45 protein-coding genes and 2 rRNA genes (2 of these 47 running past the window's edge) are annotated in these 57671 nt (G+C 51.8%); 26 read left to right on the top strand and 21 right to left on the bottom strand.

Annotation, left to right across the window (positions count from 1 at the left end):
* Both ACQYWX_RS10325 and rrf read left to right on the top strand, forming a co-directional pair.
* Window positions 1-889 (top strand): 23S ribosomal RNA (locus tag ACQYWX_RS10325) (it extends 2002 nt beyond the left edge of the window).
* 116 nt (window positions 890-1005) lie between these two features.
* A 5S ribosomal RNA gene (gene rrf, locus ACQYWX_RS10330) occupies window positions 1006-1119 on the top strand.
* 93 nt (window positions 1120-1212) lie between these two features.
* On the opposite strand, the gene ACQYWX_RS10335 is transcribed toward rrf, so the two are convergent.
* The 3 genes from ACQYWX_RS10335 to imuA are packed head-to-tail and all read right to left on the bottom strand — an operon-like array spanning window position 1213 to window position 6447.
* Window positions 1213-4311: an error-prone DNA polymerase gene (locus ACQYWX_RS10335; RefSeq protein WP_431688695.1), complete on the bottom strand. Its 3099-nt coding sequence runs from the start codon at window positions 4309-4311 to the stop codon at window positions 1213-1215.
* A 15-nt stretch (window positions 4312-4326) separates the two neighbouring features.
* Window positions 4327-5733, bottom strand: a complete 1407-nt coding sequence (locus tag ACQYWX_RS10340; protein ID WP_216739065.1) for a Y-family DNA polymerase — start codon at window positions 5731-5733, stop codon at window positions 4327-4329.
* A gap of 21 nt (window positions 5734-5754) precedes the next feature.
* Window positions 5755-6447, bottom strand: coding sequence for a translesion DNA synthesis-associated protein ImuA (imuA, locus tag ACQYWX_RS10345; RefSeq protein ID WP_371824087.1), 693 nt, complete (start codon window positions 6445-6447; stop codon window positions 5755-5757).
* Between the two features lie 172 nt (window positions 6448-6619).
* Here imuA and ACQYWX_RS10350 point away from each other — a divergent pair, with 172 nt between their 5' ends.
* A complete protein-coding gene (locus tag ACQYWX_RS10350; protein ID WP_127972315.1) occupies window positions 6620-7108 on the top strand; it encodes a GNAT family N-acetyltransferase in 489 nt (162 codons plus the stop codon).
* Window positions 7109-7159: 51 nt separating this feature from the next.
* Here ACQYWX_RS10350 and ACQYWX_RS10355 read toward each other — a convergent pair whose 3' ends face one another.
* Window positions 7160-10054, bottom strand: coding sequence for an insulinase family protein (locus ACQYWX_RS10355; protein ID WP_431688696.1), 2895 nt, complete (start codon window positions 10052-10054; stop codon window positions 7160-7162).
* Between the two features lie 274 nt (window positions 10055-10328).
* Here ACQYWX_RS10355 and ACQYWX_RS10360 point away from each other — a divergent pair, with 274 nt between their 5' ends.
* On the top strand, window positions 10329-11174 hold the full coding sequence (locus ACQYWX_RS10360) for a GNAT family N-acetyltransferase (RefSeq protein WP_431688697.1): 846 nt from the start codon (window positions 10329-10331) through the stop codon (window positions 11172-11174).
* Between the two features lie 26 nt (window positions 11175-11200).
* On the opposite strand, the gene ACQYWX_RS10365 is transcribed toward ACQYWX_RS10360, so the two are convergent.
* From ACQYWX_RS10365 to potA, 4 genes are read right to left on the bottom strand one after another with little or no spacing between them, the layout of a single operon-like run.
* Window positions 11201-12250, bottom strand: coding sequence for an extracellular solute-binding protein (locus tag ACQYWX_RS10365; RefSeq protein WP_431688698.1), 1050 nt, complete (start codon window positions 12248-12250; stop codon window positions 11201-11203).
* Entirely contained in the window at window positions 12247-13020 is a 774-nt protein-coding gene (potC, locus tag ACQYWX_RS10370) for a spermidine/putrescine ABC transporter permease PotC (RefSeq protein WP_216739070.1), read from the bottom strand. Before potC ends, ACQYWX_RS10365 begins: the two co-directional genes overlap by 4 nt.
* Entirely contained in the window at window positions 13004-13870 is an 867-nt protein-coding gene (potB, locus tag ACQYWX_RS10375; RefSeq protein WP_127972307.1) for a spermidine/putrescine ABC transporter permease PotB, read from the bottom strand. The genes potC and potB overlap by 17 nt, the downstream gene beginning before the upstream one ends.
* 1 nt (window position 13871) lies before the next feature.
* Window positions 13872-14969 (bottom strand): spermidine/putrescine ABC transporter ATP-binding protein PotA, encoded by a 1098-nt coding sequence (gene potA / locus ACQYWX_RS10380; RefSeq protein ID WP_216739071.1) that lies wholly within the window; start codon window positions 14967-14969, stop codon window positions 13872-13874.
* 202 nt (window positions 14970-15171) lie between these two features.
* Between potA and ACQYWX_RS10385 the strand changes: the two genes are divergently transcribed.
* Complete coding sequence (locus tag ACQYWX_RS10385; RefSeq protein ID WP_431688699.1) at window positions 15172-15915, top strand: substrate-binding periplasmic protein; 744 nt, start codon at window positions 15172-15174, stop codon at window positions 15913-15915.
* Between the two features lie 26 nt (window positions 15916-15941).
* Here ACQYWX_RS10385 and ACQYWX_RS10390 read toward each other — a convergent pair whose 3' ends face one another.
* Together ACQYWX_RS10390 and ubiU are read right to left on the bottom strand one after the other, a co-directional pair.
* Window positions 15942-16850 carry a U32 family peptidase gene (locus tag ACQYWX_RS10390; protein WP_431688700.1) on the bottom strand — a complete coding sequence of 303 codons (909 nt, stop codon included), beginning with the start codon at window positions 16848-16850 and terminating at the stop codon, window positions 15942-15944.
* A 60-nt stretch (window positions 16851-16910) separates the two neighbouring features.
* Window positions 16911-17909, bottom strand: coding sequence for a ubiquinone anaerobic biosynthesis protein UbiU (gene ubiU / locus ACQYWX_RS10395; RefSeq protein WP_431688701.1), 999 nt, complete (start codon window positions 17907-17909; stop codon window positions 16911-16913).
* A 138-nt stretch (window positions 17910-18047) separates the two neighbouring features.
* On the opposite strand from ubiU, the gene ubiT reads away from it, so the two are divergent.
* Complete coding sequence (gene ubiT / locus ACQYWX_RS10400; RefSeq protein WP_431688702.1) at window positions 18048-18632, top strand: ubiquinone anaerobic biosynthesis accessory factor UbiT; 585 nt, start codon at window positions 18048-18050, stop codon at window positions 18630-18632.
* A gap of 16 nt (window positions 18633-18648) precedes the next feature.
* Here ubiT and ACQYWX_RS10405 read toward each other — a convergent pair whose 3' ends face one another.
* From ACQYWX_RS10405 to ACQYWX_RS10415, 3 genes are all read right to left on the bottom strand, one after another.
* The gene (locus ACQYWX_RS10405) at window positions 18649-19272 is read right to left on the bottom strand and encodes a LysE family translocator (protein ID WP_216739076.1); all 624 of its coding nucleotides are present in this window, start codon (window positions 19270-19272) and stop codon (window positions 18649-18651) included.
* 150 nt (window positions 19273-19422) lie between these two features.
* Window positions 19423-22491, bottom strand: coding sequence for an efflux RND transporter permease subunit (locus ACQYWX_RS10410; protein ID WP_431688703.1), 3069 nt, complete (start codon window positions 22489-22491; stop codon window positions 19423-19425).
* 27 nt (window positions 22492-22518) lie between these two features.
* Window positions 22519-23637 (bottom strand): efflux RND transporter periplasmic adaptor subunit, encoded by a 1119-nt coding sequence (locus tag ACQYWX_RS10415; RefSeq protein ID WP_431688704.1) that lies wholly within the window; start codon window positions 23635-23637, stop codon window positions 22519-22521.
* Window positions 23638-24111: 474 nt separating this feature from the next.
* Here ACQYWX_RS10415 and ACQYWX_RS10420 point away from each other — a divergent pair, with 474 nt between their 5' ends.
* Both ACQYWX_RS10420 and ACQYWX_RS10425 read left to right on the top strand, forming a co-directional pair.
* Complete coding sequence (locus ACQYWX_RS10420) at window positions 24112-25764, top strand: autotransporter assembly complex protein TamA (RefSeq protein WP_431688705.1); 1653 nt, start codon at window positions 24112-24114, stop codon at window positions 25762-25764.
* The gene (locus ACQYWX_RS10425) at window positions 25764-29606 is read left to right on the top strand and encodes a translocation/assembly module TamB domain-containing protein (RefSeq protein WP_431688706.1); all 3843 of its coding nucleotides are present in this window, start codon (window positions 25764-25766) and stop codon (window positions 29604-29606) included. Before ACQYWX_RS10420 ends, ACQYWX_RS10425 begins: the two co-directional genes overlap by 1 nt.
* Window positions 29607-29632: 26 nt before the next feature.
* On the opposite strand, the gene ccoM is transcribed toward ACQYWX_RS10425, so the two are convergent.
* Together ccoM and ACQYWX_RS10435 are read right to left on the bottom strand one after the other, a co-directional pair.
* The gene (gene ccoM / locus ACQYWX_RS10430; protein WP_279508102.1) at window positions 29633-29752 is read right to left on the bottom strand and encodes a cytochrome c oxidase subunit CcoM; all 120 of its coding nucleotides are present in this window, start codon (window positions 29750-29752) and stop codon (window positions 29633-29635) included.
* Between the two features lie 136 nt (window positions 29753-29888).
* Window positions 29889-30506, bottom strand: coding sequence for a chalcone isomerase family protein (locus ACQYWX_RS10435; protein ID WP_431688707.1), 618 nt, complete (start codon window positions 30504-30506; stop codon window positions 29889-29891).
* A gap of 368 nt (window positions 30507-30874) precedes the next feature.
* Between ACQYWX_RS10435 and ACQYWX_RS10440 the strand changes: the two genes are divergently transcribed.
* Genes ACQYWX_RS10440 through ACQYWX_RS10450 form a run of 3 tightly spaced genes read left to right on the top strand, consistent with a single transcriptional unit; the run spans window position 30875 to window position 33394 of the window.
* On the top strand, window positions 30875-31489 hold the full coding sequence (locus ACQYWX_RS10440) for a flavin reductase family protein (RefSeq protein ID WP_216739082.1): 615 nt from the start codon (window positions 30875-30877) through the stop codon (window positions 31487-31489).
* On the top strand, window positions 31486-32514 hold the full coding sequence (locus ACQYWX_RS10445; protein ID WP_431688708.1) for a methyltransferase: 1029 nt from the start codon (window positions 31486-31488) through the stop codon (window positions 32512-32514). Before ACQYWX_RS10440 ends, ACQYWX_RS10445 begins: the two co-directional genes overlap by 4 nt.
* Entirely contained in the window at window positions 32501-33394 is an 894-nt protein-coding gene (locus ACQYWX_RS10450) for an RluA family pseudouridine synthase (protein ID WP_431688709.1), read from the top strand. Before ACQYWX_RS10445 ends, ACQYWX_RS10450 begins: the two co-directional genes overlap by 14 nt.
* On the opposite strand, the gene ACQYWX_RS10455 is transcribed toward ACQYWX_RS10450, so the two are convergent.
* Window positions 33351-33743, bottom strand: a complete 393-nt coding sequence (locus ACQYWX_RS10455; RefSeq protein WP_431688710.1) for a DUF6455 family protein — start codon at window positions 33741-33743, stop codon at window positions 33351-33353. The genes ACQYWX_RS10450 and ACQYWX_RS10455 overlap by 44 nt on opposite strands.
* Before the next feature lie 99 nt (window positions 33744-33842).
* On the opposite strand from ACQYWX_RS10455, the gene miaA reads away from it, so the two are divergent.
* Entirely contained in the window at window positions 33843-34754 is a 912-nt protein-coding gene (miaA, locus tag ACQYWX_RS10460) for a tRNA (adenosine(37)-N6)-dimethylallyltransferase MiaA (RefSeq protein ID WP_431688711.1), read from the top strand.
* Window positions 34755-34756: 2 nt separating this feature from the next.
* Here the strand turns inward: miaA and ACQYWX_RS10465 are convergent, their stop codons facing one another.
* The gene (locus tag ACQYWX_RS10465; protein WP_279508113.1) at window positions 34757-35206 is read right to left on the bottom strand and encodes a CopD family protein; all 450 of its coding nucleotides are present in this window, start codon (window positions 35204-35206) and stop codon (window positions 34757-34759) included.
* A 147-nt stretch (window positions 35207-35353) separates the two neighbouring features.
* On the opposite strand from ACQYWX_RS10465, the gene ACQYWX_RS10470 reads away from it, so the two are divergent.
* The 7 genes from ACQYWX_RS10470 (at window position 35354) to ACQYWX_RS10500 (ending at window position 46354) form a co-directional block, all read left to right on the top strand.
* On the top strand, window positions 35354-36148 hold the full coding sequence (locus tag ACQYWX_RS10470; RefSeq protein ID WP_431688712.1) for a methyltransferase: 795 nt from the start codon (window positions 35354-35356) through the stop codon (window positions 36146-36148).
* Between the two features lie 341 nt (window positions 36149-36489).
* Window positions 36490-37311, top strand: coding sequence for an ABC transporter permease (locus ACQYWX_RS10475; protein WP_216739089.1), 822 nt, complete (start codon window positions 36490-36492; stop codon window positions 37309-37311).
* Window positions 37301-38710, top strand: coding sequence for an ABC transporter ATP-binding protein (locus tag ACQYWX_RS10480; RefSeq protein ID WP_431688713.1), 1410 nt, complete (start codon window positions 37301-37303; stop codon window positions 38708-38710). The genes ACQYWX_RS10475 and ACQYWX_RS10480 overlap by 11 nt, the downstream gene beginning before the upstream one ends.
* Entirely contained in the window at window positions 38703-43412 is a 4710-nt protein-coding gene (locus tag ACQYWX_RS10485) for a glycosyltransferase (protein ID WP_431688714.1), read from the top strand. The genes ACQYWX_RS10480 and ACQYWX_RS10485 overlap by 8 nt, the downstream gene beginning before the upstream one ends.
* On the top strand, window positions 43409-44365 hold the full coding sequence (locus ACQYWX_RS10490) for an NAD-dependent epimerase/dehydratase family protein (protein ID WP_431688715.1): 957 nt from the start codon (window positions 43409-43411) through the stop codon (window positions 44363-44365). The genes ACQYWX_RS10485 and ACQYWX_RS10490 overlap by 4 nt, the downstream gene beginning before the upstream one ends.
* Window positions 44366-44378: 13 nt before the next feature.
* The gene (locus ACQYWX_RS10495) at window positions 44379-45323 is read left to right on the top strand and encodes a glycosyltransferase (RefSeq protein WP_431688716.1); all 945 of its coding nucleotides are present in this window, start codon (window positions 44379-44381) and stop codon (window positions 45321-45323) included.
* A 35-nt stretch (window positions 45324-45358) separates the two neighbouring features.
* Window positions 45359-46354, top strand: coding sequence for a glycosyltransferase family 2 protein (locus ACQYWX_RS10500; protein ID WP_216739094.1), 996 nt, complete (start codon window positions 45359-45361; stop codon window positions 46352-46354).
* A gap of 178 nt (window positions 46355-46532) precedes the next feature.
* Here the strand turns inward: ACQYWX_RS10500 and cmoB are convergent, their stop codons facing one another.
* Together cmoB and cmoA are read right to left on the bottom strand one after the other, a co-directional pair.
* Entirely contained in the window at window positions 46533-47507 is a 975-nt protein-coding gene (gene cmoB / locus ACQYWX_RS10505; RefSeq protein ID WP_431688717.1) for a tRNA 5-methoxyuridine(34)/uridine 5-oxyacetic acid(34) synthase CmoB, read from the bottom strand.
* Window positions 47504-48250, bottom strand: coding sequence for a carboxy-S-adenosyl-L-methionine synthase CmoA (cmoA, locus tag ACQYWX_RS10510; RefSeq protein WP_431688718.1), 747 nt, complete (start codon window positions 48248-48250; stop codon window positions 47504-47506). Before cmoA ends, cmoB begins: the two co-directional genes overlap by 4 nt.
* A gap of 224 nt (window positions 48251-48474) precedes the next feature.
* On the opposite strand from cmoA, the gene asnS reads away from it, so the two are divergent.
* Complete coding sequence (asnS, locus tag ACQYWX_RS10515) at window positions 48475-49872, top strand: asparagine--tRNA ligase (protein ID WP_216739097.1); 1398 nt, start codon at window positions 48475-48477, stop codon at window positions 49870-49872.
* Between the two features lie 218 nt (window positions 49873-50090).
* Here the strand turns inward: asnS and ACQYWX_RS10520 are convergent, their stop codons facing one another.
* Window positions 50091-51647 carry a response regulator gene (locus ACQYWX_RS10520; RefSeq protein WP_431688719.1) on the bottom strand — a complete coding sequence of 519 codons (1557 nt, stop codon included), beginning with the start codon at window positions 51645-51647 and terminating at the stop codon, window positions 50091-50093.
* A gap of 442 nt (window positions 51648-52089) precedes the next feature.
* Between ACQYWX_RS10520 and ACQYWX_RS10525 the strand changes: the two genes are divergently transcribed.
* From ACQYWX_RS10525 to ACQYWX_RS10535, 3 genes are all read left to right on the top strand, one after another.
* A complete protein-coding gene (locus ACQYWX_RS10525; RefSeq protein WP_431688720.1) occupies window positions 52090-52950 on the top strand; it encodes a UDP-2,3-diacylglucosamine diphosphatase in 861 nt (286 codons plus the stop codon).
* A gap of 240 nt (window positions 52951-53190) precedes the next feature.
* Window positions 53191-53838, top strand: coding sequence for a peptide-methionine (S)-S-oxide reductase MsrA (gene msrA / locus ACQYWX_RS10530; RefSeq protein WP_431688721.1), 648 nt, complete (start codon window positions 53191-53193; stop codon window positions 53836-53838).
* Between the two features lie 3 nt (window positions 53839-53841).
* Window positions 53842-54573: an ATP-grasp domain-containing protein gene (locus ACQYWX_RS10535; RefSeq protein ID WP_431688722.1), complete on the top strand. Its 732-nt coding sequence runs from the start codon at window positions 53842-53844 to the stop codon at window positions 54571-54573.
* Here the strand turns inward: ACQYWX_RS10535 and ACQYWX_RS10540 are convergent.
* Complete coding sequence (locus tag ACQYWX_RS10540; protein WP_431688723.1) at window positions 54560-55036, bottom strand: hypothetical protein; 477 nt, start codon at window positions 55034-55036, stop codon at window positions 54560-54562. The two genes, ACQYWX_RS10535 and ACQYWX_RS10540, sit on opposite strands and share 14 nt — an antisense overlap.
* A gap of 429 nt (window positions 55037-55465) precedes the next feature.
* Here ACQYWX_RS10540 and fabR point away from each other — a divergent pair, with 429 nt between their 5' ends.
* The 3 genes from fabR to ACQYWX_RS10555 all read left to right on the top strand — a co-directional run.
* The gene (gene fabR, locus ACQYWX_RS10545; protein ID WP_216739103.1) at window positions 55466-56098 is read left to right on the top strand and encodes an HTH-type transcriptional repressor FabR; all 633 of its coding nucleotides are present in this window, start codon (window positions 55466-55468) and stop codon (window positions 56096-56098) included.
* 316 nt (window positions 56099-56414) lie between these two features.
* Entirely contained in the window at window positions 56415-57551 is a 1137-nt protein-coding gene (locus ACQYWX_RS10550; protein ID WP_279508127.1) for a hypothetical protein, read from the top strand.
* Window positions 57552-57580: 29 nt separating this feature from the next.
* On the top strand, window positions 57581-57671 hold the 5' end (the start) of the coding sequence (locus tag ACQYWX_RS10555; protein ID WP_431688724.1) for a hypothetical protein. The gene runs 890 nt beyond the window's last position; only the first 91 of its 981 coding nucleotides appear in the window; its start codon is at window positions 57581-57583; its stop codon lies beyond the right edge, outside the window.

The following is a 57671-nucleotide window of genomic DNA, read 5'->3' on the forward strand; positions in this document are numbered from 1 at the left end:
TTGAAATCGCTGTGAAGATGCAGTGTATCCGCGGCTAGACGGAAAGACCCCGTGAACCTTTACTATAGCTTCACAGTGGACTTTGAACCTGCTTGTGTAGGATAGGTGGGAGGCTTTGAAGCGAGGACGCCAGTTCTCGTGGAGCCATCCTTGAAATACCACCCTGGCATGTTTGAGGTTCTAACTCTGACTGGTAATCCCGGTCGAGGACACTGTGTGGTGGGTAGTTTGACTGGGGCGGTCTCCTCCAAAAGAGTAACGGAGGAGCACGAAGGTGCGCTAAGTACGGTCGGACATCGTACGGTTAGTGTAAAGGCAAAAGCGCGCTTAACTGCGAGACAAACACGTCGAGCAGGTACGAAAGTAGGTCTTAGTGATCCGGTGGTTCTGTATGGAAGGGCCATCGCTCAACGGATAAAAGGTACTCCGGGGATAACAGGCTGATACCGCCCAAGAGTTCACATCGACGGCGGTGTTTGGCACCTCGATGTCGGCTCATCACATCCTGGGGCTGAAGCCGGTCCCAAGGGTATGGCTGTTCGCCATTTAAAGTGGTACGCGAGCTGGGTTTAGAACGTCGTGAGACAGTTCGGTCCCTATCTGCCGTGGACGTTGGAGATTTGAGGAGAGTTGCTCCTAGTACGAGAGGACCGGAGTGAACGAACCGCTGGTGTTCGGGTTGTGATGCCAATCGCATTGCCCGGTAGCTACGTTCGGACGGGATAACCGCTGAAAGCATCTAAGCGGGAAGCCCCCTTCAAGATAAGATCTCCCTGAGGACTTGATCCTCCTAAAGGGCCCTTGTAGACCACGAGGTTGATAGGCTGGGTGTGTAAGCGCTGCGAGGCGTTGAGCTAACCAGTACTAATTGCCCGAGAGGCTTGACCATATAACACCGAAGTAATTTACCGGTATTGATTGAGTATAACTGCTTATCCAAGTTAAAGGTCTTCTGACCAAGCGCCAACTAGACAAGCTAGACTAAGACAAAGCTTAACGGTTTTGCCTGATGATCATAGCGGACTGGAACCACCTGATCCCATTCCGAACTCAGAAGTGAAACAGTCCAGCGCCGATGGTAGTGTGGATTACCCATGCAAGAGTAGGTCGTCGTCAGGCTCTTAATACGAAGAACCCGTCCTCGTGACGGGTTTTTTTATGCCTGAAATTTAGAGCCAGGCCCTGCGCCACAGCTATCCCTTCTGCAAACACTCAGTGAAAGTCCCGCGAGGGCGGCTCCAGGCCTTCCAGATGTGACGTCAGGTCTATCAACCGGTGGGCGATGACGTGCGCAGTCCTCCCTTCGTCGTCCTTATCGATCTCCCCGTATACCATTAGCAGTCGCGACTTGACGAGAGCGTCCATCTGCGCCATCGCGGTTTTTTTCCAGACAATGATATTGATTGAGCCTGTTTCGTCTTCCAGCGTGAGAAAGGTGACCCCGGTCGAGGTTTTTGGGCGTTGTCTGTTGATGACGACGCCTGCAACATAAGTCTTGAGGCCGGCTTTTTGGTTTAGCAGTTCAACCGCTGTTGAGCAGTGAGGAATTAGATTGGCTTCTCGGAGATAGGCCAGGGGGTGGTCACCTAGCACTACGCCTGTGCTGGCATGATCTTCATAAATGTTGTCCAAACGGCTGGGAGGCTTGAAGTCTACGCCTCTGTATTCAAACTCGGAGAAGAGTTGATAGTAATAAAGAAAGCCTGAGCACTCCCAACGCTGCTGATATCTATTGTCGCCTAACGAAGTCAGAGCGTTGGCGGAGGCAAGGGCTTCAAGGTCTTCTCTAGTTATTTTCGGAAGATGCATTACCTGTGCGAGAGAAGTAAAACCTTCGTCGGTTCTATGCTGGATAATAGAGACTACAGCCTCTTCTGATAACCCTTTAACGAGCTTGAACCCCAGCCGTAAAGCACCTTCTTTTGTGTTGTCAGTGTGTGGTTCTAAACGGTGCTCCCAGTAACTATTATTTATATCCACGGGCAAGACGATAACGCCATGTCGTTGAGCGTCTTGGACTAATTGCCAGGGAGCATAAAAGCCCATTGGCTGGCTGTTTAAGAGTGCGCAGCAGAAAGAGGAAGGGTAATAGTATTTAAGCCAGCCCGAATGATAGGCCAGCAGCGCAAAACTGGCGGCGTGGGACTCAGGAAAGCCGTATTCGCCGAAGCCCTCTATTTGTCGACATAAACGCTGAATATATTCCTGGCGTACACCTTTGTTAAGCAGATTGGTTATCAGTTTGTCCATTAACTTGCCCATATGACCGCGGCGTTTCCAGCTAGCCATAGAGCGTCTTAGTTCTTCTGCTTCTTCGGAAGTGAAACCAGCCCCAACAATGGCTATGGCGATAACCTGTTCCTGAAAGATGGGAACGCCGAAGGTACGTTTCAGAATGGGGTTTAGCTCAGGTAACGGGACGTCTTCAGGATCTTCCAGACTATGTCGTCTACGCAGATAGGGGTGAACCATATCGCCATGAATCGGACCAGGCCTGACAATCGCCACTTGCACCACAAGATCATAGTATTTTTCTGGTCTGAGACGAGGAAGCATGTTCATTTGGGCGCGAGACTCCACCTGAAAGAGCCCAACTGTGTCGGCCTGCTGCAACATGCCATAAACTTGGGAATCTTCTTCTTTGGGGATGCTTTCCAAAGAGAACGTCTTTCCCGTTATTTCACTAATATATGTCATACATTTTTTCAGTGCTGTCAGCATGCCTAGCGCCAACACATCGACTTTCATTAATCCAAGAGACTCAAGATCGTCTTTGTCCCACTGTATGACTGTACGCTCTTCCATTGTGGCATTTTCTATTGGGACCAATTCAACTAAAGGGCCAGCGGATAAAACAAAGCCGCCTACGTGCTGAGATAAGTGCCTTGGAAAGCCTAGCAGTTCAGGTAGCAACTCTTTAAAACATGTCAGGATATGATTGTCCTGAGAAACCTGAGGCGTGATGACTTCATCTATCCAGTTCTGTCCCCGATATCGCCAGCCATAGTTAGCGATCACATTTTCGAGCTGCAATAAGTCGACTCCTAGCGCCTTACCCAAGTCCCTTATTGCGCTTTTGGGGCGATAAGTAATTACGGTTGCAGCAATGGCGCAGCGCTCACGGCCGTAGCGCCGATAGAGATATTGGATAATTTCTTCTCTGCGCGCATTTTCGAAATCCACATCAATATCTGGTGGTTCGTCACGTCCCTTGGATATAAAGCGCTCAAAAAGAAGGCTGGCTTTGGTGGGGTCAACAGCGGTTATACCAAGACAATAGCAAACCACAGAGTTTGCGGCCGAGCCTCTTCCCTGACAGAGTATGTCTGATTTTTTCGCGTAATCCACAATGTCGAAAATAGTCAGGAAGTAATACTCATATTGCAACTCACTGATGATCTTAAGTTCTTTCTCCAATGTAGCTAAAACTGATTCAGGTATGCCTTGTGGAAAACGAAGATGCGCCCCTTCATAAGTCAGGCGACGTAAATAAGCGCTAGGGTCGTCTCCTTCGGGAACGACTTCCTTGGGATATTGGTAACGGATTTCATTCAACTCAAATGTGCACCTCGCTGCGACCTTCAGGCTCTCTTGTATTGCGCTAGGGGGATAAGTTTCATGAACTTCACTTAAAGGGCGTAAATAGTTTTCCGCATTAGGAGCCAGGAGCTCTTTTATAGAGTCCACTGTTTGATTGAGGCGAATTGCTGTCAGTGCGTCGTGAAGCGGCTTTCGCTCGGGCGTATGCATCTTGACTTCATTGCTGCACACAACAGGAAGGTTATAGGCCTCGGATAGCGTTTGTATAAGCTCTCGCTTTGAGCTGTCCTCTTCTGACAGGGATAGCTCCAACAATAGCCATAGACGGCCAGAGAATGCTTGTACTAACGCTGGGATAAACTCTTGATCACTTCGCTTGGGGCGCCAAAGTAGGAGGCCTTGCTTGATGCTTTCATTAAGGTCATGAGGTGAAAATCGATAGTCCCCTTTTTCTGCTTTTCTCCTGCAGTTGGTAATAAACCGGCAGAGTTCGCCATAAGCTTTTTTATGGGGCGTCAGTACGACAAAGCAATCTCCTTCATAATTAAACTCGCTGCCAATGATTAGCTTAAACGCTGAAGCTTCAGGAGTTTCCTCCCTGAGTCGGCGTAGCTCTCGCCACGCTTTGACAGCGCCGGCGACGGAGCACTCGTCCGTGATCGCCAAGGCGCTGTAGCCCTGTTCAATGGCTTGTTGCACTAGCTCTTCAGGGTGAGACGCGCCTTTTAGAAATGAATAGTTGCTTATGCAATGGAGCTCGGCGAAGGACATGGAATAATTGCTGTTTCAGGAAAAAAAACCGTGCCGGAACCACTGTTTTTCAGGGGTATGAAAAATCCAGTGCAAACTATTGTTTGGAGTGACGGCAACATAGTAGTCCCGCTTTACGGCATATTTATCCCACCAGCCCGAATCTATGCGTAGTGGCCCATGAAGCAGCTTATAAGACTCAATATTGATAAGCGGCGCCGAAGGCAGCAGCCAAACCGGCTGTGGTGAGGTGCGTGAACGTGGATGTTTTACAAGCGCGGGTAACGGCGTTTGTTGGGTTTTTAGTTCTGGTCTATGGTCGGTGGTCAGACTAAGAAAATGCACATGATCGGAGCCCAGCCGGGCAGCCAGTCGATTGAGCAAGCGTGTTTTTTCAGCAGCAATATTTTCGTTGAAATGAGCGAATAAATACTCTGACTGTTGGGGCGCTTCTTCAAAGTTGGAGGCGAAAAGCTCAACCATTACAACCGGGGCGGACAGCTCTATTCTCTCCAGGCTCTTATTCAGGATGTATAACCAGGAGTCGGGCCGGTTATCTCCCTGTGCGAGTCTGATGCTCTCTAGGGTCGGCGGTTGATGACGATGAATAAGGCGTACTTCCAAGGACTGACTAATCAGGCAGCGCTCCTGTAAAAAAAGGCAGAACTCTTTAATGGCTTTGGCTAAGTAGAAGAGCAAAGGCTGTAGGCTTTCAAATTCCTGCTCCAGGTCTAGCCGCTTTTTGAAACGGCTTGGAGGAGTAAAAGGCGAAGGCCGCCAAGGTTTGCGGCCAAGCGCGTGGTCAAGATACAAAGCAAGGTCTGCATCGATTCGATACGCAAGATCGCAGCTTGGAAGTTTGGCGATATCATAAATAGTTTTTAGACCCACCTTGCGCAGCTTATATTCAGTACGACTCTCCAGCTTCAGGCGATCTAATTTCAGGAGCTTGAGCGCCCGCCAAAAACTCTCGGCGTTTACATCTTTTTCTAGGTTTGAGCGAGCAAGGAGGCGGGCGGCTTTGGGGTGAGGCGCTGTTGCGTTCAACGTGGTAACGCCAAGGGCTGAAAACGCCTGCTGAATGTCCTGGCGCAATTGTGAAGGGCGTGTATACAGGCGTTTCATTGAGGCGACTTCCAAATACAAACCGTTAGGCTCGTCCAGGCTGACCCAAGAGGAAAAGCGGTTAGCAATTTGCGCTGCTCGATGTATTGCTTGCGTTTGCTTGTGGGGCTTTATGTGGAGAACCTGTAAGGTGGGGCATAGGCAGAATGCTGTGTTTAATAGCATCCCAGTATCCACGCCTGAGTCCGAGGCGCTCGCGTTTGCGTCAACAATGACAGAACCATTTTCCTGAATCAGAGCAATGGGAGTGGTTTCTCTGAAATCTGGACTCCACGTTTCTGCATACAGGTGTGGAAAGTAAAGATATAACCATCGCATAAGATCATACCGCCTTTGAACTTACCTGGTTCTTTCCCTACGAGCGTCACTTTCGGCTTCCGTGTGAAATGAGGAGCGCCTAAAAAGAGAGAGCGGATGTAGCGAGTCTATGGCCACTTTGGATGTCGCCCACCCTCTACGCTGTTTTAGGATCTCCACGCATAAGACTCCTTGAGAGAGCATATTTAAACGAACTCTCAATGAGCTGGGCGAGTTGGCGTACTGTCTATCCTGAAACAAGAAGCACGGCTTTTGCTGTTGAGCGGCAATAATCTGTAGTCGACGCACGTGCTCTGGTCGCATGCTCCCAGGCCATGCCAGTACCGCGGCGGACGATGAGCTTTTCAGACTTTCTTCTATCGACCAGAGCAAATCCCTGCGAGATTGAGGTTGCGTTATCAGGTTGTTGTAGAGACTTAAACCGCCATTAATTAATGCAGGCGCATATAGTGGATACGGCGGCGCTACCCACAGTATCCACTGTTCTTGATGGCTTAATGGAGCCAAAGCCGGAAACAAAAGGCTGACCTCTCCCATACCTGGTGATCTATATCCTATTTCTGTCACGCCATCCGCTGGCCATCCACCGTCGGCCAATGCTTGGTTCAAAGATGGAAAGCCAGTATCCAATCCTTTTATTGGGGCTGAAGAGAAATGTCTTCCTCGCCATATCTGGCCTCGATTAATTGCTTGTTCTAGCCCTGATTTGTTCATTGTCTGAGTAGAATTAAGTTTAAACAAAAACACTGTATATAAAAACAGTATTTTTGTCAAAATGGAGATTACTTACTCTTTTTTAGGCCATGGATATTCAGTTATGCTTCCAAACGGCCCCGCTTAAATAAGCGGTTACAGGAAAAGCGAAACATGTGACAACGAGGCATTCATGGAAATAAGAGAGGCGTTAGAACAGGACTTTGAGCAGATTTGGCGGATATTTCACTCTGTGGCTGTCGCGGGAGAAACCTATGCTTACGCCCCTGACACAAGTAAAGAGGAAGCCTACGAATTATGGTTGCGGCAGCCACAGAAAACCTATGTCGCAGTTGAAGGCGATACAGTCCTGGGAACCTATTACCTGAAACAAAATCAATTGGGGTTGGGCTCCCATGTCAGCAATTGTGGCTACATGGTGGCGGAAGCCGCCCGTGGCAAAGGTGTGGCGGCGTCCCTGTGCGAACACTCGCAGGCCATGGCGAAAAAGTATGGGTACAAAGCCATGCAATTCAATTTTGTGGTATCCACTAACGAAGTCGCGGTTAATCTGTGGCGCAAGTTGGGCTATGACATCGCCGGCCGCCTTCCCAAAGCCTTCCGTCACTCAAAGCTTGGACTGGTGGATGCGTTGGTTATGTATAAGTGGCTGGGGGACTAAGACTTGGTGGAGGCTAGCCCATAGGTGGCGTCACCTATGGGCAGTTTTAAATTACTGCCTGCTAAGCATTATCTCAGCACTTTCGAGCTGTGGTGACTCCAAGACCCATTTTGGGTTTTTGTCATGGAACTTTTCTAATGAGCCTAATAAGGTATCTGATATTTTGGATTTCCATTTGGAACCAATAGCGTGAGATTTTCCTTCAATAAGTACGGACAATACCCGCTTATTTTTGCTTACAAAACTGTTTCTATACCACTCGATGAAGCTATCTTTAGAGATCGACTTTATTGCATCCGCCATACGTGCTTCGCTGTCAAAATGGAGGCTTCCATTCGCAATTTCTCTCCAGTATAAAGAAGACTTCTCTTGTGTTTTTTTCGGGGCGTTAAGCTCTGCCGTTAAAGAGTTTTTAAACACGTCAAAGTCGTTATCCTGCATACTTGTCAACCGCCCCTGGAAGTATTCCAAAAAGCTTAGTGTTTCTTGCTCTAATCTATCCGGCGCGGAAACAGGCGACTGCATGATGAAATTCATGCCAGGAATATTCAAATAATTACTAATAGTTGCGTGCACTACATAGCCAAGCTGTTTTTCTGTGCGTAACTCTTTGAAGAAAGAGTCAGATAACATTTTTTCCAGAAGACCAAAGTTTGCTTGCTCACTATAACTTGCAGAGTTGCCTTGGACATATATCATAGAGACAGAGTCAGTGAACTCTGACTCCTCAATAACATGCGTGATTCCTAATGGTAGACGAGTAATATACTCTCTTACTTTAGCGGAGTTGGTTTCGCTGATAATTGTATCTGAAATCATTTTGCTCCATTTTTCAGCCTGTGGTTTCTCAATGTTTCCATAGGAAAAAGTGGTTACATGTAGATTGTCTCTAAAGTCGCCCAAGAGATTAATCATTCTGGGATAAGATGCTTCGCGCATACCTGAAGCGAGCTCAGCTAAGCCATAGCTAGGTAAGTGAATAATTTCATCTGTAAAAAAATTGGCCATAACCAATGGATGTGTCCGCTCTTTATATTTTTTTAAGTGATACATCCAGCCATAGCGATATTCTTCGTAATGGCGTTCTTTCTCACGAAAATCCTTGATTTCATTAAGTACATTCGTAAGTAAGAGTTCTATGCTTTCGGGATAGCCTTGAAACTGCAGTTCAAAGCCGTTTTTAACCCTGCTAATATTCAGACTGGTGTTAATTTCTTCAGCAATGGATAGCTGCTCTTTAAGTTTGTCTTGCAATAGACTCCAAAATAATTGGGATAACGCTGAAGAGCGTCGGTCTTGATCCATCTCGGGTGATCGCAGTAATACGTAATAATAGGCAAGTGGGCTGCCGACCTCAGTGTTTTTTCCATGCCATGCATTAATATTGGGGTGAGAGCTGAGCCTATGAGGCTCGTCATCTGAGCCACTTATAACTTCTATCTCGCCCTTCGGCAAAAATTGGTTGGCGGAAGGAAGAAGAAATCCATAATCGCCTTTAGGCTTATAATGCTTTTGATCAGAAACCGAAAGCTTATTAGCGGAATAGGCCGTATGAAACCATTTTGTTTCACCAGATACTATAAAATTAGGGTGTGCGATAACAGCTATCATGTTGTCTGGGCGTATAGCGTCTAGTAACTTCTGATAAAGCTGTGGTTTAAACTCTTCCGACACGTAGCCTTTGGCTAATGCATAATTCGGCCCATAGCGACGTAAATTACTCGCGGTTTCTGTGATGTTTAGCGACTCAAAGAAACACTTTTGCAGGCCTTTATGTTTCAGAAACTCTTTATATCTCCATTCATCCAGTGGTTCTTTTTTTAATAAATCAGCATAGGCCATTAAGCGTCGGATGACATCCCAGTACTGCTCGCCTCCTTGATAGTATAAATCGATGTATATCTCTATCCTTGATGCATCAGGGTCGCTTGTATTGAACTGAACTGATAAACCACTGGCATAATCATTATCGCGTAAGCTGCTGGACAGTGTGTTGGGAACCTGTTGCTCCAGTAGGTAGCTTATAAACTCTTCTGGCGCTGACTTAAACTCACTTCGAATATTTTCGATTGGAAAATATAGGATCATATATCTTTCGTCGTCATTGAGCTTGGCTTTAACAATTGAAGGAACTTTCTCCAAGCTCAATGCTTTCGGGGGCGACGGTGGCGTTGCTGAAGGTCGTACAGGTAGGTGGCTAAATCTGTCTTTCAACAATGCTTCAAGTAGCTCATTGGATTGCGGAGCGCTTACAACAAGCACCATCTTGTCTGCGCTATAGTGAGCTTCCCACCAAGCTCTAACACGCTGCGCCAGCTCTGCATCGCTAAATGCGGCAAAAGATTTTCGGTTGCCCATACCGAAACGAGTGATCGGATGACGATCTGCGAAGGACTCAGCGGCGACCTCGCTTAATCGCCAGTAGTACATGTCTTTTCTATACCGATATTCCGCTTGGATTGCCTTTCTCTCCCTGCCTACATATTTAGTATCAAGGGTAGGGGCGGCCATAGCGTCGGAAAAAAGGTCCAGGGCTTTCTCTAAGTGCTCTGGATCAACATCAAAGTGGTAGTTTGTAGCCTCATAGTCCGTAGTGGCGTTTATTGACCCCCCATGCTGAGCGAGAAAAGACTGTAAACTGTCAACAGCTGGATAATTTTTTGATCCAAGAAAAAGCATGTGCTCTAGAAAATGAGCCATGCCAAGAATGTCCTCTGGATCTTGTTGAGTTCCTACGCCAACTTCCAGCGAGAAACGTGCTTTATTTAGAGAAGGGTCAGATATGGTTAGTACCCTTAGGCCATTATCAAGCTGTCTATGAGAATAAGTTTTTGGAAACTTGCACTCTTTAGGAAGCAAAGGGTTAATTTTTTCAGCGTAAGCGCTAGCAGAGAGAACTAAAGCGCAGGATAAGTAAATGAAGTGTGTAATACAGCGAAAAAACACTAAAAACTCCAATGATCAGACTAATCTGGTTGGGGGAATTACTATTTATCAGGGGGTATGGGGCGACTGCATTGATGGGAATGCTACGACAGGGACGATTCCGTTCGATGAAGCTCCAACATACTACTGGTTAACAAGCGCGCTATTTTATAAGTTTTTTCCTGAAAGATTAACTAAATTTTAGAAAACAAGTGACGGGCATATTAACTTCAGCCTGTTGGGCAGGCATTACCAACGTCCAGTAATGTGAGTAGACGTAATAAAGGAGCACCCCATGCCAAGCCTGGGATTACAGACTGATTTGATGTTCAGCCGGTATTCCGGTGTGGTTGAGGATGTGGGTCGGTATGTTGTGATTACCACGCCGAGCAATCCGAATTATTACTTTGGCAATTATCTGCTGTTGAAGACGCCGCCGCAGGCGGGGCAGTGGACTGATTTGGAGTTGGATTTTGCGCGTTATGTTGGCGCGCCGCCGCGGATTAAGCATTTTGCGTTTCAGTGGCGCGTCAGCGGTGAAGAGGACGGGGCTGATATGAGCGGTTTTATGCAGCGGGGTTATGAGTACATGGAATGTGCGGTCCTCACAGCGAAGCAATCAGAGTTGTTAAGGCCGCAGAAAGTTAACGTTGATGTTGATGTGCGGACGCTGCAGTCGGAGGAAGATTGGCGCGTCTGGTATGAGCTTGAGCTGCAGGAGCGGGATGTCGATCAGCCGAAGGAGGAGTATGTCGCCTTCCTTCAAGGCGTTCGGGATATGTACCGCAGCATGATCGTTGCGGGAAGAGGAGATTGGTTCGGCGCGTTTCAACAGGGAGAGTTGGTGGGCAGTGTTGGTCTCTTTTTTGATGAGCGTATTGGCCGGTTTCAGAATGTGCTGACCAAGTCCTCCCATCGAAGCAGGGGGATATGCCACACACTGGTGCACGCCGTCGCCAAAGCGGGTTTTGATCGGGCGGATATATTGGTCATGGTGGCGGATGAAAACTATCACGCTGCGCGAATTTATGAATCCTTGGGATTTCAGCCCAGAGAACGGCAGGCGAGTCTGTGTCGTCGTAATGAGGGTGGGAGTCAGTCGAACGGGGAGAGTGGTGAGAAAACAAGCAGGCCGGGATAACTCTCCGGCCTGCTTGTGTACTGAAATCAGTTGCCGGTTTTCAGCTTCTGCCAGTAATCGTTATAAAGCTCCATGGCTTCGCCTACGTCCTGCTGGAAGTCGCCTTTCTGGATGACTTCGGCGGGTGGGAAGATGGTTTGATTGTTACGCAGCTTTTCGTCCAGCAGGCTCAGCGCTGATTTGTTGGGAGTGGCGTAGCCGATAAACTCCACGCAACGCTTGGCGACTTCCGGTTGCAGCATGAAGTCGATGAACTTGAGCGCATTTTCCTTATGCTCAGCGCCAGCGGGAATGGCGAAGCTGTCCACCCAGAATGCCGCGCCTTCTTTGGGATAAATATACTGGATATCCGGGTTTTCCTGTTGCGCCTGAATCACTTCTCCGTTCCAGATCATACCCAGGTTGACGTCGCCGGCCATATAAGGCTCACGGGGCGCGTCTGAGTTATAAACCAACACGTTAGGCATCAGTGTTTTCAGCAGCTCATACGCCTGCTTGATTTCTGCAGGATCAGTGGAGTTGCCGGAGTGGCCGTTAATTTTCAACGCCATGTGGAACACTTCGCGAACATCGTCCGTCAGCAGCAGGCTGCCTTTCCATTTGGGGTCCCACAGATCTTTCCAGGAGGTAATGCTTTTGGGATCGATCGCTTCCGCATTAATGCCAATGCCCGTGCTGCCCCAAGTGTAGGGGATACTGTATTGGTTGTCCGGATCGTAGGGTTTGTTCAGCAGGTTCGGGTCCAGGTGCTTGAAGTTGGAAAGCTTGGACTTATCGATTGGCGCCAACAGACCTTCTTTGCGCATTTTCGAGATGTAGTAGCCAGAAGGCACGACAACGTCATAGCCTTTGCCCTTTTGTAGTTGGACTTTGGCGTACATGACCTCGTTGCTTTCGTAAGTGGCGTACTCCACTTCAATGCCGGTCTTGGCGGTGAACTCGTCCAGCACGCCTTCAGGTATGTATTCCGTCCAGTTGTACACGACCACTTTTTCCGCCGCCCGGGCTGTGCCGATAGCGGCGAACAGGAAGCCTGCCGCGAAGAGGAAGCCAGTTACAAAGGAGGTTTTTTTCATGCTTCGGTTTTCCTTTTCATAAGTAGCGTCACCACCGTGACAAGAGTTAAAGAAATAAACAGCAATACTGTGGCCAACACATTCACTTCAGGCGAAATGCCCACCTTCACCATTGAGAACACCCGAATGGGCAGAATCTCAAAACCGGGTCCGGTCACGAATGAGCTGATAATGACATCGTCCAGAGACAGTGTGAAACTCAGCAGCCAGCCGGAAATAACGGCGGGCAGGATAATCGGTAAAATGATCAGGCGAAAGATGCGGCTTTCACTGGCGCCTAAATCCTGCGCCGCTTCCAGTAAATTATCGTCAAACCCTTTCAATTGTGCGTAAACGGTAATCACGACGAAAGGCAGGCAGAACGTGATATGGGCGATCAACAGGGACCAGAATCCCAGCTGAATTCCCAGTGCGATAAAAATAACCAGGAAGGTTATCGCCAGGACGATATCCGGAGACATCATTACCACGAACAACAAGCTGCCGGCGGTTTTCTTGAGGGGAAACTTATAGCGATAGATCGCCAGCGCCATTAACGCCCCAATGACTGTCGCTGCTGTCGCGGACAGACAGGCGATAAGCAGAGAGTTACCGAAGGCGTCCATCAACGCATCGTTATTCCACAGCTTTTCATACCAGCGCCAGGAGAAGCCTTTCCAGTCATAGCCGTACTTGGATTCATTGAACGAGTTGACCACCAGCACCAGTATGGGCAGATACAGGTACAGGAAGATCAGGCCCAGAAAACCGGACTTAAAGATTCTGATCATCGAGGCCTCCCATGCGCTGTACTTTCTTGTTGGCGGCGTAATACAGCCATAGCATCATCCCCATGATGACAATCAACGTGACACTGAAAGCGGAGCCGAACGGCCAGTCCCGCACCACCAGGAACTGATTCTTGATGATGTTGCCCAACAGCAGGTTCTTGGCGCCGCCGAGCAGATCCGCCACATAGAACATGCCCATGGCGGGCAGGAATACAATCAAACATCCGGCGACGACCCCCGGCATGGTGAGCGGCAGTACGATGTGATAGAAGCGCTGCCAGAATCCCGCGCCCAGATCGTGCCCGGCCTCGATCAGATCCTTGTCCAGCTTGTCGAAACTGGAGATCAACGGCAGCGCCATAAAGGGCAGCAGGATGTAAGTCAGGCCGAACACGACTGCGAACTCGGTATAAATCATCTGAATAGGGGCATCGATGACGCCAATGGCCTCCAGCACCCAGTTGAACAGGCCTTTATTGCCGAGTAAAAGCTTGATGGCGTAGGTGCGTATCAGGCTGTTGGTCCAAAAGGGGATGATCATCAGGAACATCATGAAGGCGCGCCAGGCCGGCGACATCTTGGCGACAATGTAGGCGAACGGGTAGCCGAGCAACAGACAGATCAGCGTCGCCTTGGCGGACAGCGCCAGACTCTGCCAGAAAACGTCGGCGTAAAGGGGCTCCCAGATACGGGCGTAGGCGTCCAGCGTCATCGGCCAGACCGCCAGATGCTCGGAGTCAGGCGTCATTACGCTGGTCAGCACTACCAGAAAGTGGGGCGCCAGAACGAACAACGCCAGCCAGGCCAGCGTCAAAATGATAATGAAACGGCGAAAAGGCGATTGGCTCACGTCAGGACTCCGCTTTGATCACGTGTTCCCAGCCATGTACCCAATCGACCCAGACTTTCTGATTGATGCTGTAGTCGAAGTCAGGATCGTCTTCATCAAAGAACTCACTGGCCATGATGGTCTGTCCTGACGGCAACTGGATCTGCGAGTCCAGGGTCTGTCCGGTGTAATTGCGCTCCAGTACTTTTCCTGAGAAACCAGGACGATCTGGCGCATCCTCCAGATATTCAATCCTCAAGTCTTCCGGGCGCAGTAATACATGTACTTTATCGCCCGCCTCGAAACGGCGGTCTGCGTGAATCTCACGCTTGAAGCCGTCCATCGCGGCGAGATAGCGGTAATCGCCCAGGTTTTCCAGGATTTCCGCGTTGAATACGTTGATTTCCCCAATGAAGCTGGCGACGAACAGATTATTCGGGCACTCGTATATTTCACGCGGTGTGCCTACCTGTTGCGCCTGACCATTGTGCATGACTAGAACACGGTCGGACATGGACAGGGCTTCTTCCTGATCGTGGGTGACGTAGATAAAGGTGATGCCCAGCTTGCGCTGTAGCTGTTTCAGCTCCATCTGCATCTGTTGGCGCAGTTTGTAATCCAGAGCGCTGAGGGATTCGTCCAGCAGCAATACTTTGGGGCGATTCACTACCGCGCGGGCGATAGCGACGCGCTGTTTCTGACCGCCTGACAGCTGATGCGGTTTACGCGTGGCGAAATCAGACAGGCGTACGGTGGCTAACGCCTCTTTTACGCGTTCGGCGATTTCCGGCTTGCTGACCTTGGCCATTTTCAGACCGAAGGCCACATTGTCGAACACGGTCATATGGGGGAACAGGGCGTAACTCTGAAACACCGTATTCACCGGTCGCTTTTCCGCGGACAGCTTGGAAACATCCTGCCCGTTCAGCATGATGCGCCCTTCATCCGCGCCCTCAAATCCGGCGATCAGGCGCAGCACGGTGGTTTTGCCGCAGCCTGACGGCCCCAAAATCGTAAAGAATTCTCCGTCTTCAATGCTCAAGTTGAAGCCCGACAGCACTTCTTGCGTATCAAAACGTTTGGTGATGTCGGCAAGCGTAAGAATGGGCGGTTTGCTCAATGTGTATAACCCTGACTCTGTGACTCCGCGAAAATCGCGGGAAAAGTGACTTTTCTGGCAACGTTTAACGTATGACCCTCTTCAACCCCGCGATTAAAGTGGATTGCATGGCCAACGTCAATTCCGGTCTAAGACTTAATGTCTATACTTTAGCCAGAAGTGACGAAATGACGCCTGTGAACAACGCAATTAGGAGGCTTTAATGAAGCGCCTTATTCTATCTGTTTTGACTGTCTTTATCGCCGCTGTAGGTTTTGAGGTGAGGGCTGAAGGTAAGAACGTGCAACTGACGTCCCTGGACTGGCCGCCCTATACCTCGGAAGGTCTGGCCAACCAGGGCGCTAGTGCGGCGGTGGCCAAAGAGGCGTTCGCCGCCATGGGTTACACGTTGGAAGTGAAATTCTACCCCTGGAAGCGCGCCGTGGCCCTGGCCAAGAACGATCCGGCCTATGACGGCTATTTCCCTGAGTACTACGCCAAAGAGCTGGAAGACGACTTTATCCTGTCCGAGCCGATGGGCTCAGGCCCTTTGGGTTTCGCCCAACGCAAAAATCATCAGATTGACTGGTCAGCGCTGCCGGACCTCGCCAAATATCGCATCGGCGTGGTCAGCGGTTATGTGAATACCGCTGAGTTTGACGACATGGTGGCCAACAAACAGCTCAATGCGAGCGAGGCGGGAGATGACGTGAAGAACCTGATGAAACTGGTCTCAGATCGCATTGATTTGGCGGTCATCGACAAAAACGTCATGAAATACCTGTTATCCACTGAGGCGAGCCTTAAATCCGCCGCGGGCGCGATTGAGTTCAACCCGACCTTACTGGAAGACAAAAAGCTCTATATCTGCTTCAAAAAAGGCCCTCGTGGGGAAGAGCTCGCCAAGGTGTTCAGCGAGGGCCTGAAAAAGATCGACGTCGATAAAATCATGCAGGGATATTTTTAAGCCTGCTTTTGTCTCCGGGATAAGCCTCAGGAGAGATGAGGCGTTTCCTGCGGTCCCGCCGCCAGCTCCATGCCTGGGATTCGGCTCCAGTAACCATTGCTGTGGTTGAGCTGGTATGGCAGGACTTTGTCCTGCTCCTGTTTGAGCGCCAGCGCTAAACTCTCTGCGACCCGCAGGGTATCCTGCGACTCAGGGCTCAGACGAATCACATTCACGCCTGCATGCTGCAGATCGCGCCACTGATTCAGCAGGTGATAACACTTGCCGGACTGCGTCTGAATGCCGTTGAGGTTGAACAAGGTTTCGCCTTCCTGGCTTCGTGTGGGAATGCCTTGTGGGTATTTCTTGCAGACGAAACGACAGTCGTCCTTGGGCAATCCTTCCGATCGTGCTGTGAAGCAACGGGCGGAGAGCGCAAGGGGGAGATGACCGTAGGCGAATAACTCAGTTTCAATGGGGGAGGCGAGACTCCCCAGAATGCCTTCCAGGGCGTGACGGCTGATTTCTACGGGCGGCGTCCAGCGTTTAGCGCCTGCTTGTCGCATGATTTCCAGCGCTGGCGCGTTATAGATATTCAGGTAAGGGCCGGCGATGAAAGGCCTTCCGGCTTCCGACATCAGGTGCGCCGCCGCCATGTCATTGGCTTCCACGCTCAGGCGTTCGTTTGCATTGGCCGCTTTGCAGATAGCGCGCAGGGACTTTAATTCCGACTCGGCTTCTATCAACGCCAGGGTGGAAAGCGCGACTTCTTTTCCGGCATCGAGCAGTGAATCGGCGATGTCCAGCCAGTCGCGCAAGTTCATCTCCCGGCGCTTGGAGCAGACAGTTTCTCCGAGATAGACAATATCGACCGGCGCGGCGGCGACCTGGGAATAGAATTGAACGACCATGTCTTTTGGCCAGAAATAAGGCAGGGGACCCAGAGAGATTTTCATATTACTGCGCCTTCTGTTGGTGGTTCGGGCATACGCGACCTGAGGTATGCGCCCGCTGATTTACTGCCAGGGACGGGAATACGCGCCCAATGTGGTTTGCGCGCCCTCTGACAGCGCCTGTAACGCCTCCAGCCAATCTTGCTGACAACGAAACGCCGCAGGTTCGCGCTGGAAGCAATCCAGGGCCTGACGCCAGGTGGACACGACCTGTGCGACATAAGACGGGCTGCGCTGTCGGCCTTCTATCTTCACCGCCTTGACGCCGGTCGCGGCGAGTTCTGGAATGAGATCGAGGGTATTCAGGCTGGTCGGCTCTTCAAAAACATGAAAAGCATGGCTGTCGCCGGCGTCAAAGCGTCCCTTGCATAAAGTGGGATAACCGGCGTTTTCGTCCGCTTCGAAGCGATCAATGAGAGAGCCGTTTAGGCGGGACTCCAGGCGTCCGTCTTTCTGTTCCCACTTTACGAACTTGGCGGGCGAGCAGGCGCCGCTGTTGTTGGGCGATTCGCCGGTCATGTAGGACGACATATAGCAGCGTCCCTCGGCCATGATGCAAAGGCTGCCGAAAGCGAAGACTTCCAGATCAACCGGGCTTTGCGACGCCACCTGACGCACCTGCGGCAAGGACAATACTCTGGGCAGGACAGCTCGTTTGATATTGAAACGGTTGTGATAGAAGCGCAGCGCTTCATAGTTGGTGGCGGAGCCCTGTACGGAGAGATGCAGGTTCAGCTGGGGATACTGGCGGGCGGCGTAATCCATGACGCCGATATCGGCGGCGATCAGCGCGTCCGCCTGTAATCCGGCGACTTTATCCACCGCGTTGCGCCAGCGCTCCCAACCTTGTGACTGCGCATAGGTATTGATGGCGACGAAGAGCTTCACGCCACGGTCGCGGGCGTAAGCCAGCGCTTGTTGAGCCTTGGCGTCGTCGAAATTCAGCCCGGCGAAATGACGGGCGTTGGTATCGTCTTTGAATCCGATGTAAACAGCGTCGGCGCCGTTATCCACGGCGGCGCGAAGAGCGGGAGGACTTCCCGCCGGACAAACCAGCTCCATTGCATACTCCCAGGGCGGCAAATGCGGGTAAGGTAGCAAAAGCGCTGTGTGGGGGATTTGATGGAAATCAATATGCCCCGGGTCCTGAGTCTATTTAATAACGGCGACTAAACGCTGCGACAAGGGAGACAGGTATTCATGTTCAAAAGCCCGCTGCAATTATCCAAAGAACTCGCCGCCGCGTTGCCGGCGCTGACAGATGTGGTGCGCCGGCCGGGACGCTATCTACTGCATCCCTTGGCGCGAACGCCGTTTCCGCTCCAGGCCGCGCTTATTCGCAAGCTCCTGCAGGACGGTTTCGGTGAGGCGATCAGAGAAGGAGAGTTCGACTCTCTTATCCATCGCTGGGTCAAAGTGACGGTGGTGGATTTGGAGCTGAGCTGGAGCCTGAGTCTTGGTGAGGATCGCTCCATCAGAGTGGCGCGGACGGAAACGGCGGATACGGAAATCCGGGGCGATTCCGCCGCCTTCGCCTTGATTGCGGGTCGCAAGATGGACCCGGATACGCTGTTTTTTCAACGCCGGATTGTAATTCTCGGAGATACGGAGCTGGGCCATGAGATGAAGAATCTGTTGGATACCGGCGATCTCAACGACCTGTCTGCGCCCGTCCATAAGCTGTTGGAGCTGGCTTCCTCCCTCGCTGCTTATTGGGAAGCCTCCAAACGGGATCTGGCGGCGGCGCTGAGCTATAAAATTCCCGTTACGCCGCAAACCTCCTGACGTCTGAAAACCCGCGTCAGAAAAATGCCAGCCAGGCTCCGACGCCGATCATTAAGGTCCCAGCGATACGGTTCAACAAGCGGACGTTATCGCCTTGCAGCAGGAAGTGGCGCAGCGTGCGGCCGCCGCTGGCGTATAACACCAGGCAGAAAAATTCCACAATCAACAGGATGGACACCAAGGTCGCCAATTGCGGCGCCATTGGGGCGTCGGTTGAAATGAAGGGCGGCAACAGCGACACCATGAACGCCCAGCCCTTGGGGTTGGAAATCGCCGTCACAAAGCCCTGTGTAGCCAGCTCTGTAGGGCTGGCGACGCGGGAGTCCTCCATCTTCTCGGGAATGGCCATTTTGCCCCGGGACAGCCACATCTGTACGCCAAGGTAGGCGAGGTAAGCGCCCCCGACGTACTTAAGCACGGAGAACACCTGCGGATACTGCAGCATCAAAGTGGCGACGCCTACGACAGAGGCGACGGAGACAATGCCGACGCCGATCAATTCGCCCCACATCATCCAGAACGTACGCTTCAAACCAATGCTTAATCCCATGGTCAACGCCAGCGTCATGCACATGCCCGGGGTGGCGGACACAAACAGGCAGGTGGAGAGAAACACCAGAAACACGGAATAGTCGGTCATACAGCGGTCGTCCTGAAAGCGATGGTCTAGCGGATGGCGTTAGGGGAATAAATCAGAAAAGCCATTATCAGGCAAGCCGGAGCCGCCCGATAATTGCTTTTTTCAATAGGGCTCCGGCGCTGGCGGGCGCCGGAGGCTAAGAGGGAAAGGTCAGGCGTGGGACAGTTCGCCGTCTACGTCCTCCTGTTTTTCGACCAGACTGTGGTCCGTGCCCAGGATCATGTACATGGTGGGCACTACAAACAGCGTGAAGATCGTGCCGATGGACAGGCCGGAAGCAATCACCAGACCGATATCGAAACGACTGACGGCGCCGGCGCCGCTGGCGAACAGCAGAGGCAGCACGCCCACCACCATCGCGGCGGTGGTCATCAGAATCGCCCGCAGACGAATGCCGGCGGCCTGTTCGATGGCCTCACGCTTGCTCAGTCCCTGTTCCACCTGCAACTGGTTAGCGAACTCCACAATCAAGATGCCGTGTTTAGTGATCAAGCCAATCAGCGTCACCAGACCGATCTGAGTGTAGATATTCACTGACGTCACACCAAAGGCGATGGGAATCAACGCGCCCAGCAACGACATCGGCACGCTCACCAGAATGATGAACGGATCGCGGAAGCTCTCGAACTGCGCCGCCAGCACCAGATAGATCATCAACAGGGCGAAAAAGAAGGTGAAGATCAGCGCGCTGCCTTCCTGCTTGTACTGTCGGGACTGTCCGGCGTACTCATATCCATAGCCCTGCGGGAAGATGGTCTGCGCCTTCTGGTCCAGGAAGTCCAATGCTTCGCCCAGACTGATTCCGGGCGTCATGACGCCTTCCACCACCATGGAGTTCAACTGCTGGAACTGCCCGCGCTTATTTGGCTCCGCGCCTTTGGAGACTTCCGCGATGGTTGAGAGCGGAATCAGCTCGCCGGAAGCGGTGCGCACGTAGTAGTCGTCCAGTTGCTCAGCTGTGGCGCGGTATTCCCGCAGCACTTGTGGAATCACCTTGTAACTGCGGCCTTCCACGCTGAAGCGGGTGGTGTAGCCGCCGCTCAACATGGTCGCCAGAGCTGCGCCGATATCCTGCATGCTGATGCCCAGTTCCGCCGCCTTGCTGCGGTTGATGGAGATATGCGCGGTAGGCTTGTCGAACTTCAGGTCGGAATTAACGAACAGGAACTTGCCACTCTTGCGCGCTTCCGCCAGCAGCTCTTGACCCAGCTCATACAGCACCTTGTAATCCTGCGCGGTGGTGATAACGAACTGTACAGGCAGGCCGCTGGAGCCGGGCAGGGTGGGCAGGTTGAAGGAGACCGATTGATAACCGGCGATATCCCCCATGCGCTGCTGCATGATGGGAACCAGCTCCATCTGACTGCGCTCACGCTCTCCCCAGGTTTTCAGGATCATGCCGGAGAACATGCTGTTGGCGGAACCGTTGGCGCCTTGCACGATGAAGTAATCGTTTCTCTCATCAAAGGTCTCAATGGTTTTGATGACTTCATCGGTATAGGCGGCCACGTAGTCATGAGTGGCGCTCACCGGCGCGGTGGACATGCTGAAGATGATGCCCTGATCTTCGTCCCTGGCCAGCTCTTTGTTGGACAGCTGATACAGGTAAAAACAGCTCACCAGCATCGTCAGCACCATCACCAGCGTGACCGGGCGATAATTGAGCGCGTTATGCAGGCGACGCTGGTAGGCGCCTCTGAGCTTTTCAAATATCTCATCCAGCCAGATCGCCATCTTGCTGTTGGTTTCCGTCATCAGCTTGGAGCACATCATCGGCGACAATGTCAACGCAATGACGCCCGAGATGATCACCGCCCCCGCCAGGGCAAAGGCGAACTCTTTGAACAGGCCGCCCGTCAGTCCCCCGAGGAAGCCAATCGGCGCGTACACCGCCGCCAGGGTCAGGGTCATGGAAATGACCGGCGTGGCGATTTCCCGGGCGCCAATGATGGCGGCCTTGAACGGCGACAGGCCTTCATCGATATGGCGGTGAATGTTCTCCACTACCACGATGGCGTCGTCCACCACCAGACCGATAGCAAGCACCATCGCCAGCAGGGTCAGCAGGTTGATGGAGTAGCCCAGCGCCAGCATGAAGAAGCAAACGCCCACCAGAGACAGCGGGATAGTCACCACCGGAATCATTACGGCGCGCAAAGAGCCCAGGAACAAAAAGATGACGAATATAACGATGACCGTCGCTTCGCCAACCGTCTTGATTACTTCGTTGATGGAGTCGCGAATGAACTTGGTGGCGTCATAAGCCACTTTGACGTTCAGTGCGCTGGGCAACTGCTTCTCAAGCGCTGGCATCAGATCGTAGATATTGTCGATGACTTCCAACGGGTTGGCGGCGGGCAGGGACGTAATGGCGACAAACACGGCGCGGTTGCCGTTGAAGTACACCGCTGAATCGTCGCTTTCCGCATCCAGCTCAATGGTGGCGACATCCTGCAGACGCACCAGGGTGGCGTCATCTCGTTTCACCACTAACTGCTGGAATTCCTGCACGCTGTGCAAGTCCGTATCGGCGGTGATATTGGCGGTGATGTACTGGCCTTTAGTCGCGCCGGCGGCGGACAGAAAGCTGTTGGAGCCGACGGCGCGGGCGACATCCTGAGGCGTCAGGTCGAAGGCCGCCAGCTTCTGCGGATTCAGCCAGACGCGCATGGCGAATGTTTTGCCCCCGAGAATTTCCGCTTTGGCCACGCCATCGGCGGTTTCCAGTTGCGGCTGCACCACGCGCTTCAGGTAGTCGGTGATCTGCGCTTCGCTCATGTCCTGGCTGAAGAAGCTGACGTACATGAGCGCGGTGGTGCCGGCGGTGGACTTCTGAATCACCGGCTCTTCCGCATCCGCTGGCAGCTGACGGCGCGCCTCCGCCACTTTGGAGAGAATCTCCGTCATCGCGGTGCTGGAGTCAAAGCCCAGTTTCAGGTGCACTTCCACCAGACTGGAGCCCTGGTTGCTGGAAGAGGTCAGATAGTCGATCCCCTCGGCGCTCGCCACGGCCTGTTGAATGGGCGAAGTGATGAACCCCGACACCAGTTCAGAACTGGCGCCAGGATAAGCGGTGGAAATATTGATGACCGCATTTTCCAATTGCGGGTATTGCCTCACCTGCAGAGTCTTCAGGGCGTTGAGGCCCAATAGCAGGATAATCAGGCTGACGACGGACGCCAGCACCGGACGGCGTATGAATATATCGGTAAAACGCATAGGCTTCTCCTTGTTTACCGGTGCGGATCAGCGCAGTTCCACGTTGTTGTTGATCTTCACGCGGGAGCCGTTCTGCAATTTGAGCTGACCGGCGGTGACCACGGACTCGCCGGGCTCCAGCCCTTTGGTGATTTCAGTCCAGTTGTTCTGCGACAGCCCCGTTTCAACATAGCGGCGCTCGACCACCAGATTTTCCTGGGTGTCTTTGGTGGCGGCCTGATCTTCTGCGGACGCCTTGCTGATCACGAATACAGAGGTGCCGTACAGCTTGGCTTCCAGGGCAGTGGAGGGAACTGTAATCACATCGCGCTCGGAGCCCAGCAACAGCTTCACTTCCGCGAACATGCCGGGACGCAACGCCTGGTCGGAATTCTCGAAAGTCGCCTGGATAGTGAAATTTCGGGTTTGCTGGTCCACGCGGGCGTCGATGGCGGTGACCTTGCCGTTGAACGTGCGTTCAGGAAACGCCGCCACCTTGGCTTCCACCTGCAGGCCGTTATGCACTTGGCTGAACAGTTGCTCAGGTAAAGCAAAATTGACGTATACCCGAGACAGGTCCTGTAAGGTGACAATCGGCGTTCCTGGTTGCACATACTCGCCAAGATTGACCTTACGGATGCCTAATGTGCCTTTGAACGGCGCGCGAATGCTTTTCTTGTTGATGCGGGCGCGCTGGCTTTCCACCTGCGCCTGTGCATTCTTTAACTGCGCGCGGCTGGTTTCGAAATCCAGGCTGCTGGCGACATTGCGCTCTAAAAGCTTCTGATCGCGTTTGTAGGTGGCTTCCGCGAGTTCTGCAGAGGCCTGCATCCCTTTTATTTCCGCTACATCCACATCAGTATCCAGTTGCACCAGCAGATCGCCGGCGTTGACCTGCGCGCCGGACGAAATCGGCATGGATTTGATGACGCCTGCTTCTTCGGAAGTCACCGTCACCTGCTGCACGGCGACAACGTTACCGATGGAGCTGTAGAAAGGCGTCCATTTCTCCGTGCGGGCGCTCTCTGAGGAAACGGTGACCGGCGGGGGCTGAAAGTTGGCGAAATATTCGCCCATCATTTTCGGCTTCAGATAGCCCAGGAAGTAGAAAATTCCACCGAAGACGACAGCAAGTACGACAATCATTATCGTCATGCGTTTAGCCATGAAGTTCTCCCTTTATGATTACTTGTATATGTCCGAGTCCGGCCGGAAGGCGGCCGGGAAAAGTTGTATGCTGGCGATGGGGTTGGGGCGTTGCCCCGAGGTTCGTTGATTGCAATCGCTGAGTTCCGGTTCTTCCTGATCCTGCTGAATTGTAAGTGCTTTTCGCGAATGTTCCTGAATAAAGGCGAAGCCGCCCTATGTTAGCGGATAAAACATGGTTGTCACCTCTAGTCATTATTAAATACGGGTAATTCCTGCGGTTTCATCTAGAAGGACATCGAAAATTATCGCAAAATGCCGAGTCTCATAGGACGAAGCAATTTCATCACCTGACTCTATATTTCGGATAGCCATTTCAACCTGATGCATTTAATAAGGTGTTTAGCTAGTTTCACATTTTTTCTGGCCGTTTCCGGACTTGCACACGCCATCGACATTCCGTTTTTTTCAGACAAACTCAAATATGAAGTTGTGGTGGAGGATAACGAGAAGCTGAAATCCTTGGTGGAGGACGAGCTGGATCGCCAACGGGATGAGAACCTCACGCTCAAGCAGTACACCAACCCGGTCAAAATCGCCCGCTACGAAAAAGACATCATTCAACGTCTGCTGCGTTCGCAGGGATATTACGCGGGAGCCGTGGAATACCGCCTCAAGGAAGATGACAAGGGCGTGACCTATCTGCTGACTCCGGGCCCCTTGTACAAAGTGCAAAAAATCACTTTCGACGTGCCTGACGGGTTCAAGATGCCCAGAGCTTCCACGTGGCCTTTGCGAGAGGGGCGCGCGCTGGTGGCTTCCAATGTGCTGGACACTCAGGACGCGCTGAAAAAATATATTCAGGAAAACGCCTGCTTTTACGAAGTGAAGCTCAGCTATGTGGCGGAAGTGAATCACGCCGATCATTCCGCGACGGTGTCTTATCGCATGGAGCCCAGTCCCAGCGTCAACTTCGGCGAGATCGCTGTCTCCGGTCTGACGTCCGTCAAAGAAGAATATCTGCGCACAAAACTGGGATATCAACCAGGACAATGCTTCAACCGCGCCCGTGTGGATCAGGCGCGTTTGAATCTGCTCAAAACCAACCTGATTGCGCGCATCGAAACGAATATCGCCCAACCGGAGAACGGACGCGTCGATACCTCCTTCAACTTGCAGGAGCGCAACCACCGCACGCGCAAAGCGGGGGTCGGTTACAGCACGGATGAAGGGATTGGGCTATCGCTGGGTTGGGAACATCGTAATATTCTTGGCGCAGGCGAGAAGATCGAAGTAGGCGGACGCGTGTCTCAGGTGCGTCGCACTGTGGAAGGCGAGCTGACGCTGCCTAACTTTTTTCGTGATGATCAAAGCGCCATTCTTAACGGCGACCTGACCAAGAAGGAATTGGACGCCTACGATTCCCTTAGTGCTCAGACCAGTTTTACGATCAAGCGTCAGTTCACGGATATCCTGTCCGGCTCCATCGGCGCGCAGCTGAAATACAGTGAAGTCACCGACGAAGGCGTGACCGATGAGTTTGGTCTAGTGTCTTTTCCATTCACCTTGAAGCTGGATACGACCGACAATCTCCTCGATCCGCGCAAAGGGTTTATTCTTACCGCTGGCGTTCAGCCATACATTGATACCCTGGAAACCTCCCGCCGCTTTGTGAAAACCACTTTCTCCGCCAGTACGTATCTGACTGCTGACTCCTTTTACTGGGAGCCCACTTTGGCGTTACGGGCGGCGACAGGAACTATCTCCGGACAGTCAACGGGCGATATACCCGCTGACGAGCGCTTTTATGTAGGCGGCGGCGGCTCCGTGCGCGGATACCCATATCAGTCACTGAGCCGAATCACTGACGATGATCCATTTGGCGGCAGCTCGTTTAACGAAGTCTCCGTGGAAACTCGCTTTCGCTTCTCCGAGAGCTGGGGCGCTGTGCTCTTTGTAGACGGGGGCTTCGCTTTTGACGACGCCAACTTGCAGCCAGGAGAAGAACTGAAATGGGGAACGGGAATCGGCTTGCGCTACTTCACTTTCTTCGCGCCCATCCGTTTTGACGTTGGCGTACCTCTCAGTCCCAGGGATGGAGTGGATGACAACTTTCAGTTGTACATCAGCATAGGGCAGGCCTTCTGATGCTGCGCAAATGGTGGGTGCGTTGGCCGGCTCATTTTTTCTCCCTGATCATGAGTCTGATTGTATTCATGCTGCTGCTGGCGGTGACTTTCGTCGGCAGCGAAAGCGGGCGCGTCTGGCTGCTGGGTAAAGGCCTGCCGCTGGCGTTGAAAGGCTCTCCCATTCGAATTGAAGTCGAAGACGTTGGTAGCCCGGACCTTGGTCACTGGAGTTTTGGGCTGCTGGAAGTCTATCTCAACGATAAGCAACTGGTGCGGGCGCGGGCCCTGGATCTGCAGGTAGACATCAACAGTCTGTTCGCCCAGCGGGTGCACGTGGACAATCTGTCGGCGGATGATTTGTACATCAACCTGGTGGACACGCTGCCAGAGTCCAGCGAGGAAGAAGAGGCTCCGCCGGAGTCTGGAACTACGGCAATGTGGCCGGTGGCGCTGGATGAATTGTCGCTGCTGCGTCTGAAAGTAAAAGCGCCGGGCATGGAAGATATTCCCGCTGCGAAGATTCATGGTTCCGGCACACTGTACTGGACGGATGTTCCCCTAACGTTAGAGCTGAACGCCGGGACGCTTGAGGAAAAGCCCGCGCAGATTGCGGTCGCCACGCAATGGGATGAACAGAAACGGCTGACATTGACCGCAATGTTGAATGAGCCGGCTGGCGGCTGGCTGGGCGGATTGGCGAAAATGCCCGCCTGGCAGGCGCTGGATGTGGAATTGAAAGCTGTGGTGGCGCAGTCCGAACCCTCAGATCAGGCGACCAGCGGCGCACAGGGCGGTCCGACTTACGGCATCGATCTGCAACAACTGAAAGCCCCGTTGTTCGGCCACAGCTTGCACGCATCCGGAAAAGTGGATGTGAATCTGGATGCGTTTCTGGTGCAAACCGCAGGACTGGATATCTATATTGATCAGCGCCTGCAAAAGGTTCGCGGGCGGGTGACGGATGAAGAGCTGGACGCGCAGGTGGACATCGATCGCTTTCCGCTGGATGTGCTGGCGCCCTGGACCAAAGATTTCAGCACCGGTAACGCCAGCGCCAGTCTACGTGCGACGGGCTCACTGAATGACCCGCAAGCCTCGGGTAGCGCCAGCGTGCGCACCAACTTTAGCGGCAAGCCCTTGATCGCCTCCGTGCGCGGCAGTGGCGGCAAAGAAAAGATTGTCATCGACTCCCTCACCGCCAGCCTGGACGAGTTGCAGGCGCAGGCCAGCGGAACGGTGGACCTCGCGGCGGAATTACTGAATATTCGCGTCACCCGGGCGCAGACGCCGTTAAGCTATCTGAGTTTGTTGGATATTGCGCCGCCGGAAGGGCTGGAGCTGTTCGCGGAAGCGAGCGACGTCACTGTGACCGGCCCCTATGTGTCGCCCAGCTATGAAGGGCGGGTGTCTGCTCGCGGCTCCTACCTGGATTTGCCTTTTACGGTGCAGGGCGGCGTGAAAGGCGGCATAGACTCCGTCACGCTGCGCGACGCCCGCGTCAACACTGGGGAGGCCTGGGTGACGGCTGCAGGCAAGATCGACTGGAGCAAATCTCTTCTCGACCTGAGCGCCAAGGGCGGCAAAATCCCGCTGGACCTGCTTAGTAAACTGGAAATCGAGCTGCCGCCTGAACTGGGACCCACACTGGTTGGCGTCGACGCCAAAGTGAAAGGCAAGTTCACCAAGCCGGAGTTCTCCGGCGTGGCGCAGGCGGCGGGCAGCTTCAAATCGCAAGCCTTTGCGGTGAGTGCGAACCTGTCCGGCTCTCCCGATGTATTGAACTTCCGCTCATTTCGCGCCGAATTGCCCCGCGCGCAACCTAAAGATAGCGATGCGGCCGCAAGCCAGGCCGAGCTGGCCACGCTGGAAGGCTCCGGGCGGGTCAATATCGCCAAAAGTACGCTTAATCTGGATGTAGTGGCGCATAAACTGCCGTATTCACTGGCTGCATTGGCGGATGTGGCGTTGCCGCCTGAACTGAGCGGCGACCTGGACGCAGATTTACACGTGGAAGGCGCGTTTACCGATCCCAAAGTCAGTGGACGCCTGCACACCGCGGGTCGCTATTCGACCTTGCCGTTTGAGGTGACTGGCGAAGGCGAGGGCGGAACGCAGGGGGTGGATGTTTCCTCCTTGACCGCGAATCTGGGTGATGCCGGGCGTATCGATCTGTCTGGCTGGTGGCGACCCACCGGGTTTGACGTCTCGCTGAACGGCTCCGGTGTGAACACGAAGAGTTTGCAGGCGTTGGGATGGCAAATGCAGCATGGGGTGTTGAATACGGATTTGCGATTGCAGGGTTCGCTGCAGCAACCCAAAGTGGACGGTTATGTCGCCTACGCCACAGAAATCGAAGGGATGGACGACAAAGGACGAAAGCAAAAATATCCGTTGCAGTTGCATACTGATATCGCCACACAGGAAAACGAAACCTTGTCGCTGGTGACAGTGATCAAGAAAGACGATACGCAGACCGGCAGAGTGAAGCTGGATATTAACGCGCGCACATATCTGGATTTCTTCAACCAACTGCAGGGCGAGCTGGATGTGCGTAAGATTCCGCTGGATGTGGCGGTGGCCGGTAACCTGGAGACACGTTGGCTCAATTTTCTGCTGGACCCGGATATTCACCGCTTCTCCGGCGACCTGAATCTGAACCTGTCTGCGCAAGGCGTTCTTGGCGATCCTCTGTTAAATGGCGATTTGAAACTGCAGGATGGTTTTTACGAAAACCGCATCACCAGCACTTTATTTAAAGACGCTCAGGCCAATCTGGCGTTTTCCGGCCGGAAAATGACCATGAGCGACAGCTCCGCCAGCGATGGCGGCTCCGGCAAGCTGGAGCTGCTTGGCCATGTGGACTGGAGTGAACTGAAGGGCGGTGAAGAAAGTGACGACAAGCCGATAGAACTGCAGCTGGTCGCCACCAACGCCAGTATTCTGCGTCGCTCCGATATGGAAGGGGCGGTATCCGGGAAGCTGACGCTGGAAGGAGACTTCAAAAACCTGCTGCTTAGCGGAAAAGTGGAAGTGTTGCCGTTCGCGATGATGCTGGACGCGGCGCTGGGCCGTGATATTCCGGAGATTGAAGTACGCGAGGTGGCTAAAGAAGTGCTGGAGGAAGACAGCATCCTGCCTTTGCCCAAGGTCGCTCTGGATATTCGTCTGGTCGTTAATCAACAGGCTTTTTTACGTGGGCGTGGCTTGGAAGCGGAACTGAAAGGCCGGGTGTTCGCCAAAGGGCCCCTGGAGTCCGCCTCCTATCGCGGCAACTTTGAAACCCTGCGCGGCACCTTTGAGGTCTTCGGTAAGAAATTCGATCTGCAGGAAGGGGAGGTGTTGTTTGAGAACGACAGCTTCACCATGTTTATCGTGGGCGTCTACACCAGCAAGGACACGGAATATCGTGCGGAACTGTCCGGGTCGCTGGCGTCGCTGAAGGTGAATCTGAGCTCGAACCCGCCCTTACCGGAAGATGAAATCCTGTCGCAGCTCATGTTCGGCAAGTCCGTGCGCAACATCACGCCGATTCAGGCGTATCGCCTGGCGGCGGCGGTGCAGACGCTGCGTGGGGAAGGCGGCAGTTTCTTTGATCCCATCGCCACCACCCGCGATTTGCTGGGGGTCGACACGCTGTCCGTCGACACACAGGAAACCGATAACGGCAGCGGCGTGTCCGTCGGCGTGGGCAAATATCTGACTGAACGCGTCTATCTGGAGCTGGAGCGAACCCCAGATCCAGCGCAGCCGTGGAAAGGCTCCGTCGAGGTGGAGTTGAACCCCAACCTCAACCTGGAGACGACCACTGGCGGACAGTCCGGCTTTGGCGGAGTCGAACTACAGTGGAAGCAGGACTACTGACGCCAGGATGGCGACAAAGCCTGTAATCAATGATGTTTCTGATGCTTGTCGTTTTCTTTTTTCAGCACGACATAGACGCCGCCGAAGAATGCGATGGTCATGCCTACTACCAGTAAACCCGCGATGATGGTTTCGTCGATGTACATAATGGATCTCCAACTTGGCTGATCGATAATAACGTGATCTTTAGTTGGATTATGGCGAGGGTCCGCCATGGCGAGTTTGACTCAGGTCAACCTCTCCCGGCGGCCATCTCCCTGGTAACGCTTATATTGACCGGGGTCAATTCCGGTCAGCCATTCGACTCGCCGATTGTTGCGGCGCCCCCAGGATGCCGGCTTTGAAGTCCTGACTGACCGGGTAGTCGCCAATCCAGATGGACAGAATGGCGTCGAACAGCTTCTTGCCTGGAATGACGCCGCGGTCATGCCCGTCCAGCCAGACTTGCGCCCCGACGCCGGGGATATATTCCACGACGGCGGTGTCTCCTTTTTCCAGCTTTTGATCGAACATATGCACCATCTGCTCGATCTCCACACGGATGTCCTCCGCCTGCTGCTTGCTGATATTCAGACGCATGCCTTCGTAAAAGGCGTCTGCGATCTTGCGGCCGCGCACGTCTCGCAGCATGGTGAACTCCATGCGCCGGTAACCTTCATCGGCAAGCAGAGCTGGCGCTTCGTGAGTCGTGCGCTCCACATATAAGGCGCCGACATAAACATCGACAAAGACCAGAAAGCGGCGCGTAGCGGCTCCATTCAAGGAAAGTGAAGGGCGATCGCCCTCCGGCGGCAGGGACTCAGGAACTTCCACGCCTTGCAGCGTCACCGCAAAGGACGGCTTGGTCAGACTCAACAAGACGATAAACAGCATCGACGATAGCGTTGGGGATATGCTCATTGTGGCGCCTCTTTGCCCTTGGGTCTGCGACAGCATTCATGCAGGCCCCGGCGCCAGGGTTTGTTATAACTTTATAGATTCCCGGCGCGACAGGTTGATGGACGTATTTGTTTTTATAACGTCAGGGCTTTCCAGGCATGGCTGCCCGGGCTGTTCTGACTGAATGTTGAACAGTGTTACACAAAGATACAAAGATTGAGTGGATGCTGATCACATTTTCATCTGTGTTGGTAGGTCTTTTTATATAGTCCGTTGTCGGGGCGACATTATTTTCCCAACTCTTCGTAAAGGTTAGAAAAAAGAGGCTGGCGGGCTTAAAATAGCGGGCTTTAGCAACCTCAAGCCACCGCAACGCGACAGAGTCCCCCATGTATATTGACTTCCAGCAATTAGAAGCGACCAAAATCTATCATTGGATGACGCAGACCATCATCCCTCGTCCCATTGCATGGGCGCTGACCCGCAATGAGGATGGAGGTATGAATCTGGCGCCGTTCTCCTATTTCACCGCGATTTCCAGCGCGCCTCCCACCATCGCCATTTCCATCGGTAAAAAGCCCAGCGGAGAGCTGAAAGATACGCGCAGCAATTTACAGGTTGGCGCGCCCTGCACGGTGCATATCGCTGGTCGCGAAATGGCGCAGGCGGTGACGGACTCGTCCCGGACGCTGCCTTATGGCGAGTCCGAGCTGCAAGGGCTTAATCTGTCATTGGTGGACTTCGAAGGTTTTGAATTGAGCAGATTGGCGGAATGTCGGTTGGCGTTTGGGTGCCGGGTGCAGGAAGTGGTGGAGCTGGGCAGCGTACCCCAGGCGATGGTGCTGCTCAATATCGAAAAACTGTTTGTGGACGATAGCGTGATGACGACGGACGCCAAAGGCCGTCACAAAGTGGACGCAATGCAGGTGAACCCGCTGTCCCGTCTGGGGGCGGATGAATACGCCACATTGGGCGAAGTTATCAGTATTCCGAGGCCCGCATGAGTCAGTTAAGCAATCCCAGCCAAGCGCTGTTACGCCAACGTGAGCATTTGAGCGGCCGGATACTTTTGTGCTCGCCGCCCGCAGACGCCATTGCTGCGGACCTGCGCCAGACTGGCGCAGAGGTCAGCGTTCTGAGTTGGGATCACACGGCGGTGAACGCCTGCCGGAACGCCGTAGCGGAAGAGCGGTTATTTACGGATCTGGCGTTGCCTGCTGACGCGCAATGGGATCAGATCGCCCTGTTTATGCCGAAGGCCAGAGAAATGCTGGATCTGATGCTATCCGTTGTCGCGCCGGCATTGAAACACGCACAGCATATCTGGCTGGTGGGCGAAAAGCGCGAAGGCGTGGAGAGCGCCGCCAAGCGTCTGGCGAAAGAAGGCTGGGACGCCACCAAGGTGGACTCGGCGCGCCATTGTCAGGTTTGGCAACTGACGCCAGCGAATGATTGGCGGCCGCAACAGGACGAGTTCTGGCGCGCCTACGAACTCACTCAGGAGAAAGTAGGCACCCTGAAACTCTTCACGCTGCCGGGAGTCTTCAGCGCGGGCCGTCTGGATGAGGGAACGCAAGTGCTGCTGGAGTCTCTGCCGGAGTTGCGCGGGCGGCGTTTTCTGGATTTCGGCTGCGGCTGCGGCGTTATTGGAACGACTTTGAAGAAGCGCTATCCCAAAGCATCGGTAGAGCTGACGGATATCAATCTGCTGGCGCTGAAAAGCGCGACGCGCACGGCTGAAGCCAACAGCGCGGAGCTGAATATCTATGCGTCAGACGGGCTTGCTGAGGTGCAGCCCGGCGTAGACGCCATTGTCACTAACCCGCCGTTTCATCAGGGGGTGAAGCAAGATACTCGCATCACTCAGCAGTTTCTGCACGATTGCGCTCGCGTGCTTAAGCCGGGAGGCTCACTAACCCTGGTGGCGAACCGTTTCCTGCCATACCCGGACTGGATTGAAGCCCATGTTGGGCCGGTGCGGGTTCTATTCGAGAACAGCCGATTCAAGGTGTACCATGCCGTCAGATAATGTATGGCGCTCCGGGGGCGGGGAAGTGGACGCGCAAAGCCGCTGGCGTCGTAAGTTGATTGTCGGCGAGGCGGTGGCGGATGCGTCTACCTGGCTGGCCGCGCAGACCGGTCTGTCGAAGCAGAAGGTTAAAGACGCTATGCTGAAAGGCGCCGTCTGGTGGAAGCGCGGCGGCAAGCCGCAGAAGCGTCTGCGCAGAGCCAAATCTGCATTGGCGGTCGGCGACGTGCTGGAGCTGAATTACGATCCTCAGATTCTCGCGTTGAACAGTCCGCAGCCCACATTGGTGGCGGATCATGACGCTTATTCCATCTGGTGCAAACCCGCCGGGCTCCTGACGCAGGGCTCTGAATGGGGCGACCATTGCAGCCTGCTGCGCATGGTGGAACTGCATTTCCAAAGCAAGCGACAGGTGTTCCTGCTGCATCGCCTGGATCGCGAGGCCATGGGATTGGTGATCATTGCCCATAATAAAGCGGCGGCTGGGCGGTTTGGCGCGCTGCTGCAGAATAATGCGTTGGATAAGTTCTATCTGGCGCGGGTAAAAGGGCGACTTGCGCAAGAGCAGGGGGAAATCGACTTCCCTGTGGACGGCAAAGCAGCGTTGAGCTATTACCAGGTCCAGCATTATGACGAAGCGACGGATTCCTGTCTGGTGCGGGTCAAACTGATCACGGGACGCAAACATCAGATTCGACGCCATTTTGCAGATCTGGGGCATCCCTTATTGGGCGATCCGCGTTATGGTTCCGGCAACAAGCACGAGGACGGTTTGATGCTGGCGGCGATGGAACTGGCGTTTAACTGTCCCATGCGCCGCCGGGGCATGCGAGTAATTATGCCGGAGGGGTTGCTTCCGGCTTGGGCTCATCAGTGCTGACAGGCGCTTGGGCGGCGATGGCGTCATGATTGGGGCAGAAATCGGGAACCCCAAGATTGGCGTTTTCCTGTTGCAGGTGTTCACCACAGTGAGCTTTTTCGGAACAGTTGCGACAGTTTTGAATGGCTTTGAACACCTCGACGGAAGACGAGCCCCGAACATAATGCGCGGTGTCGACGCCTTTCTGTTTCAGCATCTGGCCCAGGCGCTCTTGTTCCACCCGGTTGGCCAGCCCGTTGTAATACAGGTCCGCTGTGCGTGAATTGCGAAAAATAAACGCCAGCACCATCATGGTTGGCAGCATAAATACAGCGGCGACGGCCATCCAGATAATGGTTATTTTCATCATTGCCATACTCCGTGCTCAGGTAAACAGGGTCTGATATAAGCATAGATTAGATTGCTTCCTGGGGGAGAAGGCTGTCCGAAATCAAGAAAAGAGTCACAGATGAGTATCGCTAACGAAAACCCTAACGCCAGGCCCATAGTGGTGCTTGGGCCCACCGCCTGCGGAAAGACCCGGCTCGCCGTAGGGCTGGCGCGCGCCATGGGGGGAGAGGTGGTGTCTGCGGATTCCCGGCAGGTGTTTCGGGGTATGGATATTGGAACCGGCAAGGATTTGCAGGATTACGGCGATACCCCTTATCACCTGATCGACGTTGTTGATCCGGGGACTCCGTTCAGCCTGTTTGACTACCTCAGTTTCGTGCAGCGGACACTCGATGATCTGGAAACAAGAGAGAAACGCCCTATAATCGCCGGCGGCTCTGGGTTGTATCTGGATGCGATCCTGCGTGGTTATCGACTGGTTGAAGCGCCTGTCGACCCGCTGCTGCGGGAACGGCTCAAACATCACGATCAAGAGCGACTGAATGCACTGCTGGCCTCATTGAGACCCTTGCATAACACCACTGACACCCAGGACCGTGAGCGCACGCTGCGGGCGATTGAGATTGCCTACGCAGAGCTGAATGAAGACAGTCCCAGTGTGCAGATCAGTATCGATCCTGTCGTGATCGGGTTGCACTGCGACAGTGACCGATTGCGCACCCGCATTCGCGAACGTCTGGAAACTCGTCTGGACGAAGGCTTGATTGACGAAGTGGAAAGCCTCCGGGCGGCGGGTTTGAGTTGGCGGCAGTTGGATGAGCTGGGATTAGAGTACCGCTATGTCGCGTTGTATCTGCAGGAGCAGCTTAACCGCAATGACATGATGCAAAAGCTGGCGTCCGCGATATATCTCTTCGCCCGCCAGCAAGTGAAATGGTTCCGTCGCATGGAGCGTCAGGGCGTCGCCATCCACTGGCTGGAGGCGGACGACGCGCCATTGGACGCCGCCCTAGGGTTATTGCGGCGCTGATGTCAGAGCGGCCACTTACCAACAGCGACGCAGATGACGATGAGTCCCAGGCACAGATTGGCCAGCACCGCCTGTCGCACCTGATTTAGCGCGGCGCCGGCTTCGCTCCAGGTTTTTTCCAGCGTGCAGGTCTTCAGCTTGCGAAAGGGAAAGAAAAACACCCCAACGAAGATCAGCGTCATCGCCAGTGCGCCGCCCAGCATGACATGTACATACAACGGCGGTTTACTACCCCACAGCGCGAGCATGCCCACGCCGGAGCCCCAGAGCGTCAGCACGGCGATCCACACCCACCGGAAAAAGCGGGTCAGCACTTCCGACCACAATGGCAGACGCTGAGGCGGCTGCAATTGCTCCGCCGCAGTAGGGCGCAGAATGAAATAGGCGAAAAACATACCGCCGACCCAGCCCAGGGCCGCTAGAACATGAAGTATTTTAAGTAGCGAAAGCATGGTGAAGCGTATCCTTGTTGCATTGAAGCGATTGATATTGCGGCGACGTTTTTTCGAAGGCTTTTCAATAACCTGTCGAGGGCTTTGTGCGCAGTAGTGGTATTATACGCGTCAACATCAATCTCGATTCAACAGTAAGTTCCCAAAATGCAAGAAGATTCAAAGGGTTCCCCGGGGCACAACTTCGACGAACTGAAAGAGCGCTTTCAGAATAATATTTACGGCACCCCCAAAGGGCGCTTGCGACTGGATCTGATCAACGAAGACCTGGATGCCCATTTGGCGGAACAATTGGGAGAGGGCGCCTGGCGAGTTTTAGATATCGGCTGCGGCGCGGCGATGATCAGCGGACGCCTGGCGCAGGCGGGACATCGCCTGACTTTGACCGACCTGTCCGCGGATATGCTGACAGCGGCCCGCGCCAATCTGGAGTCTCTGGGAGCGGCGCAGGCCTGCGAGGAATGGCGTGAAGGCGCGATGCAGGAGGTTCTGCCGCAACTCCAGGGGCCCTATGACCTGATAATCGTCCACGCAGTGCTGGAGTGGATGGACGACCCTCGCCCCGCCCTGGATCTGGCGCTAAGCAAGTTACGCAGCGGCGGCGTGCTGTCCCTGGCTTTCTATAACCGCAATAGCCTGATTTACCGCAATCTGCTGCAGGGCAATTTCCGCAAACTCAAGAAGAATAACTGGAGCCACCGTAAAGGCGGCCTGACGCCACAGAATCCACTTGATCCCGATGAGGTCTACGGCTGGTTGGAGCAGGCGGACATGAGACAGGTATGCAAACGAGGCATCCGCACTTTTTACGACTTCATGCAAAAACACGTCGCCCTGGAACGCAGCTATGAAGACGTACTGGAAATGGAGCGCGCCCACTCCCAGAAAGAACCCTACCTCTCCCTGGGCCGGTATATTCATGTGTTGTATCGGAAGGAGTAGACGCATGAAATAGGTCGGGTGCCATCTACGTGGAGTGTTACATGACTTGCCCGCGCGCTCCCAAGGGGAGCTACTGTTTGCACAGCGCTAAAGGGTCGTAAAGCTGGAAATTTTTCCTCTGGTGTATATAATCTCGCCGCATCCGGCAAAATCTCTTGCGTGACTAAATTGCGCGCACTAGTGGAATTAACCAGCAAATGTTTGGTGTAGAGTAAAAGGAAGCCCGTCGAGGCTATTTCTTTAGGAGTCTACCCAGTGCAGCCTTCACACAAAGGGCTTTTGGTGGAAACCGCCTGCAAACTGTGTCCACATGACAACTTATCTGGAAGTTCTTAATTTAAATGCCTCAGTATTCTTCTTCTTTAACAGGGCTGATTCTCTCTATCAGCCGTAATTGGCAACTCATTCGGCAAATGACAAAAAGAGAAGTTATTGGCCGATATCGGGGATCTTTTCTAGGGCTGGCTTGGTCTTTTTTTCACCCAATATTAATGCTGGTTGTCTATACATTTGTATTTTCAGTGATATTCAAAGCCAAGTGGGGGGTTGGAGGTGAAGAAAGTAAATCGCAGTTTGCGATAGTGCTTTTTGTGGGACTTATTGTTCATGGTGTATTTGCTGAAGTCATTAATCGAGCTCCAGGATTGATTCTAGGCAATGTGAACTTTGTTAAGAAGGTGGTTTTTCCTATTGAAATACTGCCAGTGGTTTGTTTATTTGCTGCACTGTTTCATTCATTGATTAGTTTTTTAGTGTTATTGATTGCGTTTGTTATTTTCAATGGGTTTATACATTGGACGGCAATCTTCGTACCTGTAATATTTTTGCCTTTCATTCTTCTTATATTAGGAGGGGCATGGATCTTGGCTTCTATAGGTGTTTTTATTAGAGACGTTGGGCAGACAATTGTTATCATTACTACGGTTTTACTTTTCCTTTCGCCTGTGTTTTTTCCTATTGATGCCTTGCCGGAAAACTATCACTCTTTAATTATGTTGAACCCTCTGACATTTATTATTGAACAGTCAAGAGGCGTTCTTATATGGGGGCATGCGCCAGATTGGGTTGGATTGGGTATCTACTCGCTTGTCTCTGTAATTCTGGCATGGGCCGGATATGCATGGTTCCAAAAGACAAGAAGAGGTTTTTCGGATGTCCTTTAGTGAAAACGAGTCTCCTTGCCGTGATAACACAGCTATTCGAATTCGAAACCTAAGCAAATGTTATCAAATCTATGATTCTCCACGAGATCGACTCAAACAGTTTGTCATTCCGAAGCTAAAACGTTTCAGTAACCAGCCGCCGGCTCGTTATTATCGCGACTTTTGGGCCCTCAGAGATGTTTCATTTGAAATTAAGAGAGGTGAGACTGTAGGGATTGTCGGGCGTAATGGCTCAGGCAAGTCCACGCTTCTGCAAGTAATTTGCGGAACACTGTCGCCGACAGAGGGAACAGTTGAGATAAATGGCCGTATTGCTGCGCTCCTGGAATTAGGGGCGGGATTTAATCCGGAGTTTACAGGGCGGGAAAACGTTTATCTCAACGCAGCGGTTCTAGGGCTGAGTCAACGCGAAGTCGATGAGCGATTTGATGATATAGCCGCATTTGCCGATATCGGGCAGTTTATAGATCAGCCAGTTAAGACATATTCCAGTGGTATGGTTGTCCGGCTTGCATTTGCTGTCGCAATTAATGTCGACCCGGAAATCTTGGTTATTGACGAAGCGTTGTCTGTTGGCGATGAACTCTTCCAACGAAAATGCTTTTCGCGAATTGAAGCTATCCGCGACAGCGGCGCCACAATTTTATTTGTTTCCCACTCAGGGAGTACAGTTGTGGAGCTGTGCGACAGAGCCATACTTATGGATTCTGGTGAGAGACTTGCGGTTGGCAAACCTAAGCAAATTATAGGGAGCTATCAGAAACTGCTTTATGCTCCCGTAGATAAACGAGAGAGTATTCGCAGCCAGTTGCTCCAGGCTAGTGAGGTTATGCCTGAACGAGTGAGCGAGGTTGATAGTCTACCTACGGGTACTAATAAGGAGCAAGACGAGGGGGGGCAGCATCTCCAGGAAAACTTTGATCCACATTTGAAGCCTGTTAGTACAATTGAATATGAGTCACGTGGCGCTACGATTGAATCAATCCAGATCTTGACCCTTACTGGGGAGCCCGTAAATGGACTTGTTCGCGGTAAGAAGTATAGATATTGCTATAACGTGAAATTTGATGTCGCCGCTACAAATGTTCGTTTTGGTATGTTGCTTAAAACAATCTCAGGGCTAGAGCTTGGAGGATCAATTTCGGCGCCATCTCTTGCTGAGTCTGTTCCGTTTATCCCACAAGGAAAAGTTGTATCTGTTGAGTTTACCTTTCATTGCTACTTAAACCCGGGCGTTTACTTCATGAATGCTGGAGTGTTAGCGGTTTGTGGTCAAGAGGAAACTTTTTTGCATAGAAAAATAGATGCAATTGCATTTCGTGTATTGCCGGAAACCTCCAGCACTGCAACCGAAATCGTTGATTTTTGCTGCACTCCACTGGTAAGTATTGATGAATGAACTATTCAATAACCTACTCGTATCATGCCCGAATCAAGGAGGCCTTTTCCTAATCCATGAGGGCATTATTCATAAATTGGATAATTTTAGCGCGACGGGATTTGCGCTAACTAGTGAAAGGTTCGCTAGAGGCCTGCAGCCCTCGTCAGTGTTGATTCATAATCACAAGAAACCTGAATCAGAGCCCGATGCTGTCATAGCTGACGACATACACGATGTGTTGATCGTGGACGACTTTATATACTTCGTAGGTACATCCGGTAACGAAATAATTAAGGTTGATGGTGACTCCATAGAAGTAGATAGATGGACCTTTGATGGCGATCTAGATTCGCTTCATATTAACTGCCTTGGGATTTGGGGTGGGCGCATTGTTTTCTCTGCATTTGGAGATTTTAAACAGCACCGCGAATATAAAGGGAAAACCAAAGATGCAGGTTATGTAAAGGACTTACTTAGTGGAAAGGAACTAATCAAAGGACTATCTCAGCCTCATAGCTTGACGCCTTTTGGTGAAAACCTATTGCTGGCGAACTCTGAGAAGAAGGAAGTAGCTGAATATAATAGCGCCGGGGAATTAGTTCGTTCAAAAGTTCTGGGGGGCTATACCCGTGGGGTATGTGTTACTGATGACAAGATATTTGTAGGCTTAAGCGCTTCCAGAAATCTCGAAGATCCTGGGGTCGGGACCGCCACGATTGTCGCTCTTGATAGGATAACGTGGGAGGAGCTGGGGCGCGTAAGTCTGCTAGCCCCAGAAATATATGAGATACAACAGATAAGCAATAAAGACTTGCTGTGTAATGCGCTTGGGAGGGTGGCGTCATACTCATCTGCAACGCTTAGTCAGTCTATTCATGATAGCGAACAGCAAGTATTAACACTTGAACAAAAGTTATCAGAGCTTGAGCAAAAGATATCAGAGCTTGGGCGAAAGATTAGCGAGCGAGATTTGGAGGCTTTGTCGTTTAAGCAGGAAATAGAAGAGCGTGACTCGGAGATAGGTCGCTTAAGCCAAGAGACAACGGCTAAACATGCTGAAATCGAGGCTCTCAGTCAGGCTATTATTGATCGAGATGAAAAGCTTGCTACATTCAGCAACGCTGCTCATGAGCACAAACAAACTATTAGTAACCTACAGCATATCATTACTCAAGTTGAGCATAGGCTGTCTGTATTTGCCGAAAAAGATAAGGGGATTGGAAAAGTGGTTTTGAGTAGACTGGAAAGCCGTAGTAAGTTGCTTTACTGGTATTGGAAGCTGTTACGGTCTCCTCTATTTGACTCTGAATGGTACTTGAAGAATTATCCTGATGTAGAGCAGAAGGGCGTTAATCCTCTTAAACACTACTTGGCGATAGGCTGGAAAGAGAGTCGGCAGCCAGGACCTTATTTTGACAGCAAGTATTACCGAGCTCGCTATCCGGATATTGCTGGCTTAGACATGCCACCTCTAGTTCATTATTGGTTGCATGGATGTTCCGAAGGGCGTCACCCCAACTCTTTGTTTGATATGGACTGGAACCGACCTGAGGAGAATATATTACTCTCCTCGGATGAAAAGGCGGATATTCTGGATGGGCAGGCGAGCACTACTAACTCACTTCTAATAAGTGTAATTATTCCAACTTATAACAGAGGTAAGCTCCTGCCCGAAATTATTGCTGCATGGCGCAAAGTAAATGCAGTGACACTGTTCCCATATGAAATTATTTTCTCTGACGATGGCTCATCTGATGGCTCAGTCGAATTTCTCGAGACGGTGAGCGGCTTGCCGCTAAAAGTGCTGCGTAATGCTCATGGAGGGGCCTCAAGTGCGAGAAATGCCGCAATTAGAGCCGCTTCAGGAGATAAATTGCTTATCATCGGAGATGATATCTTCCCTGATCCTCAAATTCTTAATATTCACGCTGAAATATGTGAGCAGCTTGGACCAAAGGTCGCCACACTGGGCGTCGTTGATTGGCATCAAGACCTAGATGTTAATCATCTGATGCATCACATTACAGAAATTGGAAATGAACAGTTCAGTTATAATCGCCTTAAAGATAACGACTTTACTGATTTTAGACACTTTTATACCTGTAATATTTGTGTTGATAGACGTTTTCTTCTTGAAGAAGATGTGATTTTTGATGAGCGATTTGACGAGTATGGTTTTGAAGACATCGAGTTGGGTTATCGGTTGGCGAAACGTGGACTCAAGTTATTTTACACCACTCGAGCGAAAGGCGATCATTATCACCCTTATGTGACATCGAAGTTCTGTAAACGCCAAATTTCAGCAGGGAAAATGGCGGTGGTATTTACAAGAATGCATTCGGGTATTGATACGCTACTGGGGGTTGCATCACTTGAGAAAAAGGCGCGTAAAAATCGCACATCGCAATACTCTCAAGAGACGTGGCAACAGAGATTGGATGCGCTTGTCAGTAGATGTGAGTATTACGAAGAGCTTATTGCAGCCACTCCTGATGATATTTCTATGGGTATTCGGAAATGCTTGAGCACTTTGTATGTGCATTTATTCCGGGCGATGTACGAATATGGGGTTATTCAAAAGCTGGGCGACTACCCTAATTCTTTGGCGATTGCCATGGAGGCGCACTTCCCGGGTGTTGGCTCAGATTATTGGGATAAGCTTGAGAAGAATGCAAAAGTGCCAGATAGCTTGTCTTCGGCCGAGCTTTACAATCTGTGTGAGGCGCTTAATACAAGAAGCGAAAGAGATCTCCACTATGGTTCAAAGCAGCGCCGGTTGTTTGATGAATTAATGCAGGCCCAGCTGCTGTTAGAGTCGCAAGTGACCTTGGTTAGTAAAATGGAGAGAGTCAGGCAATTGGCGTCTCGGGCGGTTTATCATCTTTTGAATAACCCAAAATATTTAGTCCATCGTACAAGGCAGCTAATCAGCGAAAATAAGATGGGCGATAAAACAAATGTCGTTAGTACTGATGTCACTCCTGTCATTAAGGCTATTCCTGCTCTTGTCGTTGACTCGAAACACCCGGAAACAAAGAGTTTAGTGGCGACTTTCCGGCGCACCTTTGGCGACGCTGCAAAAGTGTATGAGTTGCTGCAGGATGGAATGCTATCTCTTATCGAGGACAGTGGCGCTAGCAGTAATCCTATTGTTCCCTCGGCTGCGGATGCTACAGCATTCTTTTGGCCGACATCTTCATCTTTCACTTTCTGTCCCGATCATTTGTACTCTGCTTATGTGGCGCTTATAGAAAATAGCTTGGATCTATCTATAATTTCTAACTCTCTTACGTTAGAAGGTAGCATCTGTATTGGGAATCTGCGGGATCATATGATCTTCTCACGTGATATCGCTCATGCTGCTTTTGAAGGCAACCTTAATCAGGTTCCGCTGCGCGGGAAAATACTTCGATTATTACCGGCAAAGGGCAATGCTGTTGAAGTACGTATAAATGAAGTGCTTGATACTAGCAGTATTGAAGTGGATGCAGATGGTTTCTTTTCCAGTCAGGCGGAACCTTCTCAAGGCTTGATTCGGTACGAGTCTCAGTACTTGTCGTCACGTATAAATACAAAGCCAGTAGTCTTTGTATTCCCCATTTTTTTAGCGGTAGGTGGCGTAGAGCGTAATACCGTTGAGATTATGAGGAAGTTGAACCATCAATTTGACTTTATTGTGATAACGATGGAAAGGTTACGTCCAGAGCAAGGCAGTTTGGCCGCTCAGGCTATGGATGTCGCTGCTCAGGTGATTGAGATGGCTGAGGTTGTGCGTCATGCAGACTATTTGCGGGTCTTGACTCGATTAAAGTCGAGTTTGAAGCCTGAGTTGGTTTGGGTCTGCAATGGCTCACCTTGGTTTTGTGATAATGCCTCTTCTATTCGACGCATATTTCGCGATGTGCCAATCATCGATCAGGAAGTATATGATGTTGAGCAAGGGTGGATTAACCGTTACGGTGAGCCAGGCATCAGATCTTTTGACCACTTTATTGCTGTTAATAAGAAAATAGAGCGGCGCTTCCGTGAAGATTTTGGAGTCGACCCAAGGCAGACGCACTTAATTTATTCTGCTGTTGATACTTTACGTATTCAGCAGTTTAAACAGTCGCAACCTGATAAGGCTGAGTTGAGGAAGAAGTTTGGACTTCCTCAAGGGAAGAGAATATTTACGTTTGTAGCACGGCTTACGCAACAGAAAAGGCCTCTTGAGTTCTTAAAACTGGCAAAACTACGTGGTGGCAACCAGGACGAGTATTTTGTGTTGGTCGGTGATGGTGAGCTTGCTGATGAGGCAAATGCATTCATTGAAAAAAATGAACTGAAAAATGTAAAACGAATACCGTATGTCGAAAATACGCTTGAACTTCATGCTGTGACTGACGGAATTATATTTACCTCAGCGTATGAGGGGTTGCCAATAGCGATGATTGAGGCATTGGCAATGGGAGTTCCTGCATTTGCAACAGATGTAGGCGACATTGCAGATGTAGTGAGTGAATACTATGGCGGCGGCGTGATTTCAGTAAATTTGTCAGATATCAATATAAACTCTGAATTTGAAGATTGGCTCAAAAACCATCAGGAATATCAGGTGGAATTGAAGGCTCGAGAACAGGATATACTTGATCGTTTTTCCAGCTCGAATATAGCAAAGCAGTATGTTGAATGCTGGGATGGGGCGATTAGACAATACAAGAAAAAAGGTGTAACAGTATGAATACGCCAAAGGCCTCCCGCGTTTTGATACTCGGAGGTATGGGATTTATTGGCCAGCATTTAACTCTGGCTTGTCGCTCTGCTGGAATGATTGTCAGAGTTGCAGATATGTTTCTGCCTGCTCCAGAAGTGAGGCAAGACGGAGTTGAATACATAGATGGAGACTATAAGGACTCTGAATTTCTTCAGGGCATACTTGAGGAGGTCGACTCTGTTGTACATCTTGTTCACGATACAATGATCCTCAACCAAGAGTGTAACATGGATGTTGAGTTTGAACGTAATGTCAGGCCTGCAATGCATCTTATGGATATGTGTTGCGCGAAGAAAATTAAGAAATTCTTGTTTGTATCTTCTGGCGGTACTGTATACGGACATCGGCTGAACCATCAGCCTATTGTTGAGAGTTCAACTACAAAACCGATTTCCTTATACGGAACATCAAAGCTAATTATAGAGAACATTGGATTTCTCTATAATATCCAGAAAAATTTACCCTTTATTGTTGCGCGTCCCGGCAATGCGTATGGGCCAGGACAGAAGCCGTTTCGTGGCCAGGGCTTTGTTGCAACTGCATTTGCCTCTGCGCTGCAGGGCGAAGTATTGAATATTTTCGGTGACGGATCGGTTGTTCGAGACTATATACATGTCCGCGATCTAGCTGATGCATTGGTTGCCATACTCCGGTTTGGTAAACTCGGTGAAGCATACAATGTTGGAACATCAAAGGGTGTCGCACTGCACACTTTGTTAAATGAATACATAACTCCAATATTAGAAGACGATGGTTATAGTTTGCAGTGTCAATACACTCCTCCTCGAGGGGTGGATGTGCCATATAACGTATTATCTAATGATAAGTTACGTCGAGACACGAGCTTCGCTCCAAGTATTGAACTTCATGATGGTTTGCGCGAAACTTTAATGTGGTTAAAGAATTTTAATTTAGTGTGAGAATGCAATAGCTATGAGTCTTGTATCGGTTGTTATACCCAGCTATAACCATGCCCATTATATTAGGGAGGCGGTGGAAAGCGTTCTCTCTCAGTCTTATGCCAACTTGGAGCTGATTGTCATTGATGATGGTTCCAGCGACGCGTCACTCGACTACCTGCGTAGCGTAAATGACCCTCGATATACATTAATAGAGCAGGAAAATGCGGGCGCTCATAATGCTATTAACAAAGGATTGTCTTTGGCAAAAGGCGACTATCTTGCAATTCTAAACTCTGATGACATCTTTCATAAGGAAAGGCTTTCTGAGTGTGTGGCAAGGCTGCAGCAAGGTGTTGATTTAGTCGCAACATGGATTGAGATAATAGACAACAAAAGTAAGGTGCTTGGTGTTAAAGAAGGGTGGCGGAATATGCTGCCTTGGTCTATTAAGAAGCCGGACGCAAGGCTTATTGGCGCGGATGACTTTAAGTTAAACTTGTTGTTTTCTAACTTTGTGTCTACAACAAGTAATGTGGTTTTTTCCCGCAAAGTATATGAGACAGTCGGTGGTATGCGTAATCTAAGATTCGCACATGACTGGGATTTTTTATTAAGAGTCGCTCTGAAGTTCCGGTGTGAGCTACTGGAAAAGCCTCTTTTGAAGTACAGGATTCACTCTACAAACACTATTTCATCAAATCGTGCTTGGATGCTGTTTGAAATTTGTTGGATCTTTGCTGTTCATCTAAAGGACTTTTCAGGTGAGTTACTATTGCAGTCTACTGATTTGGACCGATTCTCCCATGGTATTGATCTGATGGCTAACTCAATTAATTTTCAGGGTAATGATAAGGTTTTTTGGATGCTTATGCAGTACATGGCGGCGCATCAGAAAACAGAAAATTTTTCACCGGAAGAAGTGCTGTTGGATCGTGAGGAATTAAGGGCTGAGTTTATTCGCTATATAAATGTATAGGGCGCTTTGTTTACTAATGGATATACAAAATATTGATGACTGTTACGACCATCATTGTTAATTACAATAGCGGAACCTTACTTTATGAATGTCTTAAACACCTGGAATCGCAGACAGTTCGTTCAGACAAAATAATTGTAGTCGATAATGGTAGCGTAGATGGTTCTCAAAATATTGCAGAGGCATTTTCTAGTGTCGATGTGCTCCTGTTGGACGAAAACCTCGGCTTTGCAGGCGGTAACAATTTAGCGCTATCAGGTGTTGATACAGAGTTTGTTGCATTGCTGAACCCTGATGCTTTCCCTGAACCCGATTGGCTGGAGAGTCTGCTAGTTGCTGCGAGTGAAAATCCTGATGTAGGTGCATTTGGATCGCGCCAGCTTTGTAGTGACGCCAACTTGATACTGGATGGAGTTGGTGATTGTTACCATATCAGTGGATTGGTTTGGCGGGATCGACATGGCGCGAAGCAGCAACCCAATGATCTGGCAACCAGAGAAATTTTTTCACCATGCGCCGCCGCAGCATTGTATCGAAGGAAAGCTTTGCATGAGATAGGTGGGTTTGATGAAGATTATTTCTGCTATGTTGAAGACGTAGATTTGGGGTTTCGTCTGCGCTTGGCCGGTTATAAGTCAATATATGTGCCAAGTGCGGTGGTTTATCATGTTGGATCTGCAACTACAGGTGGGCAACGAAGCGATTTCTCTGTTTATCATGGTCACAGAAACTTAGTGTGGACCTTTATAAAAGACATGCCATCTTATTTATTTTGGCTGCTTTTGCCTCTGCATATTTTGATGAACTTGGCGACGGTTTTGTTGTTTGCATTAAGAGGTCAAGGAAGAATTATTCTTAGGGCTAAGTGGGACGCAATAAAAGGGATACCTGTAGCCTTTGGGAAACGAAGGGCAACCCAGTCCAGTCGAGTTGCTAAGGTGGCTGATGTTTGGAGGTCTCTCGATAAGCGCTTACCTATATTAAGTAAGCTCTTCTTCGCTAAGTGTAAAAAGAGAACGATGGCTAAATAAGAGAGAGCCCCGAAGCATTAACTAAGGTATCTTTTTAAGATTTTTGCAATCCACTTCGACATTTAAAAATAGGCCTAACTATAGTTCTCGCTATAGGCCTGTATGTCAAATGACTGCATCCAAGGCGGATACTCAATGGTCTACTGCAGTAACCGCCAAGGGCGTTATTTTCAAAATTTTAAGGCTTCCTGGCCACCAACACCGCGCGGGCCGGGGCGGGGTAGCCTTCGACGGTTTTGCTGAAGTCCTCTGGGTCGAGGAAGTCTTTGAGTGACTGAAAGGTCATCCAGTCTGTCTGGCGTTGTTCTTCCAGTGAGGTGACGCCTTCATCCACAATACGAACGTCTTCGAAGCCGCAACGCTCCAGCCAGCGTTTAGTGGCCAGAGAGCTGCCGATAAACCAGACATTGCGCATCTGCGCGTAGCGGTCCAGCGGGGTCAGGATGGTGTTTTCGTCGCCAGGAATGACCAGTGTTTCCAGCACCAGTTCTCCACCCGGACGCAGGGCCGCTTTCAATTCATCTATATGATCAAACGGCGAGCGGCGATGGTACAGCACGCCCATGGAGAAGACCGTATCAAAGGCGCCCATGTTAGGAGGCAGGTCTTCTGAACGCAGCGGCAGGTAATAAACCGGCGCGGTGGGCGCGTATTTTTTAACGCAGTGGAACTGGAACAGAAACTTGGGCGAAGGGTCCACGCCGAGGACGAACTGCGCGCCTTCACCCAGCATGCGCCAGCAGTGGTAGCCGCTGCCGCAGCCAACATCCAGCACAAATCGATCTTTTAGTGGGCTTAAATGCGGGGCGACGCGCGTCCATTTCCAGTCAGAGCGCCACTCTGTGTCGATATGGTTTCCAAAGAAACTGAAGGGGCCTTTGCGCCAGGGATGCAGGCCGCGCAGTCCCTTGATGAGAGAATCCTGCGACTGAGCGTCAAGGTCTTGCGCTGCGCCAATCGTCAATGTATCGACGTCGAACTGTAACTGGCTCGCCTGCGCCGCGGGCAGCTGCTGCAAGGCGTTCCACCAGCCTTCATAGTCGCCATGGGTGCGAGAGTAATAGCGCTCATCCAACACGTGTTCGAAGTCGGGGATAAAGCGCTGCAAACGGTTTTTGTCGGCGTGGGCCAGGAAGTCGTCGAAACGGATCATTTTATTGCCAGAAAAGAGACGAAGTTAAAACATTGGAACCATAAGTAAGCCTGGCTGAACCCGGCCCTTTGCAGACGCTCAATATGCGCCTCGATGGTTTCCGGCACCAGGACATTCTCCAGGGCGCTGCGTTTTTGCGCGATTTCCAGATCACTGTAGCCCCGGGCACGTTTGAAGTCATGATGAAGATCGAACAGGGTATGCTGCTTGTCTGCATCGGCGAACTCGATTTTCTCGGACAGCACCATTGCTCCGCCAGACTTCATATTGACTGCGATGCGATGCAGCAGGTCTTCACGTTGCGCCAGAGGAATGAACTGCAACGTGAAGTTCATGACGGCGATGGAGGCATTTTCAATGGGCGTGCTCTGGATGTCCTGACAGAGTATTTCTGTGGGGATGGCGCTGGGCATGCGCTCCATGTTCACTCGACAACGCTCCACCATGGCGGCGGAGTTGTCGACGCCTATCACCTTGGGCTTGTCCTCGGACGCATTGAGGTGCTCAAGGTTACTGCGGATGGCGAGGGTGGAGGCGCCCAGGGAGCAGCCCAGGTCGTAGCAATGGGTTCCCGCCTGGGCGTAGCGCCGGGAAATAACGCCGATCATCTCCAGCATCATGGCGTAGCCGGGCACCGAGCGGTTGATCATATCAGTGAATACGTGCGCCACCCGCTCATCAAATTCGAAGGCGCCGACGGCGCCTTTGGCGTCTTGGTAGATTCGGTCTTTGCTGTCGCTCATTTTCCGCTCGCTCCTGTCAGGGCGCGCATTTTACCGCCCCGGCCCATACAGGGTCCAGTCGCCTGGGTTATTGTAAGCCCTGATGACTGGCGTATAAGGCGCTTAAACCGCAAGAGAACGCTAGACTTTGCGTCTTAACCCATCTTTAATTGGCGGTTGTGCGCCATTGGCCAAAAATTTGAGAAGCATTTATTGAAAAGATAGAGAGGATAGCGGGCAGGTTTATGACTCATTACGCCATTTCAGACTTACTCAAGAACAAAGCGGAGATCGGTAGCGAAGTCACCGTCAAAGGCTGGGTAAGGTCAAGAAGGGACTCCAAGGCGGGCGTCTCTTTTATTCACGTGCATGACGGCTCCTGCTTCGACGCGATTCAGGCGGTTGTCGCCAAAGAGCTGCCGAACTACGACGCTGACATTCTGCGTTTGACCACCGGCTGTTCCCTGATTGTCACCGGAACCCTGGTAGAGTCGCCCGGGCAAGGACAATCCTGTGAAATTCAGGCCACCTCTGTGGAAGTGGTTGGTCTGGTGGACGATCCGGAAACCTATCCGGTCGCCAAGAAAAGACACACCTTTGAATTCCTGCGCGGCGTCGCTCACCTGCGTCCGCGCACTAATGCGTTCGGCGCCGTGACCCGCGTGCGTACGGCTCTGGCTCACGCTGTGCACCATTTCTTCTATGAGCAGGGCTTTCAGTGGATCAACACGCCGATCCTGACCGCCAGCGACTGTGAAGGCGCCGGCGAGCTGTTTCGCGTCAGCACCCTGGATATGGTCAACCTGCCCAAGACGGACAGCGGCAAGATCGACTACAGCAAAGATTTCTTTGGCAAAGAGACGTTCTTGACCGTGTCCGGTCAGCTGAACGTGGAAGCCTACTGTCTGGCGATGTCCAAGGTGTATACCTTCGGCCCCACGTTCCGTGCGGAAAACTCCAACACCAGCCGTCACCTGGCGGAATTCTGGATGATCGAGCCGGAGATCGCCTTCGCGGATCTGAACGCCGATGCGGATCTGGCGGAGCGCTTCCTCAAGCACATGTTCAAGGTGGTGCTGGACGAGCGCAGCGACGACATGGCGTTCTTCGCCGAGCGCATCAATCCTGAGGTGGTTACTCGTCTGGAGAATATGGTCGACAAGGAATTCGTGCGTATCGACTACTCTGAAGCGATCAAGATTCTGCAGAACTGCGGCAAGAAATTCGAGTACCCGGTGCAGTGGGGTCTGGATCTGCAATCCGAGCATGAGCGCTATCTGGCCGAAACCCATGTGGGCGCGCCAGTGATCGTGATGAACTATCCGAAGGAAATCAAAGCGTTCTACATGCGCTTGAACGACGATGATAAGACCGTTGCGGCCATGGACGTTCTGGCTCCGGGCATCGGCGAAATCATCGGCGGCAGTCAGCGTGAAGACCGTCTGGACGTGCTGGACGCCCGCATCGGCGACATGCACCACAAAGAGGAACTGTGGTGGTATCGCGACCTGCGTCGTTACGGCAGCGTGCCCCACGCGGGCTTTGGTCTGGGCTTCGAGCGCCTGATCGCCTACGTTACCGGCATGGAAAACGTGCGTGACGTCATCCCGTTCCCGAGAACTCCGGATAACGCCCAGTTCTAAGGCGCTGGCTAAGGCGCTGGCCAAGACGTTCATATAGACGTCCCAGCCAACAAAAAAGGCCCGATACAATCGGGCCTTTTTTATGCTCGAGGCAAACAGGTTATACGCTGTCTTAGCAGCATGACGTTGTCAGAAGAGACTGGTCAGGAATCGCATCAGGTCACGCGGGACGGTGACCTCAGCCATATGCCCAAACTACGTCATATTGGCGTCAGGTATTAAAATACGCCGAAGCCTTTCAGCAGAGACACAATCGCCAACACCACCGCAACGCCGCCAATAACCATGGCCGCTGCGCCGCCGCTTTTCGGCGGCTTGACGTTCTGCAGGTTGTTGAGTTGCGTCGCCAGCGTGGTTTTCTGGCGCTCCAATTGCTCGACCCGCGTCGCCATGGCGTCGATCTCGCTTTGCTTTTCCGCCATTTGCTCGCGCAGGGCTTTGGCGATCTGTTGCACCAGATCCTGTCCCTGCTTGCTGATCTGGCCGCGCAGCAATTCTTCCACCGTGCCTTCGATGAGCGTATGCAGCTTCTTGTCGTTGAGGATGTCTTCTATGTTCAGACTGGGCGCAGGCTCGTCTCTGGTGGTGCGCTCAATCAGGGTGCGCTTGAGCTCTTCCTTGGCTGACTGCAGTTCCGCTTCCCAGGCGCTGAGCCTGTCTTCCACATTGTTGTCCATGGTGGCGGTGGCGGAGTGGGTGGCGATATCCATCACCTGGGGGCGAATACGCTCGATGAGGTCGTCCAGGTCGGGCGCTTCCGGTACAGGCTTGGCGCGCATTTCCAGGTCGTTGACGGTTTCTCTTAGCTGTACGTCCAGATCACGACGGGACTCGCTGACAGCGTCGTCAATAGAGCCGAGCAAGCGGTCTTCCAGGCTTTTCAGCTCGGCGTCCAGCAATGGCGTAAGGGTTTGTTCCACATCACGGGTAATGGTGGCGGCGAGTTGCACTTCGTCAATAGCAGGGGCGGCGGGAGCTTCTGCCGGCTCAATACTGGCGATGTGCGCCTCCAGAACCTGCTGTACGCGTTTTTCCAGTCCTGGCATCAGTTCTTCGCGCAGCTGTTCCGCCATAGCGCCGAAATCAGGTTGGGATTGCTCCGGCGTTTCAGAAGGCTGGTCACGCAGCTGCTGGATATCCTGGCGTAGAGTGCTCAGCTCGCTTTCGCTTTCTCTCAGGCGGCTTTCGAAACCATCGAAAGAAGGGAAATCGCGGCTGTTTTTCTCCAGTTTGTCGAGACGATCGACAAGGATTTCCCAGTCGGAGGCGGACACCACGGCTTGCTGAGGTTGCGGTGGGGTGTATTCCGGCATGGGGGTGGGGACGACAATCTCTGAAGAGACTTCTTCTACCGTTTCCGCCACAGGCTCCGCTTCCTGAGGTATGGCGACGGAGGTGAGGGTTCCGCTGCGTGCGGATTCAATCACCATGGCTAACTTTTCCGCTTGCGGCGGCTTGAACAGCGTGCCCGAGGCGCCGATGGCGCGGGCTTCCGCATCGTAATTATCTTTTCCTTCTTTCCCGGTGCACATGATAACGGGAATATGGGAGGTCTGAGGGTCCGCCTTGATTTTCTTGGTGGCTTCGAAGCCGTCCAACTCAGGCATCAGATGGTCCATAAAAATGATATCGGGCAGATTGGTTTTCAGCATTTCCAGAGCATGTACCCCGGATTCTGCAAGTTGAACCTGCAAATTATGCTTCTCTAACAGTCTTTGTAATGTAATACGCGCCAGTTTGGAGTCATCTACCACCAGTGCAGTTTGCAGCGACATTGCGGAACCTTTTGCAATTTAAGATACATCGATAAATCTAGCACATTCTTGAAGCTAGCCGGCAAAATCCTAGTATAGGGTTTGTTGACGTTTCTGCATCCTCTGAACGCCCTAGCCACAGGCTTTTTCAGGCGTAAAAAGGGCGATGCCGGAACCTCGACAAACACTAAGGTACGACAAAGATATATCAAATAAGACTTTCCTATCAAAAATCATAAGGTTAGATATTGTAACAGCATGTTTTTTGATCTGTTTAATGTAACTTTCGCCATTTGGTCACCTTAGCGTCATATAGCCTTTCTAGGATCGCGGCTAAAGATGATTAAAGTTAATTTTTCTATTGCTTCAGCTTTGTATTTGCATATTCAAATCAATATGTTGCGTTTGCTGGAAAAATAGATAATTACGCCGCAAGGGCTTAATCGCAAAAAAGGACATCCAGATGCAAGATTCCTTAAGAGCCGTTTTTATCTCAGATGCGCACTTGGGCTCGGCCGCCTGCCAGGCTGAGCACTTGCTGGATTTTCTCAATAAAATCAAGACAGATAGATTGTATCTGGTAGGCGATATCATCGACCTGCTGGAAATGCGACGCAAAGCCCACTTTCCCGAGACGCACCGGGCCATTCTCAGCCTGATCATGCGTAAAGCGCGGGAAGGGATGGAGGTCATTTATATCCCCGGCAACCATGATGACTTCTTCAGGCAGATGGCGGGACAGACCTTCTCCGGCGTGAAGATTCGACTTAATTGCGTCCATCGCACAGCGGATGGGCGCCGCTTCCATGTCAGTCATGGAGACGAGTTTGACCAAATCGTGCAACTGAGTCCGCTGGCGCTGCTGGTGGGAGATAAGGCCCATGGTTTAATGCTCAAGCTTAACAGCTGGCTGAACCGCACCCGCAGGGTATTCGGCTTTCCTTACTGGTCCCTGGCGGGGTATCTGAAGACCCATTTAGGACGCGCAAGGGAGTTCATTCAACGCTACGAAAATGCGGCGTTGAAGGCGGCGCGCAACCTGGAAGTGGACGGCTATATCTGTGGCCATATTCATTACGCTGCGTTTCGCCGCAAAGACGGCAGGCTCTATTGCAATGACGGCGACTGGGTGGAGCACTGCTCCGCATTGGTGGAGACCCACCAAGGACAGTTAAGGCTGCTGCACTGGTCGGAGCAGCCGCGCTGGCTGGCGGTGGAGCCGGATGCCGAACCGACCTGGATCGATGAGCCTATTCCTGGCCTGTTTCCGGTTCCTGTCAGTAGCGGGTTGTCTGGTGATAAGCAAGCGCCCAAGGCCGCCTGATACGCTGTATCGGCGTTCTCCCGAGTCCCGGTTATTCCATTATGAGCAGCCAAATCAAACAGTTGGCTGCTTGCTTCTTACAGAAATATAACGCAGCCGTCTTCTCGCCGGGCTTGAACCAATTCCCCGAAAACGTGTCTACTATCACAATATTGATCTGCTTTTAGCATCGCCATCCGCATAGATGGCGGGCGATTGTCATGACGGCGAAGTTTAGGAATATTGGGAGAGGTTAAGCATATGTTTGGAAGTCATTCACAGGATAAAGCATCCATGCCTGCGCGGGAGCAAGCGCTGCCGGGCAGAACGGAGCCCATGGAAATCGAGGGCGAGCACTTTGTCTTTGGCGTGGACATGAGAGGCCCATTTCCAGCGCAAATGCAAACAGCGGTATTCGGGCTGGGGTGTTTCTGGGGAGCGGAACGTTTGTTCTGGAAGCAGGAAGGCGTTTATAGCACCTGTGTCGGCTATGCGGGAGGCTATACGCTCAATCCTACATATAAAGAAGTCTGCACCGGGCAGACCGGTCATGCGGAAGTGGTTCAGGTCGTGTTTGACCCCGCTGTGATCAGTTATAAAAAGCTGCTGAAACTGTTTTGGGAAAATCACGATCCGACTCAGGGGATGCGTCAAGGCAACGACGTCGGCTCTCAGTATCGCTCCGCTGTCTATTACGCTAACGACGAACAGAAGCAATTGGCGGAGGCGTCGAAGGCGGAGTTCCAGCAGTCGCTGCATGACGTAAACCGTGGCGCTATCACGACGGAAATTACGCCAGCGCCAGAGTTTTATTTCGCTGAAACCTATCACCAGCAGTATCTGGCCAAGAATCCTGGTGGATATTGCGGCCTGGGTGGCACTGGGGCTTGTCTGGCCAGCGCGGACTAAGTTTTGACTGAGCCTGCGACCCTTACCGGGCTGACCTTGGTCATCCCGGAAAAGAACGACCCTGAGCGGGATTCTGTGGCGGCGGCCTGGAGCGCCGCCGGAGGCGAGGTATCCCGGCTGGGACGATTCTGGGAGCCTCCTTCCTATGATCCGGCCAAGGTGCGGGTCTATGGAAATGATACTTTTGCTCTGGTGTTGGCGCAGAAGTTGGGACTTGACCTGATTTCACCCGCAGACGACCTGTTGGTGCAATTGCCGCAACAGGCGTTGCAACGCTCGGTAACGCTGCTGCCTCTGTCAGGGGCGATGACGTTGAGTTTTCCGGCTTTCCTCAAACCTGCCGCGCCCAAGCTGTTTAAAGCCTCCGTGTATGCAACTCTGGATGATTTAGCAGCGGAAACCCGAGGCCTGGAGCCGGATACGCCGGTGCTTCACTCGGAAATCGTACAGTTCGCTTGTGAAATTCGTTGCTTTGTCTGGCGAGGAGACGTGTTAGACGCGGCGGTCTACGAAGGTGATGGAGCGCTTGATGACGGCTTGAGATTCGCCAGACAGCTTGGTCAAAGCGAACACCTCCCGACCACCTGCGTGCTCGATATCGGCTATATCCCCCAACGCGGTTGGGCGATCATCGAAGCCAACGCCGCCTGGGGCGCAGGCCTCAACGGATGCCGGGCCGAGAAAGTATTGCCTTGTATCGAGGCGGCGACCCGGAAATTGGTTACTGGCAGTTAACAGAGTACTCGCCAATCGTCAGTCTGCCTTTTAACGCTTCTGGACTGAACTGATTCAAAAACTCCGGTATTTCTTGCTGAGCAGAGACTCTATGAATGAAATCGTAGATGGCGGGCTCTAGTATCGGGCCTGAATAGAGATAACAGGTGCGATCAGAGACTACAAAGAGAGTGGAATATTTTTCCTGGAAGCCATTCAAATTAATATTATCCAGGGCGGGAGAGGCGTGAAAAGCGCGAGTGACACTCACGTTATCGCCTTCCGTATTTTTAAAGTCATTCAAGTAGGCTGCCCAGTCAGCATAAAGCTCGGACTCATTCGGTGGCGAGTCTTGCAGAAATAATTGTATTTGCCCTTTCTTATTATTGCTTTCTACCGTGTTAGTTGTTGAACAACCGGCAGATAAATAAGTAGTCAAAATTAAAGCCAGACTAATCTGTAGTCGATATTTACATCTAGCCATTTAAGGGCTCCCAAATAGAGATGATTTCTTTATTGGTGATCATCTTTTGATGCAGACTGGCGCTTGAAGCTATGGGGCTTGGCGTCAACAATGTGCTGAGAGGTCTCCGGCTCCGTTCACTAATATAAGCATTCCATCCCCCCCATTCGCTGCTTTATTGCCTTCTCCTGATTTTCTATTGTTCCTGTCGCCAAAACTTCAGGTTAAGTAATATACTTTTTTCTGTTTTGGCGAAAGCTCAATTGGGCATATTCACTCACAATAAAAAATTAGTTTCTTGTTGGGAATATCGATAAACCCTAGGATTGTCTAGTTGGCGTTCGTACAGTTATTCATAAAATTAGTTATGAAATGTAATAATGGATATAACAAGTAGAGCTAATATGATATAAGCTCACGATTTTCTGGCAGCTATTGGTAACCACCGTTATGGCCGTAAGAGCCGAGAAGAAGCAACAAGTTAATCGTAATATCTGTAACGCCGCGCTGCGTTTGTGCCGGACGAAAGGGTATTCCGGGGTGAGTCTGCGGGAGATCTGCCGGGAGGCGGGGATTGCGCCGCCGACGTTTTACAATTATTACCCGAATCTTGAAGAGCTGGGTCTGGCGATTATCGACGAGGCGGGGCTGACCTTGCGTCGTTTGATGCGGCAAACCTGGAAAGAGGTGGATGTGCGGGAAGGGGTGGTGCGTCGTACGATTCGCGTCTTTGGGCGCTATTTGGAAGAGAATGGCGACTTATTTCATTTCGTCGCGGCGGAACGAGTCGGGCGCGTGCAGGCGTTTCGGGATGCGATTGAGCGTGAGGTGAAGCATGTGGTGGAAGCCATGGCCAAGCCGCTTGCGGAGGTGGGAGCGGCGACGGACAGGCCGGTCGCGCATCCGCTTTATCTCTCTGAAATGCTGGTTAATTGCGCGTTTCAGGCGGGGGTTGAAAGCCTGTCCGCCAATACGGAAAAACGTAATGAAATCATCGAGCGCACGATCATTCAGGCGCGTATGGCTATTTATGGTTCGGAAGCCATGGCGAAAGGCGCTGTGGCGTCAGTTTCTGCGGAGTAATTCGCCGGTTTACGGCAGTGCTAGAAGTAATTCCTAACAACTGTTCGTATCGGCGAAATCCCTGTCGACGGTGCAAAAATTGCGCACAAATTCAATGTTAGGCCAAACTTAAGCGCATTTAATGTGTTTTTTGTGCCGAATATCTCGCTTGTGGAAATATATCTCATTCCTCTTCTTGTTTAAAAATTAACAAGTGTTAGTTTTATTTTGTCGAACAAAGACTCTCGCAGCGAGCGCGAGCGTCAGCCCTTGTTCGACAGCAGTAAGCATAGTTGGAAGTGCAGTACTGAATGAATAAGAATAAAGAGGAACGGAGATGGACCTTATACCCAAAGGAACGTGGAGAACTCTGTTGTGTCTGCTGCCTGCGTTGGGCCATCCTGTCGCCCATAGTGAGCTGAAGCCGATGGCGGATCAGGAGATGGGCGAAATTTCCGCCCAGTCCGCACTGGAGTTTTCCGCAACGGACATCAATTACAACCTCAGCCAGTTGACCGGCATCGAGTTCATCAAAAATCCCGGTATTGGATTTACCCGGGTGGAACAGCGCACGCAAACTGAGTCCGTGGACGCCACGGTGTACCGGCTTCAGCTGAATGGTTCCGGTGAATTGCACGCCTTCGCAGAAGAGCTGACCCTCGGCGACTATGGCGGCGCCAATAACTCCATTTATAAAGACGAAAATGGCCAGGGCGTGCCCGACGTGGCGTTGAGGAACTTCGGTTTTGGCAAATCGGCGCAAGATCCTTTCGTGTTTGAAGACCCCTATCTGGAAATTCAGAAGCAGCATCATGCTGACGGCACAGACACCATACGCGGCATTCGTTTTGGTTTCGGCAGAGTCGACGGCTCGACGCCGGTGACCATCGATTCCATCTCCGGTTACATCCCGGCATTGAGCATCATGGCGGATCTGGGAGGGCTAGTGCGCTCACAGATATATGGCAGCGGCACCAAAGACACCTTCGTCAACATTATCGGATACATGCCAGATGGCTCCGGAAACTACCCGCAAACGCCAGCGCCTGGCGAGTGGGTGTGCAATGGCGGCATGTGTGGTTTTACTCCAGACAATGTGGGCCTGACTGGCAACGCTGGCATTGGTTACAGCTACGGCGGGAAGGAGTTGAATCTTTCGAATGTGACCAGCCTCGACTATCACAATGTCAAAAACTTCTATATTTCCTTTGTACAGGGCGCGGGCAATCTGATGTCGAATCAGAATGGTTCGATCAACGGAGCCATGTGGTCGCAGCATCTTGAAGGGATTATTCCTGATTCCCGGCCGGATTTGCCGGGCTGGAACTTCGGCATTCCTTTCAACGACCCCAACCATCCAACAGACGGTTATCTGGAAGCGCATACCGACGTTGGGCCGACGTTGCAGCAGATCTTTTTCGGCGTCGGGGATGACAATCCGCGCATGGGATATCAGAACAACAAGTTGTTTTAAACGGCGATGAACTGTATCGGGAGGGAACCATGAAACATCCGCAACCAGTGCTGGCGCTCTGTTGCCTGACGCTCAGCGCCGCGGCTACGGCGATGGAGGCGTTGACCGATGAGGAGCTGG

Origin of the sequence: Hahella sp. NBU794 (assembly GCF_050749805.1) — a bacterium.
Classification (GTDB): Bacteria; Pseudomonadota; Gammaproteobacteria; order Pseudomonadales; family Oleiphilaceae; genus Hahella.

What these genes read in the sequence shown, in the direction of transcription:
- ACQYWX_RS10335 (WP_431688695.1), bottom strand. Translation starts at nt 4,311, where the DNA reads ATGTCCTTCGCCGAGCTCCATTGCATAAGCAACTATTCATTTCTAAAA.
- ACQYWX_RS10340 (WP_216739065.1), bottom strand. Translation starts at nt 5,733, where the DNA reads ATGCGATGGTTATATCTTTACTTTCCACACCTGTATGCAGAAACGTGG.
- imuA (WP_371824087.1), bottom strand. Translation starts at nt 6,447, where the DNA reads ATGAACAAATCAGGGCTAGAACAAGCAATTAATCGAGGCCAGATATGG.
- ACQYWX_RS10350 (WP_127972315.1), top strand. Translation starts at nt 6,620, where the DNA reads ATGGAAATAAGAGAGGCGTTAGAACAGGACTTTGAGCAGATTTGGCGG.
- ACQYWX_RS10360 (WP_431688697.1), top strand. Translation starts at nt 10,329, where the DNA reads ATGCCAAGCCTGGGATTACAGACTGATTTGATGTTCAGCCGGTATTCC.
- ACQYWX_RS10365 (WP_431688698.1), bottom strand. Translation starts at nt 12,250, where the DNA reads ATGAAAAAAACCTCCTTTGTAACTGGCTTCCTCTTCGCGGCAGGCTTC.
- potC (WP_216739070.1), bottom strand. Translation starts at nt 13,020, where the DNA reads ATGATCAGAATCTTTAAGTCCGGTTTTCTGGGCCTGATCTTCCTGTAC.
- ACQYWX_RS10385 (WP_431688699.1), top strand. Translation starts at nt 15,172, where the DNA reads ATGAAGCGCCTTATTCTATCTGTTTTGACTGTCTTTATCGCCGCTGTA.
- ACQYWX_RS10390 (WP_431688700.1), bottom strand. Translation starts at nt 16,850, where the DNA reads ATGAAAATCTCTCTGGGTCCCCTGCCTTATTTCTGGCCAAAAGACATG.
- ubiU (WP_431688701.1), bottom strand. Translation starts at nt 17,909, where the DNA reads ATGGAGCTGGTTTGTCCGGCGGGAAGTCCTCCCGCTCTTCGCGCCGCC.
- ubiT (WP_431688702.1), top strand. Translation starts at nt 18,048, where the DNA reads ATGTTCAAAAGCCCGCTGCAATTATCCAAAGAACTCGCCGCCGCGTTG.
- ACQYWX_RS10405 (WP_216739076.1), bottom strand. Translation starts at nt 19,272, where the DNA reads ATGACCGACTATTCCGTGTTTCTGGTGTTTCTCTCCACCTGCCTGTTT.
- ACQYWX_RS10410 (WP_431688703.1), bottom strand. Translation starts at nt 22,491, where the DNA reads ATGCGTTTTACCGATATATTCATACGCCGTCCGGTGCTGGCGTCCGTC.
- ACQYWX_RS10415 (WP_431688704.1), bottom strand. Translation starts at nt 23,637, where the DNA reads ATGGCTAAACGCATGACGATAATGATTGTCGTACTTGCTGTCGTCTTC.
- ACQYWX_RS10425 (WP_431688706.1), top strand. Translation starts at nt 25,764, where the DNA reads ATGCTGCGCAAATGGTGGGTGCGTTGGCCGGCTCATTTTTTCTCCCTG.
- ccoM (WP_279508102.1), bottom strand. Translation starts at nt 29,752, where the DNA reads ATGTACATCGACGAAACCATCATCGCGGGTTTACTGGTAGTAGGCATG.
- ACQYWX_RS10435 (WP_431688707.1), bottom strand. Translation starts at nt 30,506, where the DNA reads ATGAGCATATCCCCAACGCTATCGTCGATGCTGTTTATCGTCTTGTTG.
- ACQYWX_RS10440 (WP_216739082.1), top strand. Translation starts at nt 30,875, where the DNA reads ATGTATATTGACTTCCAGCAATTAGAAGCGACCAAAATCTATCATTGG.
- ACQYWX_RS10445 (WP_431688708.1), top strand. Translation starts at nt 31,486, where the DNA reads ATGAGTCAGTTAAGCAATCCCAGCCAAGCGCTGTTACGCCAACGTGAG.
- ACQYWX_RS10450 (WP_431688709.1), top strand. Translation starts at nt 32,501, where the DNA reads ATGCCGTCAGATAATGTATGGCGCTCCGGGGGCGGGGAAGTGGACGCG.
- ACQYWX_RS10455 (WP_431688710.1), bottom strand. Translation starts at nt 33,743, where the DNA reads ATGATGAAAATAACCATTATCTGGATGGCCGTCGCCGCTGTATTTATG.
- miaA (WP_431688711.1), top strand. Translation starts at nt 33,843, where the DNA reads ATGAGTATCGCTAACGAAAACCCTAACGCCAGGCCCATAGTGGTGCTT.
- ACQYWX_RS10465 (WP_279508113.1), bottom strand. Translation starts at nt 35,206, where the DNA reads ATGCTTTCGCTACTTAAAATACTTCATGTTCTAGCGGCCCTGGGCTGG.
- ACQYWX_RS10470 (WP_431688712.1), top strand. Translation starts at nt 35,354, where the DNA reads ATGCAAGAAGATTCAAAGGGTTCCCCGGGGCACAACTTCGACGAACTG.
- ACQYWX_RS10475 (WP_216739089.1), top strand. Translation starts at nt 36,490, where the DNA reads ATGCCTCAGTATTCTTCTTCTTTAACAGGGCTGATTCTCTCTATCAGC.
- ACQYWX_RS10480 (WP_431688713.1), top strand. Translation starts at nt 37,301, where the DNA reads ATGTCCTTTAGTGAAAACGAGTCTCCTTGCCGTGATAACACAGCTATT.
- ACQYWX_RS10485 (WP_431688714.1), top strand. Translation starts at nt 38,703, where the DNA reads ATGAATGAACTATTCAATAACCTACTCGTATCATGCCCGAATCAAGGA.
- ACQYWX_RS10490 (WP_431688715.1), top strand. Translation starts at nt 43,409, where the DNA reads ATGAATACGCCAAAGGCCTCCCGCGTTTTGATACTCGGAGGTATGGGA.
- ACQYWX_RS10495 (WP_431688716.1), top strand. Translation starts at nt 44,379, where the DNA reads ATGAGTCTTGTATCGGTTGTTATACCCAGCTATAACCATGCCCATTAT.
- ACQYWX_RS10500 (WP_216739094.1), top strand. Translation starts at nt 45,359, where the DNA reads ATGACTGTTACGACCATCATTGTTAATTACAATAGCGGAACCTTACTT.
- cmoB (WP_431688717.1), bottom strand. Translation starts at nt 47,507, where the DNA reads ATGATCCGTTTCGACGACTTCCTGGCCCACGCCGACAAAAACCGTTTG.
- cmoA (WP_431688718.1), bottom strand. Translation starts at nt 48,250, where the DNA reads ATGAGCGACAGCAAAGACCGAATCTACCAAGACGCCAAAGGCGCCGTC.
- asnS (WP_216739097.1), top strand. Translation starts at nt 48,475, where the DNA reads ATGACTCATTACGCCATTTCAGACTTACTCAAGAACAAAGCGGAGATC.
- ACQYWX_RS10520 (WP_431688719.1), bottom strand. Translation starts at nt 51,647, where the DNA reads ATGTCGCTGCAAACTGCACTGGTGGTAGATGACTCCAAACTGGCGCGT.
- ACQYWX_RS10525 (WP_431688720.1), top strand. Translation starts at nt 52,090, where the DNA reads ATGCAAGATTCCTTAAGAGCCGTTTTTATCTCAGATGCGCACTTGGGC.
- msrA (WP_431688721.1), top strand. Translation starts at nt 53,191, where the DNA reads ATGTTTGGAAGTCATTCACAGGATAAAGCATCCATGCCTGCGCGGGAG.
- ACQYWX_RS10540 (WP_431688723.1), bottom strand. Translation starts at nt 55,036, where the DNA reads ATGGCTAGATGTAAATATCGACTACAGATTAGTCTGGCTTTAATTTTG.
- fabR (WP_216739103.1), top strand. Translation starts at nt 55,466, where the DNA reads ATGGCCGTAAGAGCCGAGAAGAAGCAACAAGTTAATCGTAATATCTGT.
- ACQYWX_RS10550 (WP_279508127.1), top strand. Translation starts at nt 56,415, where the DNA reads ATGGACCTTATACCCAAAGGAACGTGGAGAACTCTGTTGTGTCTGCTG.